Genomic DNA, 57,671 nt, shown 5'->3' on the forward strand with positions numbered 1-57,671 from the left:
GCCCCAAAACCTCCCCCACTCCTCTACGTATCTGGTCAATTCACTCGGATAATTCTGGGAGTAAAGAAAATGTTGCCTTCATCAAGGACATAACTAACGCTGTAAAGGACGTAGATGCCCTTTTAGCGTCTCCTAGCCTGGGTACGGGGGTTGACATTCCTAATTATCATTTTGATGCCGTTTACGGGGCATTTCACGGGACTTCTCAAACTGCTACCGAATGCGCCCAACAACTTTACCGTTATCGTCCCAAAGTTCCCTTTCATGTTTGGGTCGCTCCCAGACCTCCTTTTGGGTACAAAGATACTAATGCTAATAAAATCAAAGAGCGGTTGCTGCAAACCAATGAATTGACCGCGTTTTTGATCCGAATTGACCGGGAAACGGGTAAGCGTGGTGCTGAAAAAGATTGGGCGTTGGATGCGTATTGTCAAATAGAAGCCAAGCGCAACCAATCGATGAACAACCTGCGGACTGATTTACGCGAGTTGTTGACGGAAATGGGCAATCAAATTATCCCAATGGGGGCGGAGGATGATAAAGAAACCGCAGAACGCCTAAAAGATGCCGCAGCTGCGTTAAATGTTGCATATAACACGGGTGTCGTCAAAGCCAGGGACATTTCTGTTAAGGAATACCGCAGCTACAGAAGCAAGGATTACCTCAGCCCCGAAGAAATGTTGGAGTGCGAGAAATTCCGCATCAAAGATGCTTACGGCATGGAAATCACTGAGGAGTTGGTAGCAAAAGATGATAAAGGCACGTTAATCAAGTCAATCATTAATTTGGAGGCAATTTTAGCAGAAACAGATGGTGTAATTACTGATGAAGTAACGGGAAGACAACACCCGGCACCACCTTTAATTGTGACTGACAAAGACCGTGCCGAACGCGATTATTACCCGTTGTGTATGGATTGGGGTAATTATTCTGCAAAATGGCAGGCTCGGTTCTTCCTGGGGCTAGATAAAATTCTCAAACGTTTAATAAATGGAGAAAGAATTACTGCCAAAGACCCAGAATTATTACGGATGACCAAACTTGCCGAACAAATTGGGCAACATATAAATGACATCCTTGGGTTTACCGTTCCAGAAAATTGCGAACCAATATGGTTGTTGGATTTGCTGGTTAGACAGTTGGGATTAAAGCTGGTTAATAAAAAAATTGGTCCAAGGGGTAAACAAGTTAAATATCACTTTTTAGATGCTGGGAAATTGGAGTTTGCGCTCTCGGTAATTGAGCATCGGGAAAACAAACGTAAACAGAAAGAAGAACGAGCGCGTCAAGATGCGGAATCCCAGCGGCGATATCAGGCTGGAATAGAAGCCCAGTACGGGGTTGCGCCTCCTCCTGACCCGGTATCCACCCCCCCCCCTAATGGTATAGGGAATTCCCCATTGGGAGGGGTGGATACTACCGCAAATAATGGGGTGAATTTTGATAAAAGCGATAATTCCTCTCCTATATATGAAGTCGGTGAGGATTTGGAACCCAATGATGGGGACAGCACTCCAATTCAAACCAGCCTGACTATGCTTCGAGAAGCGATTGTCGGGGGTGTGGAAGCGGTAAAAGCCACTATATGCCGTTGGACTTGCGAGCGGCGTTGGTGCGCGGTGCTGCTGTTGGAGGAAGTTGCTGAAAGTGAGTTACGTAAATTGGAGCAAATGATACCAAGCTTTTATGGGTGGTTGAGTGAATTTTCTAGTTAATTTGTAAATTTACGTTGCTCAGTTTATTTAACGTCAACAGCAATTGATTGACGTGCAGGATTCCTTTGTCTAAAAAATCGTAAGTAACTTCTTGAAATCGGAAGTTTATCGCAATCTTATTATTCTTAGCCATAAGGCATTTCCTCCTCAAAATCTTTTTCATCTAAATCTTCCTCATCAAAGTTATCGTTATCGATATCTTTCCTACAAATTTGTACCCATTGGTTTAATTTTGATAAGCAAGTATAAGAAGTTTCTCCCGATACTGCGTACAGGCATTTCAAGAATACATCTAGATATTTTGGATTTTCTTCTCCTGAAGGTAAAACAATATTTAAAGTTTCTGGCAATGTTAGTTTACTTTTGATAATTCTATTTTCTTCTTTCAGTTCCCAAAAGTCATACCTGTTAAGAATAGGGAAAAAAACTTCTGTTTCAAAAGTTAATTGAATAATCATCCAAATTGGTTCGTTTTGGTATCTAGGTAAACCATTGAAAAAATCATTTGCTCCAATCATCCAACCAGAAGTTTCATCAGAACCAAAGAAGTACTCGCCTTCATTTAAGCAAGCCAAACGAACCATTTCTCTATCGGATGCATCCAAAAAACCAAGTTCTATTGCTCGGTCTAAAGCTCTATTAATGCTCCAAGGTTCCAAGTCTGCCGACCCTTCCCAATGCTGATGCTTTCCATAATCTGGCTCGTTCCATCCTTTAGTCCAATATCCAAATTCCCAAGGTGTTGTTGTTGGGTCAAATTTAAAGGAAGCATTTTTCATAGTAAATTATGGGTTTTAGCTAATTTTTGGAATGCAGAAGATTGTCAGTATCATGCCTTTTAGCTTGACGAGTCTTGACCGCAGCACGTAGTGCCTTAAGTTTGTAAGGGTCAGCATCTTTGCGCCAATACAACTTATGTCCTTTGAGTGTCGCGCAATGGTCTGCCAAATATCTAAGCCAGTCAGAAAGATGGCTGATACTGCGCCAATCATCTAATAATCCCCAGTCTTCTTCTTGGCGAGTTAGTTTGGCAAATTTTTCATAAAGTGGATAATCTGGGGTCACTAAAGCATCTTTGTTATGTAGGATTGGGGGGTCATTAATATCAAAATCTTGATAGGTAACGTGTAAATTCCGTAAGTCAATCGCCATAGTTGTGTGTAGCGCGGGATGGGGGTCATTATCAAAGTCGGAGTAAAATAAATAAGATATTTTTGGTTTTTTAGTATGAATTTTAATGACATTCGCTTGTTCCATCCTGCCAATTGTGCGGCTAGCACAACCTTCGTAAAGCCTTAGCAATGGGTCGAGGTTTTGTAACGCCGAGACATGAATTAACAAAGATTTTGGTAGCTTTTTACCCACCGGGCTATTTTGGCAGCGTTCGTATATATTTTCTAAATCGCCCAAACTATGTAACATTTCGTCAGCTTGAATCCAAGCTTGTTTGTAAGTGCCAAATAAAGCTTTTATATCCTCTTGAACTTGGGGTGCTAGTTGAGCAAGTTTAGGACGGCGGCTAAATTGGCAAAGGGCAAAATAAACCATCAAATCTTGACGGCGCTTTTGTGCTATTGCTTCCCATTCTTCCGGGTCTGTGGCTTGTAAAACTAAGTTATAGGCACGTTTTAACGTTCCGAATTCTACGCATATTTTTTCTTCTTGGGGTAATTCATCTTTACTTGGCAATCGTCCCCGTTCGGTAACAAAAGACATTAGGGGTGCAAGTAATTCCTGATAGTCTTCAAACCGCTTAACTTGAACCTTGATTCTGGGGGTAGTGGCGCGAGAACGGAAGCGAGAAGCTCGAAATAATTGCGCTTCGGCTTCATCTCGAAAAATAAAGTAAATACCCAAGCCTACAGGAATGGCATCTACACCAAGAACTTGGTCAATGTAAATTTTTAACTCTTCTTGTTCGTAATATTTCTGAAATGTGTTGCGGGTTGTAACTACACCATCACCGTAGGCGATTGTACCTTTATTGGTATCGGCTAATGTTACTTGAGCAGCAACAAGTAAAACTTTTCGAGTTAGTTCCCAAGCACTTACTAATGCTTCTCGGCGTTCGGCGGGGTTTTCGATAACGTTAATTATATAGCCCAGATTAACAATATCAGCAGGCTCGCGCCGAGTATCCGGTGCATAGAACGGGTCCCATCCACGACTGGTACATCCTTGTTGTGCAATTCGCATGACATCACCGCCATGTCCGCAACCATAGTCAAAAAAAGTTGTACCTGGTGTAAATAAGCCTGCTTCTAAAGCTGCGCGTACAGGACGGGAAAAGTCATTACGAACAATTGCTGCTTTGTGACGGTTTATTTGAGGGGATAAAGATTTGCCGTTAATGGTAGCTATTTGGCGCGGAACTATGTTATGCCCTTGCAATTGCACGGCATGAGCTTGTAAACGTTTTTCCCATCCCCGACGGGTTCCGATACTTCTGGAATTATCTAGTAAACCCAAAGCTTCTTGAGCGCGAGTGAGCGTGGCGAACTGTTGATAAAGTGGATAATCGGGTGTAACAAAAGTTTCTTTGCGGTGGAGGATGGGAGGATTATTCGAGGTGTTATATTCTCGGTAGGAGACTTCTAGGGTTTTTAAGTCAACTTGGATACTTGCTTTTAATGCTGGATGGGGGTCAGTTTCAAAGTCAGGATAGAACAGGTAAGATATCTTTGGTTTGCTGATGTTAAATTTTACGATTGTTACATTATTTATTTTGGAAACGGCACTTCTAGCGTGACTTTCGTATTGTTGTAGCAATTCTTCAAGGCTATGCAGTGCTGAAATATGAATGTAAAAAGCATCAGGTAGCAGCTTGCCTATTGGAGAGCGTTTGCAAGCTTGAGCAATATCAGCCAATTCAAGTTTCGGAGATAGACCTGATTCCGTAGTATTGCGGATGTTATTAACTATGTTAAAGTTGTTATTGCTCGAAGCCATTGCGCTCATTGATAAAGAAGTGCTGTCAGCCTTCATTGCTGTTATATTTTGTGGAAATCACAATTTTCCCGTAATAATTAGGATTTTAATCAATAATTGCTCTACGATTTGTTAACTAATAAAACATAAATTTATGGGGAATCTTATCAGCCCAAGTAAGAATGGTATAAATACGGAAGTTGTAAACGTCAAGCCTGTATTTGCCCGCCATGAAACATTTCATCCCCGTTGGTCTTGGATCAAAAAGGGTTTTGATGCTGTGGAAGAAAATCCAGAAATATTTGTGCGCGAAGATGCACCCGTGCGGCTAGGTGTAGGGAAGAACATGGTGGGTTCGATTCGCTACTGGTGTAATGCATTTAAAGTATTGTTTGAGGATAGTCCTTCTGAATTTGGGTCGAGTTTGTTAGGGAACGATGGTTGGGACCCATTTCTGGAAGACCCTGCAACGCTATGGCTTCTACATTGGAACTTGCTCAAGCCAACTTGTAATGCGACTGCTTGGTATTTTACTTTCAACCTTTTTCGACAAACAGAGTTTTCCCAGCAAGAGTTGTTAAATGCTGTGTATGACTACAGAGATACTATTGCACCTCGTATTGTTGACTCATCTGTAAAAAAAGATGTTAACTGCATTTTGCGAATGTATGTAGAACAAGCCGTACCAAAAGGAGGTGTGAGTGAGGACAGTTTAAACTGTCCCTTTGCTGAATTGGGAATTATGCATACAGCAGGTGATTCCAGACACTATACTTTCCGCATTGGTGCCAAAAATAACTTACCAGCAGAAATTATTGTTGCAGCTTGTTTGGAATATGCTGCTTTGGTTGGGCGGGAACAAAGAACTATTTCAGTTTCGCGTCTTGTTTATGATATTGGCAGTCCTGGAATGGTTTTCAAACTTTCGGAAACTGCTGTATGTGATGCTATCGAACAAGTTGCAAGGAATCGCAATTCAATTTTACTTTCCGATTCTGCTGGCTTGGTTCAATTTTTTTATACTGAGGAGCCATCTGAAGCATCTCTTGATATCTTAAACAAGTACTACAAAGCTCGTGGGTTGATGGGGACTCTTGATGAATAAAGCTTTATCTGAATATTTTGGAATAGTTCGCCGCTACTTTCGTTCCATCAACATTGAACGAGATTTAGACAAAATTGATGCCTTAAAAGGATATATTCTTACTGAAAGGTCAGTAGATGCCGCAAGACGCATTTTATCTGGATTAACTGGTGTTTCTGACCACCGTGCATGGACTTTAACTAGCGTATATGGTACTGGCAAATCCGCGTTCGCTCTTTTTTTAACATCGCTGTGCGCTCCAGAAAACAGCGATATGCGTAAAATGGCTGATAATATTGCTGCACAGACATTTAGTGCTGAAGCGAACGTATATTTAGCTTTTCAAGAAAATATACCGTCATTAGGATTATTTCGAGCCGTCGCCACAGCAGGACGAGAACCGTTAAGTAATACAATTGTACGGGCGCTGTTTCGAGGAGCAGAAGATTTTTGGTCGCCTCGAAAGTTTAATAAATTAGAAATAGCGCAGAAATTAGCAGACTTAGACGCGCAGGTTGCAAGTGGAGAGACAGTAGATAGTAGAGAAATTCCTAAGTTAGTTAAAGAAATTGCTGAAGCTGCTTCGACAAGTATTTTATTAATTATTGATGAATTAGGAAAGAACTTAGAATTTGCTGTCCACAACCAAGGTGCTGAAGATTTATATTTACTACAGCAACTAGCTGAACTGCCCAAAAAGAAAAATTATCAAGTTTATATCGTAGGTATCTTACACGCTAGCTTTGCTGATTATGGTGAAAGATTAGCTTCCGTACAACGTAACGAATGGGCAAAAATTCAAGGCAGATTTGAAGATATTCCGTTTCAAGATTCTCCCGCACAAATGATGCGGTTAATCGGTCAAGTAATTGACCGTGAAGCCGCAGACAAGCTCGAATGCGGTATTCATAACCAAGCGACAGAATGGTTTGAGAGTTTACCGGAAGGGATTAGAAATGATTATACACTGACAGTACTAAAAGATAGTTATCCGTTACATCCCATCACGGCGTTAGTGTTACCAATGTTATGCACTCGTTATGCCCAAAATGACCGTTCGCTATTTACTTTCTTAACTTCTACCGAACCCTATTCTTTTAAAAATTTTCTTGCCGAAGCTACAGTTGGGGTGGATGTTTTACCAACTTTGAAGTTAGATAGAATCTATGATTATTTTATCGAAGCAGTTGGTTATGGTTTGGCTTCTCGACCAAATCTTCAGCGCTGGGTAGAAATTCAACATTTGATTACTGATGCCAAACATTTAGAGCTTGATAGTCTGCGAGTTTTGAAGGTTATTGGAATTTTGAACCTTGTGACTACCACAGGTGCGATGCGGGCAACCCGGACTTTGGTAACGCTTTCTTTATGTAATATTCCGTCGGATAATACCAAAAGTCATTGGGGTATGGTAATCGATGATTTACTACAAAAAGGTATAATTACTTACCGTAGGCAATTAGATGAATTACGAATTTGGCAAGGTTCCGATTTTAACGTTGATATTGAACTAGCAAATTACATAGAGCAAGAGCGATCTGCTTGCAGCAGCGCTTCGCTATCGCCGTTACTAAATCTTGTTTCAAGCATCCGTCCCCTTACCCCAATTGTTGCCCAGCGTCATAGCTACAAAACGGGTACAACACGTTATTTTGAACGGCGCTATCTTGATGGTTTAGAGGATTTAACAAAAATAAATTGTTCTAAGAGCGATTGCGATGGTTTAGTCGGTTATTGGGTAGATGAAGCGCAACCTAAAAATGTACCGCCATATACGGCTGATGGCAAACCATTAATTTTGTTATCTGCTGCTAAGTTAGATATATTACGAATTCGGGCGCGGGAATTTGCTGCTTTAAAGAAAATTCAAACCTTAGCCCCCGAATTACAGAATGATGGTGTAGCAAGGCAGGAAGTACGCTATCGTCTGGTGCAAGCCGAACAATTATTTGATGAAACTCTTGGACAAGCTTTTGATGTCAAGGAAAATCAAAATCCTTGCTGGGTTTGGGGCAAACAAGAAACTATCAGCCACATTACAAATTTTAATGCCAAACTGTCGGATGTCTGCGATGAAGTTTACAACAAAAGTTTAATACTTTGGAATGAGCTAATTAACCGGCGGGAATTAACTAGCCAAGGTGCTAAAGCAAGACGAGAACTTCTCGAAGCGATGCTGGAACATCTTTCTGAAGAAAAACTGGGCTTGCAGGGATATGGTCCCGAAGTCAGTATGTATTATTCGGTACTGAGTGAGTCTGGTATTCACAGATCAGAAAATGAAGAGTGGGGATTTTATCCAGCAATAGAAAGTTCGGGTGTAGCGTCAGTTTGGCAGGCAATCGATGATTTTTGTTTGCAAGCTAAAGAGAAACCACAAAGTTTAGATAAACTGTATCAACTTCTAGAAGCGCCTCCATTTGGTGTTAAAAGTGGAGTAATTCCGGTGCTGTTCGCAGCAGTAATTTTATACCACATTGATGATATAGGCGTTTACAAAGATGGTACTTTTATACCAGTTTTGGGCGGCGAACATTTTGAATTATTATTAAAAGACCCTTCCCGATTTGCAGTTAAATATTTTGAAGTAGTAGGTTTACGTTCTCAAGTCTTTAAAGAACTCGAATCAATTTTACGCAAAAAAAATGCTATTGCTCCATTATTGTTGCGAAACTCTACTCTACTAATGGTAGTGAAGCCGTTATTTCAATTTGTCAAAAAACTACCCAATTACACTTTAAAAACTGATCGTTTGGGTAGTGAAGCTTCTTCTGTGTTGAAAACCTTACAGCAGGAGCAGGAACCCGACGAATTGCTGTTTACTTCTTTACCCAAAGCCTGCGGATTATCTCCTATTGTTGCGAATGCAGAAGCACCTCCATCGGCTTCTCGTACAGTGGAAGAGGACGATAGCACCATAGCAAAAACCCTGCGAAAAAAGCTCGTTTCAGCGTTACACGAGATTCAAACTGCTTATGACCGCTTGCTCGCAGAATGTCAATCTCTTCTTTACAATGCTTTTGCTGTACGCAGCAGTGAAGAAAAACTCCGGGAAGATTTGCGGGTAAGGGCTAGTTATTTGAGCGGTCAAGTTTTAGAACGTCGTCTCAAGAGTTTCGTTATGGCGGCGACGGATAAAACTGCGACAGATTCCGAATGGTTAGAAGCACTGGTGATGATTATTGCTGATAAACCTGCTGAGTCATGGACGGATGAAGATGTAACAAATTTTGAAATAAAACTTTCCGATATTGCTCGACGCTTCAAAAATATTGAAGTTTTGCAAAAAGATGCTCAAACAAGGACTGAAGAAGGATTTGAGGCACGTAAAATCACAGTGACGCGCCCGGATGGTCAAGAAACCCACTCTTTGGTGTGGTTTGAAAATCAAAGTGAAGCTCAAATTGATGGCGTAGTTGAGGAAATTTTGCGCGTATGTCGGAGCGCACGGCAAGCCGTACACGTAGTGTAGCGTAAGCTAACGCGATTTATTAAAGAGGTAATCTTCGAGCCGGATAGGAGTGGTTAACCAAGACCAGACAAGGAACGATTGTATACCAGACAAGGAACGATTGTACGCCAGACAAGGAATGATTGTATACCAGACAAGGAACGATTGTACGCCAGATAAGGAATGATTGTATACCAGACAAGGAATGATTGTACGCCAGACAATACCCAACAGATAAAATTAACTGGCAAAAATATGCAATTTAAACCGCTTGAAAAATTTTTCAGAAATTTTGATTCCACGGATACTATTACCCTCACCAATTTTGAGTAATCGTATATTTGCTTATTAACTGTATTCTCACCATTTATCTTTAGGTATAAATTAGAGAAAACTGTATGCTTAAAAATTAAGTTTGTATTCCATTCCAGGAATTTGAAATTTAGAAGCAATTTTTCTAAAGTTTCTTCTTGAAGCAGCATTGAGAGTAATATAGTACTGATTATTTTTATTTTTAATAATACTACCTTGAAGATTAAAACGATTTTTGAGCAAAGCAGCTAAAAATTTTACTTCATCTTTAGAAAAACCCAAAGTATATAATGTGATTCTTTGAGTAGAACATCCATCATCACAAAACCAAGTTATCAAAGCAAATTCAGTTAAATATACTGATATTAAGTTTTTAGGAATAATCTTTTTACAGTCGTACCACTGCGAATGAAGCTTAGTCAAAATAGGATGAACTGTAGTTTTTAGCGACCAGCCTTGATATCGTTTACCTGTTTTTGGATGAGGTAAAGATAAGTATTCATTAAAAGAACAGGAAAAATATTGGCTCAGAAATTTATGCTTCCATTCTAAGTATTTTTGATTACCAGCACCTTCAGTGTAGCGTGCATTAAGTTTTTTCGAGTTTTTTTCAAGAGAGCCATCTCCAAGTAAAGACCCTGTTAAAAACTCATATAATTCTTTATCTGGCTCTTTTCCTACATAGTTTAAATAATGCGACTGCGTTAATGCTCCTTGCGCTCTTGTCTGCTTCATTCGAGAATTTAGAGTAGGCAAATCAGGATAGAGTTTTTTGTATTCTTTGACAGTCAAGCCGTGAGTTTTTAAATGATTGTAATGAATCATCTCAAATTGCTGATTGCATACAGCACAAGTCACCATGTCAACGCCCTGTAACTGTAGTTGTTTAATTCGATTTCTTTGACGATATCGATCAATTTGGGTATAACACTGTTTGTAATAAATAGCCTGACATTTTGCATCACCGCAAGTACGACTACAGGCTGGATGAGCTAAACCGGGTTCCACCTTTTTACCACAAACTATGCAATGGAATGGTTGCCGCATTATTTTGTTATTTACTTCCTATCAAAAATATTTTTGTTATCATATATGATAACAATGTCATTAAGGAAGGTTAACATATAAATTAATAAAGATGTTAAAATGCTACCTGCTCTGTGATAATTGAAACTATGGGAAAAGCAGGTCAAGCATTGAGACAAGTATTAGAGTTTCACAACATCAGCCAAAGTTTACTGGCTAAGGAATTGGGTGTTGAGCGTCCGATTGTTTTTCGTTGGTTTCACGAACACACAGATCCCACAGCTGAAACAGTGGTGGAGATTGTTCAAACCTTACAGCACATCAATACATCTGCTGCTACAGATTTTGTGCAAGCATATTTAGGTAATTTAACAAATACTTCCCAAGGAACTTTAATTCAAAAGCTACCGCAGTCAGAACGGGTTAATGTTTCGGTATTATCTCAAATTTTTAATAACACTACTAATTCTTATAAATATTTGTTTTTTTTGTCACTGTTAGACATTCTTAAAAGAAGAAAATTTGATACTTTATCGCCTATTAGTTTTGAAGAAATTATTGTAGAGATGCTGGCAAATGCTTGGTATCCTCATAATTACTTTAAACTGTCTTTTGGAACACTAGATAAAATTGCATATAAATTAGATTCTCTTGACTTAGAGATAACTGAGCCAATCTTAAAATTTCGTGATTCCGATAAAAAACTCTTACGAAAAACAATTAAAGCTCAAAATATTAATGATATTGTGACTTTTCTCAGTAAATATGTTCCTTTTCGTCTCATTCGTTCATTTTTCAGCCAAGAAACTAAAGGATTATTAGATGCTAAAGTTAACCAGAGTATTATAAATCTCGCCCATGATAAATTTGAAGCAACAAAGCCTATTTATTGTTTTGATTCTCAGAAATTAAACGATTGTACAGCAATTATTTTACATCAAGATTGGGTAGAATATATTGCGGAAAACTATTCAATTGTTAGAGGATGGGTATCTTGGGAATGGCTTTATTATATGCAAAAATGTAATCCAAGTGTCCCTGCTGTTGCGAATAAACTATTTCCCCCACAAGAAAGAGAATCACTAACCAATCAAACAAAATTCTGGAAGCTTGTTTTAGAACATACTGAGGTTAACTGTATTTACTCTAACTTAGTTTTAACTACAGATAATTTATCTCTTGATCATTATTTGCCTTGGTCTTTTGTTGCTCACGACCAACTTTGGAATTTAATTCCGACAATTCCGTCAGTTAATTCTAGCAAATCGAATAATATTCCATCAGTAGATAAGTATTTTATTAAATTTGTTGAGCTTCAGCATATTGGTTTGACTATTTCTTCTGAGCATCTTTCTGAAAGACAATGGAATAAATATATTGAATCATATTTAACTGATTTAAAAATATCAGATAAAAATAACTTGCTCGATTTTAAAATTCTTAATTCTGCCTACAGAAATACAGTTCTTCCTCTATTATCTTTAGCTGCTACACAGGGGTTTATGACAGGCTGGTTATATCAGACTGCATGATTAACTAATTAATTATTAAGGAGAGATCAGTTTATGGCTAATTTACAATTACATTTTAATGGCAATTTTCCTCTAAAAAAAGAAGAAATTAGAAGAATTCTTCAAGCTGCTACTGAAGAAAAGGGCTTAAAAGATACTGTAGAGAATTTAATAGTAAGAACAAGTTTAGGCAATGCAAAAATAGGACGGATAAAAAGTTGGGCAATCCGTGCAGGTTTAGTACAGAACAATCGTCTAAGTCCAGAAGGGGAAATCATCTGGAGATTAGACACTGATTTGGAGTCTAATATTACAGATTGGCTGATACACTTTTATCTTAGTTTTGGAGATAAAGGGATACAAAAATTACCGGAAAGTCCTGCTGATTGCGGCGTTTGGTCTTACTTTGTTTACGTATTTTTGCCACGGTATAAACAATTTACTGCCGAAGAATTTATACATCACACTGAATTAGTATTTGAAGAAGAAAGTAAAATTATTGCTAGTAGAATCAAATTTATTTTGCGAGCATACACGGAATCTCATGCTCTTGCATCTTGTAAATTTCTCACTGTAGAAGAAGATAAATACATTGCTGGATATCCTAGCTTGCCCAATGCTTACCTGGTGGGATATTTCCTTGCAAAGTTGTGGGAACGCGACTTTAAAGACGAAGGGTCAGTTCTTACCGAATCTATCTTAAACGAAACAATGGGACTTGCTCCCGTGTTGGGAGTGAAAGCAGAAGCGCTACAGGAACAATTAAATGCTTTAGAAGCATACGGGATTATAGAACAGCGGCGGACAGTACCTCCGTTTCAAGTTATCCCCCGTTGGGACAATCCGCTTGCACTGTTGGAGAAAGCATATGACAACGAAGCCTGAGCAAACTTTTCCTGACGCTAATATTCAGCTTCGAGATGCTAGACCTGATGATAAGATTCATCTGCTACTTTGGGACAACCCTGATGAAAATGAACTTGTACGTACTGCTGTATACAATAATGCCAAAAGAACCAATTACCGAGAAAATTTGTTACAACGGATTAATCAGGGCGAATACTTTCTCGCTCTTCACCATGACTTAGATCGGGAACTACAAGCCATTAAGTCAATGTGTTTTGGCGTGAACGAAAAGGTTATTTTACTGGAAAATTTGGACTGTTTAATTACTTACTTACAAGTTCATTCTGGTAGTAAAATCACTTTATTCTGGAACAATCTAGAAAAAGCTCGCAAGCTAGAAAAACTTTTGTGGATAGTGCTTCCACATCAGCTAGCACCAAAAAACTGGTCTGAAGAGCGAATTAAGCGTATTTCGTCAGGATAATTTACATCTCATAAAATTCTGAATTTTAAATCGCTTATTTAATTAAAACATTATGCTCCTCAGCCAACTTGTCGAAATCAATGAAAAGGGAAGTATCGCCAGTTCCGTTAACTTTGGCATGATGGATAATTCCGAGATGAATTTGGCTTTATGTGAAGAATTCATCTTTAATTACGATTCAAGAAAGCCTGAGTTATCAACTGTTGGCATTTTGGATGCATTGCGACGTAGCTACCATAGTTCTTCGGAGCCAAATATCCACTTAATGATACAGGATTATGGTAAAGGTAAGTCTCATTTTGCAGTGGCGATCGCTAATTTTTTCAAAAAGTCTTTCGACAGTACTGAAGTGCAAGGAATTTTGCATCAAGTGGAAGTGGCGAGTGCTAATAAAAATAAAGGAGTCGCAGAGGGATTAAAGCTTTTTAAACAAAGCCAACGCCACAAACATTTGGTAATTTGTTTGAGTGGAGATAGAGGCGGCGATATTAAAAAACAGTTTCTTCAGGTACTTGTTAAAGGTTTGGAAGCAGAAGGTATTACAGATTCTTTAGCACAAAATACGTGCAGTGAACCACTGCGATATTTAGAAGGCTTAGATGAAGAAAATATAGTCAAAGCAGAGGAATATCTTAAAAGCATTAATTACCCAGATGGCGACCTTAATAGTATTATTCGTCTACTTAAAGAAAATAACCCTGGTGCTATCTCCACTGTTAAGAATCTTGCTTATTACATTACGGGATTCACTCCCGATTTTTCCGCTAATGTGGATATTGAAGCTATTCTCCAAGATGTTATAAAAAGATATTGTATGGGAGAAAATGCAATATTTTCAGGGATTTTAATTTTATTTGATGAATTAAACTATTATTTGCAAGATTGGGCATCTGACCAAGTTGGTGCAGGTGGAACTGCACTACAAAATATCACTAATATCTGCGAGAATAACAAAGGTAAAATAGCTCTTTTAAGTTTTACACAATTCCATCCTTCTAGGGCGATTGGAATTTCTGCTAATGCAATGCAAAGCTATGAGAAAATAGCAACTCGTCTTGCACCTAAAGACAAAACTTATGATAATCCAGCTTCTAGTTTAGAGTTGGTATTATATCACTTATTGATTCAAAAAGAAAGTAATTCTAATTGGAAAGAATTTCGCGAACGTTGGCACAATACTTTACTTGGAGAATCTAGAATTGCTTTTGAAAAACGAATTAAAATTTATAGAGAAAAAGGTTGGAGTTTAGAAGAATTTAATCGCCATCTTACCCAAGGTTGTTTTCCCCTTCATCCACTAACAGCCTATCTTCTGTGTAATCTTGATTTTACCCAAGATAGAACTGCAATTCAGTTTATCAAAGGTTATGTTAAAGATTTTATTCAAGATGAACTTGTAGAAAAAGGAGGAAAGCTCAACTTTATTTATCCAATTACATTAGTTGATACATTTATAGAAAATTTTTCTAAAGAATCTGTTTATACTTTTTATAAAAAAGCTTTAACTTTAGTTGCTGGTTCTGAAGATACCGAAGAATTAACTGTTCTCAAAGCCTTATTTTTATTTTACGCTTGTGGCGAAAAGCTAACTAAACCAGATCGAGAAGAACATCAGGAAATTTTAGCGAGTTTAACTGGTTTACCTAAACTTAAATTAAAGTCAGCGTTAGATAGTTTAGTAGGTAGGGGAGACATCATTTACTATCAAGAAGCAACTAAACTTTATCGCTTCTGGGAAGGTGTTAGTCCCAAGGGAATTGAAGAAGACATTGAAGATAAAATTAAGGACAAAGAAACTTCAGTAAATGACGTTGTATTTTATTCTCAGCGGACAATTAAGACTTATTTAGACGAAACAATTATTGCTACACAGTTTGTGAAAGATAATAAATTGGTCGGTGTAGATTGGCAATTTGAGTGCAAAATATACAGCATTAACGCATTAATTAGAGCATTAAACAGCGACCAAACTCTAAGAACAACAAATGAAAAGGGAATCTTTGCATACGTGTTAGCAGAAACTCAGGAAGAGTTACAAGAGTTTCGCCGCACGATAGATGATGATTTATCTAAATCGCCGATTAAAAATCGCATTGCTGTTGCTATTCCTTCAGAAGAAACTGGAAAATTAGACCGCGTACTTCTCAGAATAAAAACTCTGAAAGAACAGGAATCTTCCCAAAAACGGCTATTTGGCGTAGCTTATGAAAAACTTCTCGAAAATTGGGAAGAACAGGTAAGAACACAGCTTGGAAGGATATTCAAATCTTGTACTTATCACTGTTCTGGTATTGATAAAATTCCGTTAAGCGAACAAAAGAAACCTCAACGGGTAATCAGTTTACTTTTGCAAGAATTATATACTTTTGTTCCTCCTGTCGCTGAAATAGACAAGATGCGGTCTAATCACAACACGGGTTCAAAAATTGTTGGTTTTGTTTCTAAGCAACTTTTTGCGGATAGTTTAACTCCTCAAACACTTCCCGATCAAGCTTATACAACAGTCATTGATACTATTTTTGTTAGCAGTTGGGGCTTACTTAAAAAAACTTCTCAGAAATACATAGTCCAAGAACCAACTAATGAAAAAGTTCGCGCCGCTTGGGATGAAATTTCTCAAATGGCTGATTTAGGAACATTATCAGAAAAGACTGTTAACTTAGACAAAATTTGGAAAGTTTTATCTACTCCACCTTACGGGTATAGCGAATATAATTTTACAATTTTGCTAGCAGCTTGGTTAGCTTACCATCGTAACGAAGTTTCTTTAGAGGGCAAAGAGAAGCTTTCTGCTAGAAAGGGAGAATTAGTTTCAAGAAAAGCTCAGTCTCTTCAAAGTTGGGCAAGTCCTGATACTGATATTCTGCAAAAACCAGCAACATTTGTTAGTGATTGGATTGTTAAGAGTAAATCTAAACTGATTCGTCGCCAAAAACTGGAAATGCCTACTCTTGCTGCATCACAAGTAGATTACGACCAAGCACAGCAGTATCTGAAAGCGGTTAGAGTATTTCTAGATTCCAACGAAGCAGATTCGGGTGAAGTTGCTGAAGTAACAAAAAATAAAGAACAGGTAATTACTGCGGTTGAACAAGTTGAAAATTGGTTGCAGCCAGTTGTGGAAGCAGAAGCAATCACAGGGGAAGTAGCTTTAGAAGCTTTGGTACAACTTTACCCCAGATTAATGCAACGTCTCCCAGCCATCAGTCTTATATCTAATGTCATCTCGGTTCAGCCAACACAACAACAACGCGATCGCCAAACTCAAGCTTTACAAAATATCAGTAATAAAATCGCTACATTTGTGGAAGCAGCGGGTAAACGTTCTGAGTTACTGTTAACGCAGGAAGATTGTGATGCTTACAAAGTTGAAATCCAGGGAGTTATCGGTCAGATAAATCCTATTACAAGTTTATCTCCCCATTTAACTGACTTAATTAAGATTTTAGAGAATGCTATTCGAGCCGCAGAACTGAAACTAACAGAAATTAGGGAGCAGAATAAAGTTAACGAATGTTTTTCTCGAATTCAAACTATCAATAAAAGCTTAAATAATTACTCAACTCAGCAGGATTATGTTAGTACTCGTGCTGAAATTGAAACTCTTGCTCGCAACATTGCTGATGGTACTCCTGAAGCGATTGAAATTCAGCAAATTCTACAAAATATAGACCAGTACTACAATGAGTTATCTCAAAAAATAGGAATTTGGGAAGAACGTTCTGCTGGAGTAACTTCTCACGAACAAATTGTTGATTTGTTTGAAGAAATTAACAAGCAGGAGCGTCGCTTTACAGAAGAAGTTAGTAAACAGAAAATAAGTGCATTACAAGAACTACTCAAACAAGAACTACTTAAAATACAAAATAAAGATGATGCGGAGAAATTAGTTCGCTCGGAATTGTCAACCGCTCAACAAAAATTACAGCGAATCCGTGACTTGCCTTTAAACAAGTTAGCTGATGCTTTTCAAGTTTACCAGGAATTAATTAATACTAGCTTACCAACTACAGAACACGCGGTTTCTTTAGAAGGATATCAGAAAAAACTGAATGAATTCAAGGCGCAGGGACGCACAGTTATTAGTGACAAGTTTGCTTTAATACATAACAAAAAACTATCACGATTAGAAGATTGTGAGCCATTGCAAGAGCAATTACAAACAAGTCAAAAAATCCTAGCTGATGTCGAAGATTTTGCTGATATCAAAACTAATATCGAGCGGGCGCTGGAAAATTTAGAAGCGCAGCGTCAAGAGTTGCAACAACAATCAGAGCAACGACAAAAGCAGGCTGAAGACAAGCAAATAATGCAAGATGTCTGCAAATACAAGTCTGTTAATAAGTTCAACACTATTTATCTTTGTGAAGAAGCGATTAGTGAGATTGAAATTTTAAAAAATCGCTTAAATGAACCAGAAAAATATACTGCTGAAATTGAGCAGATAAGTAAGTTGATACAAGAAAAAATAACTGCTTATCAACAGAGTTTATCGGATATTATGAATTGCCTAAAGTCAGTAGATAATCTTGCAGATTTATCTGGTATCAGTACCAAATATGCCAAACTAGAGCTTGTATTCAAAGATTCTGCCGATTACTCGAAATATCAACAATTACAGCCTACAATTCAGTTTTTAGAGAATGATTTAGAACAAATCCAAAATCTGGAAACACGTTATCAACAATGTAATGATATTAGCAGTTGTAACAATGTTTTAGAAACAATTAATAACCAACAATCAACTATACATGAGGTAGAACGTTTTCGAGAGAGAATTTCTAAGTTAGAAGATAATTTACGAGAAAGAATTCAAACATATACTTCAGAACTGCAAGAAATTGAATATAACCTAGAGCATATAACAACGGTTAGAGATGCTCAAAAACTTCAGGAAAAGTTACTGAAAAAGTCATCGCGCTACTTAAATTCGGAAGCGGAAGAACAGTATGAAGCAATTAAGTCAGAACTGATATTATTAATTGAGTTACTGCAAATAGTAGAGACAGGAAAGTTAAATACTTTGCAGTCTTGTCAAGCTCAGTTCAATAAACTACAAAACGTTATTAACGTTGTTGGAGATTTGACACCAAATTTGCAACAACGCATTGAGTCTTGGTATGCAGAAATTGAGCAAGAAAAAGCTAGAATTCTTGAGCAAGAAAAAGCTGAAGCTCAGGAATGGCTAAAAGATTTAGAGAATCAAGCCGCGAGTATATATCAATTGTTTGATGACACCGAAAAACTTGAAGCAGCAAACAATCTTCTGAAGGAAATACAAATAGAAAAATCACAGTATATTAGTTTACTCAATCCCCAAGAAGCTCAATCTTTAGAATATATAAAGCATCGGTGTATGGAAGAACAGCAGAAACACAAAGCTAATCAAATTTTAGTGCTATTTCGGCAGCTTCCGCGTTTGCAACGGCAAGATTTATACGAAAGATTAGCGCAGTATCTCTCAGAAGAAACGGAGGATTGAAATGGCTAAAGATACTCATAAAGGCTTATTTGACCCTTTACCACAAACTAGCAATAGCCAGCTAAATCAAAATCATCATATCGTACTTGATCCCACTGAGTTATACGATATCCCCTCCGGCTATATCCCCATTACCACAGATGTAGAGTGGATTAAATTGTTTGGTGTCAGCACTTCCTCCTGTTGGGTGAAAGGTAAACAGTTATGCGATTGGGCGGAGGCTTGGCTGCGGGCAAGGAACAGAACTTCGGAAATTGCTGAAATTAAGCAAGACCCACGACATTACTTAGAAGCGCTGTTTAGTCCCGAATTTTTACCGAAATATTGGACTGGCGAACAATTATTAATTCTCGCTACTCGACTCAATTCTTATCCCCAAGATAAACCGATAGCATACCTACTTGCAGATATTACTGACAGCGATAAAAATATATGGTTCGGAGAAGCTTCAATTCAAAATTTAGCAGATTGGCTGGCGATTCAAGTACCACAACAATGCAGATTTTTAGAACGAGTTTGGCAGAACCGCTTCCAAAAGCATGATTTAGCAAAATACTACCAAACTGAAGATAAAATATTACTTCTGCGTCGCTGGCTGGGAATAGCTGAACCGAAAATAACTGACCTCGGTATATATCCCCCACCAATTCCCGAATTTCTTACACCAGAGTTTGACCAATTTTGGGAGCAGCAGCTATTCCAAAGTGAAGGCAAAATTCTTGATAATCTTATTCCTACCGAACAATCTGGCTTCGAGCGGATTGCAAACGTTACTTATAATGTCTTAAGCAATCGACCTAAATGGATTACCAAAGCTAGGGAAAGCAAAGTTGCTGGATATCTCAGCCATCAGCAGAAAATAGAGTTAGGCGATCGCCAATCACCTCCCCAACCGCAACCTTTATCAATAGATGCAAGTCCTCAAGAAGCGCTTACCTGGTCAACTGAAAGCTATTTACCCTTCCGTCGTTGGGAAACGGTCATTAACCAACCCCCCTCCTCCGAAAGATTCAGCGACCGTTTAGCAGATAGTTTTGTTGAGTGGATACTCAAGCACTACCCAGTAATGAAGGTGGACTCAGTTGAACATTCCTATCTCAATTACAACGTTGCACAAAAAGTACAAAATCTTTGTCAATCAACTCCTGTCCTGTGGGTTGTAGTCGATGGATTGGGCTGGTTAGACCATCAAGAACTTATTTCCTTACTTACCAAGGATTACAAACTTGCTGTAGAAACTGCGATTGAGCCACGATTTAGTATTCTACCTACCTTAACAGAATACGCCAAATGGAGTCTGTACGCTCAACTTCTGCCCAGCGATTCTTCTTGGGTTGCTGATGCTAGCAAAGGTTTTCCGAAAATGGGGACGGGTAAACGTTATACGGACGGACAAGTTGATCGGCTTTATGATGCATTGAAAAAAAAGACACATCATTTATATTGCTGGGATACTGATATATTTGATAGCCTATATCACAAGCAAAAGGACTGGAAAAGTCTTTACCAACTCGAACGCCCCCACGCCCTTGAAGGCATTGCCAAAAAGATTGATTACTGTTTGCAACAATACCCCGACTCCGAGCAACTGCGAATCGTTATTGCCAGCGACCACGGTCAGATGATGGGTATATTAGATAAAATAACTCACTGTCCTCCGGAATTAGAATTCAAGGGAAGAATGGCTATTGGTAAAACGGATGATTCGCGGTTTGTGGTTTTGGAGGGCGATCGCTACGGTCTTCCCCATGACATCAGCGTGATCAGAAACTCCGCAAGTTTTAGTTCTTTAAGCTACACTACAGATAAAAAAATTATCGGTTCTCACGGTGGATTGTTTCCAGAAGAAGTAGTTGTCGGCGTATCTGTGCTACGAAAATCCGTCCAACGCCGTCCCGTGCTAATCTCCTGTCATGGTGAAGGCGAACCTAAAAAATCAGGAGAACTAAAAATTACTATTGATAATCCCAACTCAGTACCGCTTACAGACCTTTTCTTGTATATTAAGGAATTACCATATTTTGTTTCGGGAAAACCTTTAGAAAAGACAATTGCAGCGCATAAGGAAGAAACATTTAAGCAGATAATTCCTGAAGTTCCAGAATTACTTCCTGGTTCTGAAAACAATCAATTTCTTCTATCCGGTGAATTAACCTTTCTATTCGCTAATGCTGAAAACGGAAGCGCAACTCTCGACTTCAATTCTAAAATTATCATCAATCAAATGTTTGTTAGTGGGTTCAATATAGATGAATTCTTATAAAGCAGTAGCTTACAACAACGATTTAGTCCGCGATGTCTTTGGTAATCTTGTTATTGATAAAACTAGATTGCCATCGAGTGGATTAAGTTCTATTGGTGTACCAAGTTTTGTTGGTGAATGGTTGCTAGATAAAATTGTGCCTGGTTCGGGGGAGTTAAATACGACTGAGTTAGAAAAAGTAAATAGCTTTGTTAAAAAAGCATTTCCCCGCAAAGATGACCGCAACGAAATCATTTTTGACTTGACACAGAGTGAAGTGAGAAAACTGATTGCGCTGATGCAAGTACGAATCACATTAGACCCAAAAGGAAACAAAATTCCCGAACCTTCAGCACAAATACCAGTACTTAGTTTAACTGATTGTAGTATTAGCACTCTTATTGTAGAACGCTACAAAAGGCTTTTGCGTCAGGGAATATGGGGAAAAATTAGCCTTACGATGCTTCCTAAAGGTAAGGTTGAAGTAATGGGTTTTGAACCTTTTCAATGTTCTCAAGTGGACTTACAAGCCTATGCAAAATGTAGAGAAAAGTTTAATACACAAGAATGGCTTAATTTACTATTTTGCTCAATGGGTTTTAACCCGCAACATCCTAGTTATAACCATGAAGCTAAAAAGTGGATACTGGCTAGATTGCTACCATTAGTGGAACCAAATTACCATATTATGGAACTAGCTCCTAAAGGTACTGGTAAAAGTTTTGTATTTGAAAACATTAGTAGTAGAATTTCTTTGGTTAGTGGTGGTAAAGTAACACCTTCTCAGCTTTTTATTAATGGCAGAACTAAAGAAGTGGGTTTACTAGGTCGCCATGATGTTGTTGTGCTGGATGAAGTGCAAAGTTTAACCTTTGATAACCCCGATGAAGTTATTGGTCCATTAAAAAATTATCTTGCTAGTGGTCGCTACAATCGTTCTGGTTTTGCAGATATTTCTAGTGACTGTTCTTTAGTAATGCTCGCAAATATAGAGTTAGATGAGCAATTACGACCCCGCAATGAAGATAATTTAATATCTAATCTACCTAAGTTTTTTGCGGAAACTGCATTATTAGACCGTTTTGCTAGTATTATTCCCGGATGGGAAATTCCTAAGTTTCAAAGAGAAATGACTGCTAATCAAGTTGGTCTAAAAATGGATTTCTTTGGTGAGGTATTGCTTTCTCTACGCCAAGACAATCGCTTTATGTCCTACGCACAGCAGCATATTGAATTTGATAAAAATGCAACAGTCCGTGACCAAAATTCAATTCTCAAATCGGCATCAGGTTTTCTAAAAATTCTCTACCCACATTTACAGTTAACATTAGATGATTTCCAGCGCGATTGTCTGGAACCTGCTCGAAGACTGCGCCAAGCAATCCGCAATTCACTATATTATCTCGATGATGAATTTAGACAACTTGGTAGAGAAATTTACGTCGAGGCAAAGTGATTAAACAAAGCGACATAATCTACTTGGATTACCATGCAACCACTCCGGTAGATACCAGAGTGGCTGAGAAAATGCTTTATTACATGACAACAGCATTCGGTAATGCTAGCAGTATTGATCATGTTTACGGAGAAGAAGCTCAAGCAGCGGTTTCTCAAGCATCTATTCACATCGCTAAATTAATAGGAGCTACACCGAGAGAAGTCATTTTTACATCGGGTGCGACTGAGAGTATTAACTTAGTAATTCAAGGCAGCATACATAAAGATACTAATAAAACTCAGCACCGCATTGCAGTTTTACCCGTCGAACATAAAGCAGTTTTAGACACCTGTTATGCATTGGCAAAAAAAGGATTAGCTGAAATCATAAACTTACGTGTTGATTCAAAAGGTAAATTAGACTTAGAGCATCTTGAAAAAGTTTGTGCATCGGGGCTATCACTAATCTGTGTAATGGCAGCTAATAACGAAATAGGTAATATTTATCCCATCAAAGAAGTTGGAAAAATTGCTCAAAAGTATGAAATTCCTTTTCTGTGTGATGCTTCTCAAGCTGTGGGAAAAATTCCTATAAAATTTGAAGAATGGGGAATTACTTATTTAGCTATATCTGCACATAAACTCTACGGTCCAAAAGGTTCCGGGGCGTTAGTTGTAAGAAAAAAATATCACCTAAATCCTATTTTATTTGGCGGTGGACATCAGAAAGGATTTAGGTCAGGTACTCTAAATGTTCCTGGTATTGTCGGATTGGGGGAAGCTTGTCGCCTAAGACTGTTAGAAATGGAAGAAGATGAAAACCAGTCTGTACTTCTCCGAGACAAACTACAAAGCTTATTGCTAGAGAAAATTCCTGGTTTAGTAGTCAACGGTGATGTCGATAATCGTTTATCGGGAAATCTTCATATCTCTATTCCTGATGTTCCTAACAGTGCAATTATTGCCAGAGTTCGATCTAAGCTAGCCATCTCCACAGGTGCTGCTTGTTCATCGGGAGTAGAAACACCTTCTCATGTCCTCACAGTGATAGCTCTATCACAAGAAAAGATTGAAGGGGCGCTGCGAATTGGAATAGGCAAATTTACAACATATGAAGAAATTGGACAAGCATCTGAAATATTATCATCTGCCGTCAGCCTTACTCGTAAAGTAATGAGTTCTCAGGTTTAATATTTGTTGTGATTATGAGCGAAAATGTAGTATTCGTTTGTTGTATGAGGCGTTAACTACTGCGCTTAGCTTGCGTGGCGAAATGCACTTACAGCCAGAAGGCATAGAATGTTTGATGACAATTCCGCTTAAATTTCCGCTTGAATTAAAAACTCAAATTTCTACCACGAACGAATCACTTCCCCCTACAATGTGCTAACTATAACAATAAATATTATTTAATAAAACAACAGCTTCCTTCATAAATTAACAGCAATAATTGACACATAACCAGTTATCTTTAGAAAGTAACGGGGCAGGTCAACTCAATTACTTATGACCAAAATCATCGCTATTTTTAATCAAGCGGGAGGTGTTGCTAAAACCACCCTAACCCAAAACCTGGGCTATCACCTAGCCCTCCGCAAACACAACGTCCTGCTCATAGACATGGACCCGCAAGGCTCCTTAACAATTTTCATGGGCTTAGTTCCCAGAGAATTGGAGAAATCCATGTATGATGCCATAGTAGAAGAACAACCCTTGCCAATATATGAAGGGATTCACGGCATGGACTTAGCGCCCACTAACACCACCCTTAGTACGGCGGAAATGCAGTTAGTCAATGCCGATTTGCGCGACTTTCGCCTTAAATACGCCATTGAACCAATCCAAGAAGAATACGACTTCATCTTGATAGATTGCCCTCCTAGTTTGGGATTGCTAAGTTACGTTTCTCTTGTCGCAGCGACTCACGTCCTCGTACCTATAGAAACCCACTTCAAAGCCTTTGAAGGCACCAACGAACTCCTTAAAACCGTCGCCAGAGTCCGCACCAGAGTCAACCGTTCTTTAGAAATAGGCGGATTTGTCCCTACTAAATACGATGCTCGTAACTCCCAGGACACCCGCACCTTGGGAGCCATTCAAGAACAACTTGCTGGAGTAGGTCCAATCCTTCCTCCCATTTCTCGTTCTACTACCTTTGTTGATGCATCAGAAGAGCGAATGCCCTTAGCCGTATATCAGCCAAAGCATCCAGCTATTGCCATACTTGAAATTATTGCTAGCAGCATGGAGTCACTATGAACCGCAAACGCAGCCAACCACTTAAAAGTACACTTGAAATACCTTGGGACACCACAAACGTTTCAGCTAATAATGCCGATTCCACCCAGAAAGTACCATTAAAACAAATTCATATAGCGCCAACTCAACCGCGCCGCTACTTTGACCCCAAAGCGCTCTCAGAATTAGCCGAATCCATTAAACAACACGGCATCTTGCAACCCCTATTGGTGCGTCCTAGAGCCAGAACTGGATACGAATTGGTAGCAGGAGAGCGACGCTACCGTGCTGCCAAAGAATGCGGACTAAAGGATGTACCCGTCGTTATCCGCGAATTAAGCAATGAAGCAGCCTTTCAACTAGCATTAATTGAGAACCTGCAACGGGAAGACCTCAATCCCGTAGAAGAAACAGAAGGCATCTTGCATTTACTGGCTATCAGATTAAGTAGAGCGGTTGAAGAAATCCCCCCCTTACTGCGTCGCTTACAACACTCACGTAAAGAAGCTGCTAAATCTGACAATAACGTTATTGTCAACAAAGAAACTGATGAAATAGACGCTGACAATAATGTAATTGAGTCAGAATCCTCTCAAGAAAAAACTTCCAATAACGTTATTGGAAAAGGTGAAACTGAAAAAAACGATGATGAAAATAACGTTATTGGGGAACAGGAAGTAGAGCCAAATGAATCTGACAATAACGTTATTGTCAAAGAAAATGGTAATTTAGACGCTGAGAATAATGTCATTGACAAGGAAGAAACCCAACCAGAAGTTTCTGACAATAACGTTACTGTCAAAGAGGAAACTGATAATAGCAAAGCATCTTCGCAAGAAAAACCAGAGTTACAAATTGTAGAAGAAGTATTTAACGGCTTGGGTCTAATGACCTGGGAATCATTCGCCAACAACCGCCTGCCCTTGTTAAACCTTCCAGAAGACATTTTGGAGGCATTAAGAAAAGGTTCCCTTGAATACACCAAAGCTAGAGCTATTGCTCAAATTAAAGATACCCTAGAGCGCGTTGCGTTCTTAGACCAAGCTATTAAAGAAAATTGGTCTTTAAGCGAAATCAAACAACGTATTGGCGAGAAGAAAACCCCAAGCTCTACCCCAAACGCCGAATCTGACGATTACAAAGAGCGCTTTACTGCTGCGACTACCAAACTAAAAAAGTCGCGTATTTGGTCAGATCAGAAAAAACGTAAGCAGATAGAAAAATTGCTTTCACAATTGGAGGCGCTGACACAATCCGGTTGAGAAAAACTATAACTATATAAAGTTTTACTTGGCTCATGTTAGAACAAAGAAACTTCACCGATGAATGACTATGCTCATTTATCTTCTAGGTACAACTGGGAATAGCTCCTTACTATTATCTGACTTCCCGCGTCGGCAATCGGCAGTGGAATAAAGAGTATTACGACGCTCCGTTAATTGGTGGTGCCTTCTTATTTTTCCTTTATGGACTGCCTTTCGCGTCATAATAAAAAAACGGGAAGTAACTGGCGAAAGGCTTGTTCTCCCTCCCCATTAAAAAATAGGAGTAGTAAGATGAACGCTCACAAAGTAGAAGCCGTTTTAACTGAAGATGGAACCTTGATGCTGCATGGCTTGCCTTTTCATGCAGGGGATACTGTAGAAGTAATTATTCTCGAATCTCAATCTCCACAGCAGACCGCTGCACCATCTAGTCAAGCGGAAACGAATCTTTATTCTCTGCGCGGAAAAGTAATCCGTTATGATGACCCAACAGAACCAGTCGGTTTAGAAGATTGGGAAGTTCTGCAATGATTATACTTGATACGCATATCTGGGTTTGGTGGATTGACGGTAATAAGCGATTAACTGAAAAACATCGGGAATATATAGAGGGACATCAAGAAGAGGGTTTAGGAGTAAGTATTCTTTCTTGTTGGGAAGTTGCTAAATTAGTAGAAAAGAATCGACTTGTTTTTTCTTGCTCAGTTAATGAATGGCTGGAAGCAGCTTTGGCTTATCCCGGAGTACAATTATTAAATTTGACCCTACCAATAGTGGTTGATTCAACTCAATTAAGTGGTTTTCATAGTGACCCATTTGACCAAATTATTGTAGCTACAGCCAGAGCTTATGGGTGTCCTTTTTTAACTGCTGACGCGAAAATTCTTAGCTATTCAGGTGTGGTAACGCTAAAGTAGGCACTCCTAACTTCTCAAAGTATGGGAGAAATAATATTCAAGCGACTCCTAAGAAGAATAAAATTATGTTAGTACTGCGGGATATTGGCAATAATCAAGAAAAAAGATTAACTTAGATTCAACGCCACTTCCGGAGCTAAGTAGGAGTTCCCATGTTAGAGTCAGAAAAACTTATCCAAATAGTACAATCCTGGTTGTCATACATTAGGCTAGAAGAACTGACTACTGCTGAAGTCGAACGTGGCTCGGAAAGCTTTCTCAAAGTTTTCAGCGATAATGTTAGACTTGTCGGCAATAAACTGTTGCTAAGTAGCGAACTCTTCAAGCAATTCCAGGAGCAGCAACAAGCCGCAGTCAACCGAGATAAACCCAACGAATTTCAAATAGCTGCCGCCTTCCCTCAAATATATTTAGTTCAGGGAAGAGGAAAAGAACAGAAGCTGAAATATCTGCCACTCTTCACCATTGAGATTTCTCAAATCTTCCGAGGTAAATATCGCAAAACTGGCTGGGACTTGACTGAATTCGAGTTTCAACCAGTAATTGTAAATTTAATGCGACTCTACGGAATAGAAGAAGAAGTTGCCGAATCTTTGATTGTCACAGAAGGCATCAATAAATTTTTTGAAGATACTTGGCAACGAAAATTTCCCAGTTTGCATGACTTTATCGACCAGGTAGACTTACCTGAAGGTAGATACAAAACTGGACGACAACCCTATTTACTGCGCTGCGATTTTTCCCCGTACAACGTTCAGTTAAAACAAGACTTGCGAGACATATTAAAGCAACTTCAAGATACACTCCTTAATTGTAAGTGGCTGGTTGATAATCATCCCGTTGTTGAATACATATGTAATTCGCCCAAACCACCAGAACATGAAGTCATGTTTTGGGGAGCGTTTACGAATCACGCACCCGATTCATTTCAAGCTTCGGCGCTCAAACACGCCCAACAGAATCCGATAACCGCCGTTCACGGACCACCGGGGACGGGGAAAACAGAATTATTCTTGCATTTAGTAGCGCAGCAAGTTGTAAAAAGAGCGCTCCGAATTGTTCGCGGGGAAGAAGATGCGAGTAATCTAACGTTATTTGCCAGCACCAACAACAGTGCTATTCAAAAATTCCAGCAAAGATTTTTGGAGAAATTCCCCACCGAACACTTCTATTTAGACGGTGGTAGTCAAGGAGTTATCAGGCGTGTAACACTACCAAAACTGCAACAGGCACAAGACTGGCTGCGAGCTACTGAATTCAACCAGGAGACATGGGAACAAGCCAAACTTGATTTATTATCAGCAGAAAACGAAATCCAAGAACTCATAGAGCAAGACCGTTTTAACGAGAGCCAACAAACTGCTTCGGCTGAACAGCTATCACAACTAGATGCCCAAATCCAATCTCTCAATAACGAAATTGCTGCTATTCATGAGGAGTTAGAAGAAGACAGCGAGCAGCTATCAAGTTTGGGAGATTATGCAGATTTCCCAATAGATGCTTACCAACAAATAAAAGAAGGATTATCAAGAGCAGAACGGGAACTACCTCATGTATCGGACTCAATCGCCAAACGCGCCTTTAACTTAATTAATTTTACTACCGATAAACTAGTTTTTAAGCGTCTGGCGAATCACATAAACGCTGCTGTTTTAAATACCTTGGCGACAGCGCATCCTTTCCAGCTACCCCTTGATAGAGAAGGATTAGCTGCATCCCAGACATCCGTAAACCAAAAACTCTTATTCTCGCAGCAATGGCAAAATATTAATCCAAAAGTAGCTGAAATTCAAACGCAACTGACAACATTAAATCAGCAACTGGAGTCAAAACAAAGTCATCAGCAACAACTCCAAACACAACTCGATAGCTACCCAGACGAAGACTTTTACAGCCGCTTTTACCACGACTACCATTCACAACAGGTACAGCTATTTCAACGCGCTTTCTCGTTCCTTCAACAAGAAACACTCCGACGTAAAGATAATGTCATGCAGGCGGTAGAAACCTACGGAAGCGCTTTAACGGGAGACGGAGATGCATTGCTCAAACTAGAAACGGAACCCGATTCTATCTACCGTTTTTTAAGTTTAATTTTCCCCGTTATAAGTTCCAGTTTGCAATCAATACGCAATATGCTACCCACCCTTCACTCCAATAGCATTGCACTAGCTCTTGCAGATGAAGCAGGAACAACTTTAATACATCAACTATTCCCCTTACTGGTTCGCTCCCAGCAAGCAGTCGTAGCAGGCGACCCAAAACAAATTGAGCCAATTATAAACCTGTGCGACGATACCATCAAACAATACCTCAAAACCGCATTTCTGGAACAAGGTATGACCCAGATAGATTATTATTGTTATGCTCCTACTGCTAAATACACCGCTACCGCTTATCATCGCGCTGCTGGTGCTAATGGTACAGAAGGGGATTTAGGTACTGGCATTGTTTTAAGGAATCACTACCGCTGTGTCGCGCCCATTATCCAGTTTTGCAGTCCCAACTATAAAGATGGTTTACAAATCCTTTCAAATTACGATAGTTCTACACAACAGCCGCACCTACTGGCTTACCACGTCCAAGGAAGCCATATAAATAACACCAATCCAGAAGAAATTGATGCTGTAGAAAACGCGATCGGCACGCGCCCTTCAAGGGCGATCGCCTTCCTACTAGAGAATGGCTACTCTACTGAAGAGGGCGACACTAATAAGGCAATTGGGGTAATGTCTCCATTCACAAGGCAAGCCAATGCACTCAGATATCGACTCATGAAGCGTTGGCAAAACTTTTCTTGGGACGATATTGGCACAGTTCATACCTTCCAAGGAGGAGAGAAAGCAGCCATAATATTATCTCTTTACCAATGCCACCAAGAGCATAGTTTTTGGTTCCTCAATCGTAAACCGAATTTACTCAATACAGCCGTTAGTAGAGCAAGGAAATTGTTTGTTTTAGTAGGTAATCTTGAAGAGTTAAAACGAGCGGGTGGGGAAACCAAGCGGTTGGTTGAACATATTGAACAACATGGGGAAATTCGTTCTACCGATTCTTGAATGCCTCGTGACTCCCAATGCGCTCTAAGATTACCGGCTGAAAGTTTCTCCCCTCTCACTCCCTCCCTCAATAAATGAGGGTTACAGGTATCACGCTCTAGGAGTAGTTACCTATTATCTGGCAGTCCTGGTGGATGCTGTAATAACGTCTCATCCCCCGTTGTTTGGTATCACTCAAAAGCTAGCTCAGAGCAATAATAGTACCAAGCTTCTTCAGTATTTGCAGCACCCGACCAAGCTCATGTCTACTCGGAAGTAAGGAGAACGTAGTGGAATAGTCGTATTTCGCGTTTTCTCCAGTTTCCAACTTTATAAATATAAATTCGTCGCCGTTGGTAGCTAATCCATATATTATTCGTTGGTGCGGCTGCGATACCATATAAGCGATAAGTTGAGGTAGTGCGGCTGCTACCGGAATCCCATTGCGTTTACCTTCTACAACCAGAACCCACAGATGGTCTTTTATTACTAATGCATCAATAAAACCGCGAATCGTCTCTTCTGGGTCGTCAATTTCTAATTCCACACCATATGGTGAGCGAATCTTATATGGTGGTTTAAAGAATCCTGCTAATCTTAACAACGGAGAGACAATTAGCAAATTTATCGCCCCTTCCAGTAGAAAGCCATCTAATCTGTGGTAATCATATATTTCTTTTATCGAAGCAATTTCAGTTTTTTCATCGTCTGTTAAATCCGGTAAATCTTCTACCCATTCAGTGAAGAAATTAATATCGTTTGTTTTGTTTAAATTACAGCGGTCTTGTAGGTCTTTGAAAGTCTTGATTTTATCCGTAACTGCTGCGGTAAAAGCCATACTCTAAATAGGGCGTATTTTTCTACAGGTTTTTGCTCCGACGGCAGGAGCTAATGCAATTGTACTGTGTTTTAACTTTCCTCAATAAAGCAACCCACCAGCAACTGGAAAAATCTGGCGGAGAAGTAGGTGCTGCTATGCGTAAATGTGTTATCCCACGAGTAATGTTTGTGGCAGTGACTACCCTCGCCTGATTAGCGTAGCGGTTTCCAGTTGCGTCTACGCTTTTGACTTGTTCTTAGATAGATGGCTAAGAAACCGGGTAATGGGGTTTAAATTTAAGAGATATGGTCTTCATGCATCGGCTGCATAATTCTGTTAGTATTCCAACCCCCGATTCTTTTTCTTGTCAGTTTCTTTTTGCTGCACCCTTTGAAGCTGCAAACGCTCCAATAGTTCTAAATTCCAATCCTCTGCTTTCGGGTGCGCTATGGTTGTCTGCGGTAGTAATTCTTTTATAGCTCGTACAGTAGAGCGTCCCGCCGAGTCGTTATCGTAGGCAGCGGTAATAGCTCTCACTTCTTTAAGAAATTCTAACGGTAGACTTTTGGGACTATCCACCGCTATATACATGGTTCTTTCAGACGGCATACCTCCACGTTCACTTACCCCAATCTTGGCGCACGAGAGCGCTTCAATAGGAGATTTACAAAGGACTACTTTTTGTATTTCATCCCCTGGCTTACCACCCAAATGGAAGTAGAACCATCCCTCTCTCCGTTTTGAATTGGGTGCGTATCCCATAAACGAATTATTTTCTCCCCGCGTCCCCCGTAAAAATGCGCCTTTTAACGTCGTTTCTTCATTTCTATATTGCGTTTCCACTCCCACCGTCAGCTCGCGCATTGTAAAGACGGCATTTTGCTGTTCATCAGCATATAGCCATCCCTTTTGGTTAAGTCCAATGATAAAGTTTTCAGGTAATCCGCGTTTCTTTACCAAATAATCTTGTACGGATAGCCACTTTGATTCATCCGGGGTTGGTGGCTCAAAACTTGGTGCGGGTTCTTCTTGGGCAATTTTAATGGCTTGTTTTTCTACCAAAGCTTTGCTAGCACGCAGCATCCCCTCTTCTCCAAATTGGTCGTGTAACCAAGCAACAGAAGACCGAAAATTAGAATTGTTAACGTGCATAACTAAATCAATAGCCCCACCGCCACCTTTTTCTTCTGTAAAGTCGTACCACTTAGAATCATTAATACTGATAACTCGTCCCAAGCCCTTCCAACGATTTTCTCCAATGTCCGCTTTATTAAGCCCTAGATTCCATGCCACTTCCTCTAGGGGCAAGTCCCTTAATTTGTCAGCTTGTTGTTTCCAATAAAAGTTCTCAGCTTCTAGTTCAGCTACGCGCTTTTCTAACTGTTGCCGTAATTTTTCAGAGGCGATCGCCCTTTGCGATGCCCGTCTTTCTAACTCTACAATTCTTTTGTGGTCAGCTAGCTGGTGATTGATGGATTGGATTGTGGGGTTTGCTTTGATGCGTTCAAATAATTGCTGTGCTGTCTCACCACGTTTGGGTGCCAGTCGGTCTAATTCCAGTGTTAAAGGTTCTTGGTTGACTGCTTGGTAATATTCCTTAACCTTAGTGTGAGTGGCTTTGCTGCCCTTCACACCCCTTTCAATTCCCAAATGTGCCAAACATGAAGCATAGCTATCCTGGAGTTTAGACATTTTAATGCTGGCTTGTCTGCCATCACCCCCAAACATTTCTTTGTGGCTTAGTTGTTTAGTTTTGTCGTTGACTGGAACGATATAAGCGTGGATGTGGGGAGTAGATTCATCCAAATGTAGTTCAGCCCGAACGCATTTTTCTCCAAAATTTTCTTGCAACCATTTTGTTGAAGCGTTAGCAAAATTCCACATCAATTGATCATTCCATTCCCCAGCTTTATCCGGGTTCTCTGGGCGAAAATACTCCGGGGATGCGCTCAAGAAAATTTCGCTGCATAGTACCGCATCTTTACGCGGCTTATGTTTAGTATTATCAGCTATTTTGGCTTTTACTATTTCCTCTAAAGACGGGTCATTATTATTTCCAATTAACCGAATATTTTCTTTATAGGGGTCAGCATTTGGTGTATCTTGTAGACGGGCTGTATGTTTTTCGCTACCGCCCACATTCCCAAAACTTTTTAATTTCCCAACGCGCATGATTGCTAAAGCAGTCATTGAAAAACCCCACCAACAACGAGTGTATGACAAGCCCCGTAGGGCGTTCGCGAAGCGTGTCCGAAGGACTCACGCAACTTCTGTGTCCGAGAGAGCGTACAGCGAGCGAGGATGGGCGCAGCCCACCCCCCCCTGGGGCGCAGAAGTGAAGTGAGTCCACTTCGATTATAACGAAGCTGCTCGAAATTGCTTTTGGGGGTAGGCGGAACGAGTAATATTGGGGGAATATCTTGGGAGTACGAGAGGAGTAGCGCAATCCCGCGTACTATCAGTTAACTTGGTTGGGGCGAGACGTTTATTTTAATTTATTAAAAGCTAAGAAATCCCTAATTTAATTATTTTTAAAAATAGCAGAAGATTGAAATAACGATAAAGCTGTTTCTCGACAAGAAGTTACGCGCTAGCATTCAACATCATTACCATCAAATTATTTTAATTTATATGCAACAGTTGAACCGAGAATAGTCGCATTCAACAATTCTTTTCCATTTTTGTTTATGTAGACTACCTGCTCTTCTCCATCTTCTTTTTCTTCAATGAATGCAGCTACTCCGCTTTTAGAATCAAAACGGATTTTTATTTTTTCCATTTCTCTACTTCACAATATATGATACGTCTGGTGTAAATTAAATTTTAGCAGGCAGTTATAGATTGGAAAGTTTGAACATCAATTCCAAACTACCGATATTTTTTATGAGGAAAGATTTTTGATGATAAGCTTGGTAACTTTCATCTTCTATCTTTTCCTCTCTTTTTCCTAATTCACACCAGACGTATTTTGCAATTGTAGTTTAAACGGGACTCTTAACTCGTTCTTAATAGTGGCAATAAATTTGTAGCCATATAATGATATTTTGTTGGCGAGACAAACCCTAATGAATACTAATCAATTTGAAATAAAGTCGCTATCTGCTAAAGCACCAGCTAATGTTCAAGAAACATCAGAAGGTTTTTTATTGCGGAATAATGAAGACATTAAGCGACAACAGGGGAATATCATCAGTAGGCTGATTGGTGGATTGATTTTAATTTCTTTTATAGCTATTTTTGTATTTTTCTTTTGGTGGTTTTTTTTATTAATTGCTATAGCTTCTATTTTATTTAATAAAAACTTCAGAAATCAAGTTAAAAATTATCTTGTCGCTCAATTTCGTCTTTTCCCAGCAGAAGTCCTATTATCTACTTATCCCTTACGTTTAGGGGAAGAATGTAATTTGACTTTTCGTCGTCGTTTCAAAGGAAATCTGAAAACAAAGCAACCAGAACAATTAACCTTCAAGATAGCTTGTGTGGAGCGAGTCGAGTATAAGAAAGGAACTGATACAGAAATAGAGGTTCATACGATTTGGGAATCTCAACCTCAATTCCATTCTGTACCGACAGATGTTGATATATTTTCATTCAAAACAATTTTTACGGTACCGAATGACCTTCCTCCTTCTTTTGAAGGTAAGAATAATCAAATTCGCTGGATTTTCTTAGTTGAGCAAAATATTTCAGGGGTTTTCGAGCGTATTAATTCTAGTTTTGTCTTTATTGTTGACCCGGTATTAGTAAAATGATTAATTTTTATCTCAATTCGGATTCGCTCGAAGTCGGAAGTGAATTGACTGGAAGCTGTATTTGGACACCCGATACACAAAACAAAGAGAAGCCACTAAAACTGACAATTGGTTATAGAACCGAAGGACGGGGAGACGTAGATAAGCAAACGCTTTTTGAAACGGAACTTAAACTTTCAGAGCGCACTTATTTTAGGTGTAAAATTCCGATGGCAGGACCAATATCATACGACGGTCAATTAATAAGAATTATCTGGGAAATTGCAGTTACTCGCTCAAAATGGTTTGGACGGAATGATATCGTAAAAAACCAAGTATTTCGGGTCATTCCTCGACAGGGTAATCTTTAAATGTCTTATTGTGACCCTTATCATCGACTCGGATTGCGACGTAACCCTTTCATTGCACCCGATGATTTAGAAATTCCTCCCGAACGTTGGTTAGATTTTGGCTTTTCTCAACCACCTCCCATCCAAAAACGATTATTTTGGCAAGTAATCGGTGAAAAAGGAGCAGGTAAAACTTCGCACCTTCTACATTGGAAGCAACAAACGGGGGGTGTATATTATTATTGTCAACCGGGATGGAAACGATGTTCATTACCACCAGTCGCTAAAATCGTTTATTGGGATGAAGCAAACCGTATTCCCTTACCGCTATTGCTGACTAGTTTATTGCGATCGCGTTGTATTAATGCAACCATTGTCGCAGGAACTCACGATAATTTAGCTGAATTCGCCAGTTTATTTGGCTTTGAAATTAAAAATATTACATTATCTACCCTCTGCGTTGAGAATCTGTTGCAGTGGGTAAAAAAGTTGATAGAAGCAGAGCGACTTTCCCCTTCAATACCCATTAGCTTAGAATTAACTACCGATAATGCCAGAGAAATTGTTGCAGAATCTCAAGGTTCTTGGCGAAAAGCAGCAACTTATCTACATATTTGGGTTGCTCGGATAGCAAAAGATTCTTGAAATCGAATCAATCTAACCGCCGCCATTTTTACAAGCCAAAAGAAACCCGGTTTCTCATCGCTTACTGACTGGCATTTTTTAGTCCATTTTAATGGACTTATGCTCTTAGACAGGGGCTAAAAGTCCCTGGCTAAATTAAACTTGATAAAATATATAAAAGTATTACTTAGCTCTTTTAGCTTTAAACGTAGAACTATCGCCTAAGTGCAATTTAATAAATCCTTCTACCTGCCTTACATTTATCAATTGCATCCAGCCACTACCGCTCGCTTCATCCATTTCGTCCTGACCTTCCCACGTAAAAGCAAAACGTTCGGAGACTCCCGATTTTTCTAAATCCCCATCAAGACTCCCACTAACAAGCCCAAACTGGAAATCTCCCTGCTTATCCGTTTCAATGCTTACATAGGCTTGTACTTCCATGTTGAAGTAATCTTCATCCCACATTTCCATCTCATAGATGTGCCATGTGCCTATAAAAGGATTAGGGGCTTTTGAAGACTTGGATTTTGTTACGCTCATGGTTCAATTGTGGAAATGTTAATAAAGTCATATTCTCAGATTGACAGCGATTGCTGCTAGTACTCACTTGTGAATAAATGGGAGAATTGTCAAAATTATGTTGGTTGAAATAATTGAATACTAAAAGTCTATATATTAATTGTCTATAGTTAAAAAGTTAGTACATAAAATATTAGTCGAATAATTTTGCTTCAAACCAAAACTGAGCAAAAAGCGAGGTATAATACTACAAGTGTCCTAAAAGTTTACCCCACAACCTTTTCAGGCTTATTTCTTCTTATACCGCGCACCTATGCTCGGCATCGGTTTCTGAAAACACTGTGGTTAAAGGATATGTGACAAACTGTGACAGTTTAAAATATTACTTTTAACTTAGTTTACTTCGTGCTACATTATTACATTGTCAAAGTGTCATACGCATAGTTGCAATTTTGATAAGTCTGTGTATGCGATGATTGCTACTTAATGCATCAATAAAATTTGTTTGTGAGATAAATAAGGGGAAAATGCCGCTCATATTTTGCAACCGGATTAGGGGGAAAATGAAAAGTTTGGGAGTAAAATTATATAGGATTGCCTTCGTCATTTTAATCGTAAATTTTGAAGAGGTAATTGATATTATCACTTCTAATTTGCTTGCTGCTGTTTTTTAATTGCACGGGCGATAAGGGGAGCTTTCTTTTCTAATCCTTGTAGAGTTAAATCTCCATCCAAATATAATTGATACCATGATTGACGCTGGCGCAGAACTCGTTCATCATCTCGTAACCGCAACCGTTCCAAGGTAAATTGTGCTTTTTGACGTTGTTGCTCCGGAACTTTATCTGTTAACACTAACTGTAAAGAAGGAAGCAGAATCTCAAACCAATCTTCTCCTAAATCAAAGGGGTCAAGAACTTGGTCATCAAGCGTACCTTTACAACTATTAATCCAAGCAGAAGCAAAGCGTAAATTACTCCATTCGTAAGCCAAATTACGATAATTATCGCGGCTAAGATAATGTTCTACCGTACCAACTGGTTCGTACATTACCGAATATGCACAAAGATTGTTAAACCCATCGGCTAAATTACTTTTAAAAGGCGACCAATAATAAGAAAGTTCCTTTTTTGGGGTCGGGATTTTTTGCCAACCAAGCATTTCCTGGTTGTCGTGCTTTTTTATCAAAATCTAGTGGTTCTGGTGGAGGTTCAAACGGTATCATTTATATGTTAAACCCCCGATAACCCAGCAGAGTTTCTTTTTTCTGATGTGACTATCCAACGCGCCCAAAATGGGTCATGTCCGGGTAAAAGTCTTTGCAATTCCTGATGAATTTGTGAGTGGGTTCTCAAGTTTTCTGGAAAAGCATTCAAATCGTCATGACGCATCCAGGCTTCTGCGGCTTCAATTGCATTTTCTGCTTCAAAGGAACGAGCTTGTTTGAGTCCAAAAATTTCTGAGGTTAACCATCCAACTGTATCCCCTTGTTTTGACCAAGGTATTTCATCTAGGGTAACTTCTCTATCTTCTAATTTGAATAAAAATAATCTATCTTCTTCCTCATCAAAATCTGGTTCTAAGGAAGCAAGAACTAGTGGAGAATGAGTAGTTACTAAAGCCTGTATATTTATACTATTTTGCAATTCACGCGCCACATCTAAAATAGCTGGTAAAATTACTCTTTGCCATTGGGGATGTAAGTGAGATTCAACTTCATCTATTAATAAAACTATTTGATTTGTTGGACTTTCTTGGCGCAATTCAGAAGCTTTTTTATGTTCGTACCAAGTCCACACTAGTAGATAAGCTAATCCCAAAATCCGCTTCATTCCAGCAGAAGCTAAAGTTACAGGAACGTTACCATAAGGTAGATTAACTGTAGGAATATCGCGCACGTCTTCCACAGACACTCGCGTTGGTTCTCCAATCTCTATCCATTCTTTATGATGAGGTGCAAGTTTTTTAATAACGTTAGAAAATAGTTTAAATGGATATTTATTGGGTTGATTTTGCCATGTAACCCAATCTTGAATTAAACCATTACAAAGAACTTTACCATTTGATTTTAAACCGTTCCAAAGCGTATCTGGATTAAAATTATAAGCATTATCCCGATTACGTGCGGGGTCAAAAACAGAAAAACCACCATCAACGCGCACGTAAATAATTACCTCTTTTAATAAGGGAGGCATTTGTAAATTACGCCATTGTTGTTCGGAAAAATCAAATTCACTTTGATATTCTTTTATATTTTTTTCGGTGCTAACTAGGCTGTTAATTTTTGGGTTTCCTTCTTTATTTCGTTGTGGATAAGCAGGTTGTTCTACCCAGTTTCCACTAAGAACCCACCAAGCAACATCGAGTAAAAAACTTTTACCCAAACCGTTATCACCTGTAAATATATTGAGTCTATCGGCAAATTCAACATCAAAATGGTCAGCTGGACCAACTTGCTTGAGGTGGATTTCTTTTAACATTTAACTATCCAAATCTAATATAAACGTGAATCAATTCTACGACAGGGAGGCGAGAGGCAACATTTCTGTTTCAGCTAAAAATCAACAAGTAATTCTACGATATCTTTAACCGCAATATTTCCAACTCTTTTTCCAGATAAATTTAATACGCCAACAGTTGTTTTACCACTAATCCAACTGGCGACTATTGTTTTTCGGTTATCACTCACTGCTACAACTTCCCAGCAAGAACTATCAGCAATGGTAAATTGTAAATTCCACAACAGAGCAATGTGGTAACAATTCAAAACTGTTATCGCTCTTTAATGCTTGACTTTTTAATTGTTGGTGGATTTGTTTATCAGACATTACTTCTCCTACTTATCAACAGCATTTACCGCAACTTTTATAAAGGAGAAGCCAAGAATATTCTTTAACAAATAGTATTTAAAATAACTAAAAATAACACAAGTACACTGGAGAACATATTAAAAAATACTATGGTCAGAAAAAAATCAATAAAATATTAAGTATCTTGACATAGCATTTCAAGTTGTGTTAACCCTGATTAGCTAAAAACCGGAGAATATTCATGTTATCTTGCAAAAATACTCAAACCGGAACAACTGTAGTTCTTCTCCAAAGAACAATTCCCGAAATTATAAGAACTTGGAAAAAGAATCCAGACATATTCGTATGTAATGATTGTGGGGAAACCGTAACAATTAAAAGTTCTCCTACAGAACGGTTCGCTCACAAAAATATAATAGAAATTGTAAATTTCTAAAAAAAAGAAGATACTCTTACCGTTAATAAAGAAGCTATTTCTTCTTAAGGCAACAGCATTGAAACTCATTCCGTAATTATTGTGTATAGACAATCCACCAGGGAGGTACCGCCCCTCCTGTATCTGTGTTATCAGCACAGCGCTTCACTTTTTGGCTTCTGGTGGTAAAGGAAGATGGAGGAGTCGAACCCCTACGACATCGCTGCGGTACTCTGGTGTTCAAAGCCAGTTGCTCTCCCATGAGCAGCATCTTCCGCAATTCTGAGAGTTTGGTCATCAATCTTTTCTAATTTGATTAAGCCGCGAGTAACTTCAGCATGGTGATTAGGACATATAGCAAACATATTTCCAACAACGTAATCTCCATCGTTTTTGCCTTCAATTAAACGGTGAATGTCGTATGTACGATTGTAGTTACATCCCTCAACCATGCAAGAATCAAAATGAAAAGTATTGACCAGAACTGCAAGATTCCTACGTGATTTATTACCCCAGGAATCATTACTGTATGAAATACCCCTTCGCCCTCTATTTGAGCAAGTACGACTACAATAATTGCTTGTTTTCTTTTGAGGTATAAATAGTTCACCACAACTTTTACAATTCCTTTGCCGTAGATTACCTCGATGTGTATTCATACAACTGATAGAGCAATAGTGAAAGCGGTACTTAATTAATTGCCCTGGTCTTCTATATATAGAAGTCTGACATGCCGAGCAAACTGTATTTGGTTTTCTTCCCATACCGTGAAATGAAAAACATTAACGTACAGTACTAGAATACTGGAAACTACTTAGGTTTTGAAATCAAAAACTAATTAGTTTCTTCGTCCATGCCGGACAGCTTCCATGAAGGGGTGTCAGACGGGACTTGAACCCGCTAATTACTTGTTCCACAAACAAGCGCCACGACCGCTTTGGCTTCTGACACCGTAATGGAGACAAGGGGATTTGAACCCCTAACCTTCCGCGTGCAAGGCGGACGCTCTAGCCAATTGAGCTATGACCCCATATACCAGGAGTGGTAGGACTTGAACCTACATAAAACCGTTTAGAAGACGGTTGCCTCATCCGTTAGGCTACACTCCTATAAATTGGTAGTCCCCGATTGTTTTGTTAGCGTTCACGCGGCTAGCGGAGCGTACCGTAGGTATTGCGTGCGGCGAGCGCGTGTCCGCCAGGACATACTTGTGACATCCTGCTTGTAAGGAAGGCGCTCTACCAACTGAGCTACGGGACTATGAAAGCGATTGACGAGACTCGAACTCGTACCTAAAGTTTGGAAGACTCAAATGCTACCATTACACCACAATCGCGTCGAAGCTGGTGATAGGAATTGAACCTACAACCTACTGATTACAAGTCAGTTGCTCTGCCGTTGAGCTACACCAGCGTTTGGTTGCGGTGACTGTTAGTCACCGTAATACCCCTGACAGGACTCGAACCTGTAGAGAACCCGTTTTAAGCGGGTCATGTCTTCCAATTGCATCACAGGGGCTTGATTTGATGGGCGCTACAGGGGATAGTAACTGTTATCTAATTTCTACCCATAAATAGACATATTTACCCATATTGTCAAGATATCGTGTTAAGCGTGTAATACGTATTTACAGTAAAGCGATGGTTGAAGGTTGTTTATTTTACTAATGGTTGGCTTTTATGCCAATTGAATTTTAAGAATTAATAAATTTAACATTTATACTATTAATGATAGTAATAAAAATGATATGTTTATATCTAATAATCTAAAATATAGATGGCTTATATTTATAAAACTTGAAAACGTAAATTTTATACAATGTTACTCGGATTTAAAACAGAATTAAAATTAAATAACAATCAAAGAACTGTTTTACTCAAACATTGTGGAGTTTCTAGACATGCTTGGAATTGGGGATTAGCATTAACCCGCGCAATATTAGAAAACAATAAAATTAATCCCGATTCTAAAATAAAATTTCCAAGTGCGATTGATTTACATAAATACTTAGTGGCTTTAGTTAAACCCGAAAACCCTTGGTACTATGAGTGTTCTAAGTCCGCACCGCAATACTCTTTAAGAGATTTATCTACTGCTTGGAAACGATGTTTCAAAAAAGTTAGTGGTCAACCAAGATTTAAAAAGAAAGGAAAAAATGATTCATTTACTGTCTTAGGGAACTTGTAAGACTATAGATAATTTTACTATTCAAGTACCAAGAATAGGTAAATTAAAAACATATGAGAAATTACCCCAACTAGATAAAATAAAATCTGTAACCCTATCCCGGCAAGCTGATAGGTGGTTTATCAGTTTTAAAATTGATACCCAAATCCAAGAGAATCATAATACAACTGTTGTAGGAGTTGATTTAGGTGTAAAATCTCTGGCGACTTTATCGACAGGTGAAGTTATAGAAGGAGCGAAAGCATATCGTAAAAATAAAACTAAATTATCACGATTGCAGTGGATAAATCGCAATAAAATAATTGGTTCTAAAAATTGGAGAAAAGCTCAACTAAAAATAGCTCGACTTCATAGGAGAATTTGCAATATCAGAAAAGATACTATTCATAAATTGACATCATTATTAGCCAAGAACCACGGAACGATAGTGATAGAAGATTTAAACGTATCGGGGATGATGAAAAATCATAAACTAGCCGGTGCTATAGCTGATATGGGATTTTATGAAATTAGAAGACAACTTGAATACAAATGTAAGTTGTACGGTTCTAAATTAGTTGTAGTAGATAGATGGTTCCCATCCTCTAAAACTTGTTCTAATTGGCGAGACTGTGCCAAAACGGGAAAATTGTACGCTAAGGAATTAACACAACTTCCGAAAGCCTCTTGATATAAAGCTTACAGCCATTCAAAAAATTATATTTTTGGTTCTTAACGGACGCAAGTTATCAAAACTGCTCGCCGATTTAAAATGGAGCGGGTAATTTATATAAGTGAGAGCAATTTAAAAAGGAATTAAATTTTCAACCTCTGGAAACTTTGAAATTATCTTTAAAAGAGCTTCTCTTGTCGCCTGTCTAACTTCTTTATTTTCATCTTGCAATGCTTCAATTAAAGGTTCTGCTGCGCCCAGTGCTTTAATTTCTCCTAATGCCCAAGCTGCTTCGCTACGAATGAAAGCATCATCATAGCTTAAAGCTTGAGTAAGTGTATTTACTGATTTAAGCATAAATAGTATAAAAATAGTTGCTATTTTTATACTTTGTTCGCGTCTCTTTTGGTCAATTTGTTTGATACTTTGTCCGTTATTAACTTCCTCTTCTATTGATAAATGAAATCTCTGAAAAGATGATATTAATGGTTCTTTAATTTTCCAATATTCTTTCAACAGATTGGAACAATAAAATTCTTTTGGTATCTTTTTAACTCCCTCCCCAAGTATTATTGTGATTTTTTCTTTAATATTTTTATCTTCGGTATTCAGTTTTATTTGTTGAATAATTTGGATTAAAGGTTCTTGAGTAGTAGGGTCTATAAAATTAATATTATTTGTAAATAATTGATTAATAAAATTCAAATCAGGAGTTTGAATAATTTTATTCAAGGTAGATTCAGATAACTTTGATGAATTATATTGATACCAAATATTTTTCCTTGTTTCTTCATTTACTTTCCAATCATCCCTATTAACTTGATAATATGCTTTTTCATAGGAGTTTGCTATAGTCAAAACCATATTGGTTAAATTAGTGTAATAATAAGTGTAATAATATTCTATTCTTACTGAAAAACCATCAACAAAGGAAACCATTTCGACCCATTTGGTTTCTCCTTTTTTATCAAAAACTATATAACCTCCAGAATCAGATTCATAACAAGGAAATATATTTAGAGCATAAAAAGGAGTATCAAGTTCATATTCATAAGGCGATGGCTGCTTTTCTATAAATAGATTTTGTAGAGGCTCAAATCCCCATATATCAAATAAACTAGCAAATTCATAAATCGAGCAATGACCGTCTACAAACCCATTTCTCCACTGATACAGTTCATAGATTTCAGTTGGTAGTGGAATCTGCCAATCTTTAGTTATCTTTTCTATTTCATTTATTGTAAGACCTGGGTTTAAATTAGCTGCTACAGAAGGATAAATTTTCTTCCGTATTTCTAAAATGCGTTCTAAAGCTTGTGTTAATTGCGACATATAAATATTTAATTTAGAGCATTAATTAATTCCGAATTCATTAACTTATAGTTTTTTGTATAAATAGGGGAGTATGAATATCGAGGGTAGTATTCCTCAGTTCACAGGTAAAGAGTAATATTAATACTTTTGACCTATTTTAAGTAAAATATACTTTTAAATGTAATTTTGATTTACTTTTCTATATAAAGCGGTTATTTACTGATTGTAGTTAGGAATCATCTGAAACGCTTGTTGTGCAACATATAGCTGCGCGTTTAGAAGTTACTTTTGAGTAGCGTAAAGTCATTTGAATACTAGAATGACCCATCAGCGCACGTAGCTCATCAATACCCATCAAACCAACTCGCTCTGTAGCGAAAGTATGTCTCAAATGGTGAAAACGAATTCCTTGTAACTCTTTTATACCCTTGATTGCTTCCACTAAAGATTTATATGCTGTGGGATAAGACAAACAAGAAACATCAAGCGTAAAAGGCTGTTGGGCAGTAAACAAGGCACTGATATTTGAATGCCTATAATATTTTAAGTAATTATTTAAACAACTATCTGCTGCTTGACTGTAAAAACACCATCTCTGCTTATTCCTTTTACCAATCACTTGAAACTTCCGTTTTTCAGTATCTAAATCCTTCAAATTTAACGCCAGTATCTCTGCAATTCTGGCTCCAGTACTATGTAGTAAATGCACCAAAGCATTCAACCGTGCATCTGATTTCACCGCTTGATATAGAAGACTTAACTCTTGGGTTGTTAAATAACGTATTTCTTCATCTGAATCATATTCTCCTTTTCCAAAATCCGGTTTGCGTCGTTTCAATTTAGAAATCGGATTTGATTTAAGATGACCCCTTTCAACCGCAAAGTTAAACAATGCGGTGATTACAGCCTGATGCTTATGGTGGGTTGTAAACTTGATTCGCTCTAAACCATTCAAATATTCAACCAATATATCTCTGTCAATAATCTCAACTGACCAACGCCCATAATTTTTAAGTAATGGTATCAAAACAGACTCATAGCTACGAACAGTAGACTTTGTTAGCTCCGAACGGTCTAAAAACTGCGTTACTAACGCCGCTAAAGTAATAGTCACAATTAAGACAAAAAGTTGAGATTAGCTGAAATTTTATACACATATTAATTTAATATTAAATACTACAAAGAGAATAATACTTTTATGGATGTATCCCTTAAGGATGTAGCTCCAAGCCCTTCCGAGTCGTTAGGGCGGTATATTATGCGCGTCCGAAATTCTAATAGTTTAACGCAGTCAGAATTAAGTATCAAAGCTGGTATGCACATTCAGACCATACGTAAAATCGAATCTGGAGTAACGTCCCGATTGAGTCAGAAAGGCAAATCGGGATTGGCGGCTGCGTTAGGGATACCCCAGGAATATTTGGATGCTGTGGTCAAACAAACGCCTATTGAAGCGATAACTGCGCTTAAGTTTTGTCCCAAATGTTGGACACCAGGAACAACGCTTGACGAGGCGGTGGACTTCGCTACGGTCAAAGTATTGCTTTGCTTGTGGTACGAATCTGCGCGACCGATGTGTAAGTTGTAACGAACCCATCATGTCGTTGAAATTCAGATTCTGCCCGTATTGCGGACAATCCTACAAACAAACGTAGAGTACCTTTTTCTGACAAAAAGCATTCTTCACGGAAGCTGCACGTCACCGCAAGAACGAATTTTTGCAGCCGTCTTCTACTCTCATCAAAAAATACACAGGTTCATCTCTTGGCTACCCGCGAATTATTATCTCCCGAACAAAGAATACAATTTACAGAAATACCTCCAGATATTAGTACTAGAGATATCGCTCGTTATTACACTTTCAATTCTGAGGATTTAAAAGCTATTAATGGCTGCCGTCGCGCACATAATCGCTTAGGATTTGCAGTGCAATTATGTTATTTAAGATTTCCAGGTCGGGTATGGGAATTAGGAGAAAAAGTTCCAAAACCTGTTTTATCTTATATTGCTTTGCAATTAGATGTAAAATCAAAACTAATTATGAAGTATGCGCTACGGGATACAACTCGAAGAGAACATTTAGCTAAAATATCATACGTCTTTGAATACTCTACTTTGAATATATTTTATTATAAAAGACTTTCCAGATGGTTAATGCAAGTAGCTTTTGGCACGGATAAGGGAATTGCTTTAGTTGAAGCACTGATTGAAGAAATGCGTCGTTGTAAGATAATAATTCCTGCCATGTCTACTGTAGAAAGACTGGCTTGGGAAACCCGAAGACGCGCTCAAAAGCAATGTTATTTATCGCTTACTAAACATTTAACTACATTTCAGAAGAAAGAAATTGATGGCTTATTAGTTTTAAATCAAGATAAAAATCGTACACCTTTAGTCTGGTTAAGACAACCACCAGGGGTACCAAATCCCAAGAACTTCTTAAAAGTATTAGAGAAGTTAGAATTTATCCGCAATTTGAATTTAGATTCTTCTTGTTTACAAAAAGTGCATCACAACCGCTTGGTACAATTAACAAGGTTGGGACAGAAAAATACACCAGCACATATAGCGAGATTAGATGGAAGTAGGAGGTATGCAATAATCGTCGCTTTTCTATTAGAAATGGCTGCATCATTGGTTGATACTGCAATTTCTATGCATGATAAGATGATGGGTAAATTATTCCGTCGCAGTGAAAATCAACGGAATCAAAAATTTCAACAAGATGGAAAAGCAATAAATGAAAAAGTACGCTTATACGCAAATATAGGAAATGCTTTGATTGATGCTAGAGAGAGTGAAGGAGATGCTTATGCTGCAATTGAATTAATCCACCAGTTGGTCTGAGTTTATAGAAAGTGTAGAAGAAGCAGAAGAACTGACACGTCCTGCGGGTTTTGATTATTTTGATTTGCTTGATAGACGTTATTCCCAGTTGCGTCGTTATGCACCTAAATTGCTATCAACTTTTGAGTTTAAAGCAAGTTTTCCATCTGCTTCTATTGTAGAAGCTTTGAATGTTATCAAAACTCTAAATGAAACTAATCGTCGTAATGTACCCGACGATGCACCTGTCGATTTTGTCAAACCTAAATGGTCAAAGTATGTGTTTTGTAATGATAAAATTGACCGTCATTACTACGAAATGTGTGCTTTAAGTTCGTTAAGGGATGGTTTACGTTCTGGGGATATTTCTGTAACTGGCTCTCGTCAGTATAAAGATTTTGAGGATTATCTTTTACCTCAAGAACAATGGCAAGAATTGCGCGACAATTATAAAATACCTGTTGCAATTCCGACTGATTTTACCACTTATATTGAACAGCGCCAAAAACTATTGTTTGAGCAATTTGATAAAGTTTCTAATCTAATCGCTAAAAAGCAATTATCAGGTGTTGTGATAGAAAATGGTAAATTAACTATTAGTCCCATTACTAGTAATATCTTTGAAGGTGCAAAACAGTTTCGTAACCGGGTTTATGATTTATTACCGCGAATCAAGTTAACTGATTTACTTGTTGAAGTTGATAATTGGACTGGTTTTACTAAACATTTTACCCACTTACAAACGGGCGAATTAATATCAAATAAAACTACTTTGTTTAGTAGCATTCTTGCCGATGCCATAAACTTGGGTTTGATAAAGATGGCGGAAGCATCTCCCGGTTTAACTTTCGAGCGTTTGGCATGGGTGTCTGACTGGTATATTCGTGACGAAAATTACTCAAAAGCGTTAGCTCTTTTAGTTAACTTTCATCATGATATTCCTTTCGCTTCTTATTGGGGTGATGGTAAAACTTCTTCTAGCGACGGTCAAAGGTTCAAGGCTGGTGGCTTTAACTCGATTAATGAAGAGGTTAATGCCAAGTATGGTACGGGTAAAAGCGTTGTTTTTTACACTCATATCTCCGACCAGTATGCACCATTTCATACCAAAGTAATTAATGCAACCGTCAGGGATGCTACGCACGTATTGGATGGCTTACTGTATCACGAAACCGATTTAAAGATAGAAGAGCATTTCACCGATACCAATGGTTTTACCGAACAGGTATTTGCAATTTGTCATTTACTGGGATTCCGTTTTTCTCCCAGGATGCGGGATTTGAGTTCCAAAAAGTTGCACGTATTTGAAGGTGTGGATACTTATACGACCTTATCACCACTATTGGGTGAGAAAATTAACGTCAAGTTGATTCAAGATTGTTGGGACGATATTCTGCGCTTGGCTACTTCCATCTCTAAGGGAACGGTAACAGCATCTTTAATGATGAGAAAGTTAGCGTCTTATCCCCGTCAGAACAAGCTGGCGACTGCATTACGGGAGTTGGGAAGAATTGAAAGAACTTTGTTTACTTTGGACTGGCTGCAAAGCCCTAAACTACGACGTAAAGCTACAAACGAACTTAACAAAGGAGAATTGAAACATTCCCTTGCCAGAGCAATTTTCTTTCACCGTCTGGGAGAGATACGCGACCGTTCCTTTGAAGACCAATCTTTACGAGCGAGTGGTCTGAATCTAGTAATTGCTGCAATCGTGCTGTGGAATACGGTTTATTTGGAGAATGCAGTCAATTGGTTGAAATCGGAAGGTATGAATATTCCCGATGAATACTTGCAACATTTATCACCTATGGGCTGGGAACATATCAATTTGACTGGGGATTATATTTGGAATTTGAAGTCGGCGAGCAGTTTCGATAATTTGCGTCCGTTGAGAACCAAAAAGATAAAACTTTGAATGGCTGTAAGCTTTATATCAAGAGGCTTTCGGAAGTTGTGTTAATTCCTTAGCGTACAATTTTCCCGTTTTGGCACAGTCCCGCCTAATTGTGGCCACAAGAAGGAAATACTCTCTTTAAGTGAAAGAGTATTTTGTTGTGAAAGCTGTAAAAAGACAATAGACCGGGATTTGAACGCCGCAATTAATTTATGTAAGGCTGTCAGTTAGGCAGTTTCAGCCTGTGGATGGGAAGTAGCCGACTACCCCAGTTTGAAGCAGGAAGTAAACGCCAAAATGATATATGTCTAGATTTGTCTAGTTATAGGTAGTTTTGGGTAAGTTTTATGTAACGGTCGAACCTGTGTCAACCTGATTAAGAGTCAGGAGCATAACCGTTCTGCCAAACGCCCGTAATTGGTGGGTCGCCCAGGGGTTGAACCTGGATAAATCCGCTTAAAAGGCGGTCGCATATCCGCTCTGCCAACGACCCAAATACCCGTTCCGTCACAGGGGCATGAATCCGAGTGGCAGGATTTGTTCGCGTTAGCGTCTCCCGAAGGGAGAACCTGCGACCCTCTGTTCCCAAAACAGATGCGCTACCAAACTGCGCTACACTCGGATAGTACTGCTGGTGGGAGTTGAACCCACAACGTCTGGTTTCTAAGACCAGCGCCTCTTCCAGTTGGGCTACAGCAGCATATTGGTACTCCCGGTGGGATTTGAACCCACACATAGATTGTTTTTGAGACAGCCGCCTCTTCCAATTGGGCTACAGGAGCAAGATTTAACTGCCTCGTCAGGATTTGAACCTGAAATACCTCTTCCAAAGAGAGGTGTGTTGCCAATTACACTACAAGGCAATGAAAACTGCCCCAGTAGGAATCGAACCTACAACCTCGCGGTTAACAGCCGCTTGCTCTGCCAATTGAGCTATAGGGCAATGAAAGCCCCCCAGGTCAGAATCGAACTGACGACCTCCTGCTCTTCAGACAGGCGCTACTACCAAAACTGAGCTACCAGGGGATAAAAGAGGAAAGATGGATATTATCAAACGAACTGGTTCAATTCAGCATCTTAAGCCAGTCATTCCACCATCTTTCCCATGTAACGAGAACGGTAGGGATTGAACCTACAGTCTTCAGTTAGCGCTATCGCGCCGCTAACGCTAACGTAGACTGACGTGTTATCCGATTACACCACGTTCTCAGACGGAGAGAGAGGGAGTTGAACCCACAGTGAACTTACATCCACGACTGTTTAGCAAACAGCTTGCTCTGCCAATAGCAACCTCTCCATAATGGGCTGGGTAGGATTTGAACCTACGGGGCACAGAGGCATCCGTTTTACAGACGGCTTCCTTCAACCAGACTTGGATACCAACCCATAAGGCAGTGCCGACGGGGCTTGAACCCGCAATCTCCTGCTTGAAAGACAGGCGGCTTAACCAATTTGCCGGAGCGCCCACAACGCAGAGACTAGGATTTGAACCCAGAACAACAGTTTTGGAGACTGTGGTGTTGCCATTACACCATCTCTGCATTAGTGGCAGTGGCGGGATTTGAACCCGCATATCCTCGGTTATGAGCCGAGTACCTTAACCCCGCCGGTGACACTGCGATGATTGGAGTCCAGGGTGAGATTTGAACTCACACAGTCGGTTTTGCAGACCGACACCCTACCATTAGGCGACCTGGACGCAGTTAGAAGCCTTGATGGAATTTGCACCCTCTTCTCCTTTGAGAACCAGAGCGACTTTACTAGTCATTCACAAGGCTACACGGGAATGACGAGACTTGAACTCGCGACTTCCTGTTCGACAGACAGGCACTCTAAACCAACTGAGTTACATCCCCTTAAGGTGGCAATTTAATTGTCATGGTTCGGATGAGTTAATATCAGCTTTTTGTAGTAGCTGTATTACTCTGTATTTGTATACTACACGCTATATTACATAGTGTCAACACCGTACTACAAGTTTTTTGAAATAAATATCGGGCAACCGTTACTGTGTTGCCCTTGAAGGCTTTGTATTAGAACTGTTTGAGCGTCTAAAAATAAAAAAGAATGCATTAAATCTATGTCTCTACCAGGTAGAATAGTTGTAATATTTCTTCTGTTGAGCGCTGAAACTGTATATCTTTGAGAAAATTGCTGTTATGGCTAACCTATTCCAGCAACGTAGAAGTCGGATATTGCCGCATTCCGAGTTAAAACCCGAAGATATCAGTCGTCGTAAGCATCAACGTTCGGAGATTGGCAACCGTTGCCGAGCAATTTGTCAACTACCTACACCTCTCTTTGAGTAGGTGCAGGCTTGCAAAACACCCGGTCTAACTGGGTTCACGGTATGCAACGAAGAGTTGGTTAGGGCGCTGAGATTTGGTAAGGCTAAACGTACAGATTTTTCCCTAGTTTGTACCTCTTTACGGTCTAGTCGTGAATAGAAGTTACGCTTACTAAATTGCCCGAAGGGACAGGTTTTATCCCTGAATACAAATTATTTTAGTTTGGGTTATCCCCATGAATCAAGCAACTAGAGTACCCGTAGTATCAAAGAACGGAAAACCACTTATGCCGACCACCCCGGCGCGTGCAAGAAAGTGGACAAGCCACGGTAAAGCGGTTGGTAAGCGTAATAAAATCGGTGTATTTTACGTGCAATTATTGCGCGAACCGTCAGGATACAATACTCAAGAGATTGTCGCAGGTACGGATAGAGGAAAAGCATTTACAGGTATAGCTTTTCAATCCAAATTAGCAACAATTGCACTGTTTCACGCTTGCTTACCTGGCTTTTACAAGTCTAAAAAGACAAGTAAAGACAGGCAATCTGTAACAGGTAAGATGGCGAAACGTACCGAATTACGACGTACTCGTAGAGGACAGCGCATCAATCGTAAAAAGCCTTTTAAACTAAGAAATCATCGCCAAAAAAGGTTTTCTAACCGTCGTCAAAACAAGTTACCACCTAGCGTAAAAGCTAACAGGCAGATGGAGTTACGTATATTGTTAGAGATGGCTGCAATCGTGCCTCTCTCTGAGATTAGAGACGAAACCTGTGGAGGGAACAGTAAAAAGAACGGGTTCGGTATATCTCCCGTAACTGTTGGGCAAGAATGGTTTAGGGCAGAGGCATCTAAAATTGCTCCTGTCATCGAAGTAGATTCTTTAGATACTGGCAAGTATCGAAACCATCTAGGACTTGTTAAGGACAAAAAAGATAAATCCAAACAATGCCCAGAAACTCACGCGAACGATGCGATTGCTTTGGCTTCTACGCACTTTATTAAGTACCAAGAATTTCACACATCTACAGCACATGGACATCATTGGGTCGGGCAATGCGTTATTAGCAACGCACCATTTATTGTTGTTACTCGACCAAAATTGTTTAGACGTAAATTGCACCAAGAAAACTATACAAAGGGTGGGATTCTAAAACGTCAAGGTGGAACAATAACGCCTTTTGGTTTTAGGTCTGGCGATTATGTCCAATCATCTAAAAAAGGTGAGATTATTCGCGGTTGGGTTGGCGGATTTTCTGATACTTATAAAACAAAAAACATATCTATTTACGACCATAACTGGTCACGCATCGGTCAATTTAATCCCAAAAAAGTCAAGCTAATAAAACGCAGTACAAAACTATGTGTTGTCTGACTTTACTCGGACTGGCATTCCTCCCAACTAATCGAAAATCATTACAATTGGTTTATTGCTGTTGATGCTGACAGCGAAAACTACCTTCTTGACCAGGAATTAGAAGGTTTGCTCCGAAAAGTTTGCAACCAAAATCCCCGAATAGACGCTTCCATAACTATTTTCCGCCTCAACCAAATCTGGAGCTTGCGGCAAGATATGAGTCATAGTAGTTTTTAAAGATAAATGAAAGTAGCTGACTTACCTAGATTGGTCATTGAAGAACTTTGTCAAAATGAATACTGGCGAATAGACATTGACCCCGGATTAGATGCTAAACACGAATTTTTCATGCGTTGGGAGTATCTGCTACCTAATTCGCGTACTGCGAATTATGAAGAGGAGGAAGTGGCAGAATTTATCAACTTTGGCGGATATGAATTACTTTTACCTCTTGGAAGAGCGCACCACCCCCATATGTATTTATTGCGTTTAAATCCAAGCGCCGATAAAAATTCGCTAACTTTATTTCTGTTCGATACCTATCTCAGTAATTGGTTTACAGATGTGCGGGATGCCCGTTATGGGTTTTTAGCCGTTGCCGAACGCTACCAAAACCACGGATGTAACTTTTATATCGCATCTTATTACCATTTCTCCTACTTGGTTGGACGAGAGTATGAAATGGCACGAGAAATTATGCAACAACGGTTAAATAGTTAAATATCAAATCATTAAGCTAAATCAAAAATCTGCTGCGCGGACAAGTTGAATGCCGGGAAAGTCGGAGAAACAACGGTCATATCTCCCGTAAATGGAGTCATCTGATATTCTCCGTCAACCAAGTTACAAACAAAAATTGTGGGTTGCTTGGGGTTGCCAATGAACTTTCTCGCCCCCAACGCTGCGTAATCGAGAATCCAATATTCCTCAATACCCATTTCTTCATAATCTCGAAGCTTATTGTAGTAATCGTCACGCCAATTAGTTGAAACAACCTCGACGATTAATTTTACCGAATCAGGATTTTGAATAATAGATTCGCTTTCCCATCGGGGTTCTGCACCAAGAACTTTTTTGTTCAAAACGATAATATCTGGCTCATAACCCGATTTTTCGTATTTGGGTTTTACTATAGATTCTCTGGGAATAGTCCAGATGCCACCAAAACCCATCTGCCTAATAATTATCAATAGTTGCTCGATAAGGGAACCAGTTAGATTTGAATGCTTTCCCTTTGGCTTGGGCATTTCGATAATCACTCCATCATGCAGTTCGTATCGGACTTCCGAATTTTCGGGATACCAGCTTATAAATTCATCAAAGCTGTATAGTTTGGGTTCGGCTTGGGCTTGACTCATAAGTCCTAATTGGATTTTTTTGAGCGTTTTATATAAATTATCAAATCAAATCATCAAGCATCCTGGTTAATTCACCTTGCAAATCGACGCGGTTATCATCGTAAATAATTACAGTTCTGGGGTCAGAATGTCGGCTTAACTTTTGCGTAGCCCGAATATTACCATTATTTTGATTCAGTGCTTCGGTGATAGCGCTATGCCTAACCCGGTGAGGACTCATCTGCTTTTCAATCCCCGCCAACTTGCAATATTTACCAACAATTAAACGTATCCCTTCCCCACTTAACCTATTACCAAATTTTACCGGGTCAAGGGAAATAAAAATTGGTTCGTTGGGCTTATCAGTTCCATTAGATGCTTGCAACCATTCAGTTATTGAAACAGCAGTTTTTTGAGAAATTGTACACAATTCGCGTTCGCCATTGCGACCTTTACCGCTAACCTCCAACTGGCAACTACTGTACTTAAAATGCTTTACATCCAAACTACTAATTTCACCGCGCCGTAGAGCATTACTCCATAACAACCGCATAATACAGTAATCGCGCTTTCCGGCAAGGGTATCAGTATCGATTTTCTCAAATAACTTGATAACCTCTGCAACCTCTATCCCCTTAGTATCCCGATACGGTCTAATTTTCTCATTTTTAATCGCGGATAGGTCGTAATCGCAGATGCTAAAAATCTGCCCCATTTCCACCAAGGATTTTATTGCGCTAATTCTGCGGTTAACCGTCGCTGGCGCTAAACCTTGCTCAAAAAGGTGGTTACGGTAGGCAACCACCACCGATATCGCCTGAGTCTTAGATAGCGATAAAAACTCACGGGCAAGGTCGGATGTTAATTCACGACCTGGAGCAACGAGATTAAAGAAATTTCGCAAGTCATGAGAGTAAGCCCTGCGAGTGTGTTCGGAGCGCTTTTGCGTCAGTAACACTTCGAGAATTTGCTTACTATCTCCACTCGTAATTGTACTTAAAGAGGTGATAGAGCGGAGCGTGATGATACCTGACATAGAAGAAAATCGTCGAATATACGAGCTTGTGCGCGTTAAGTGATTGTTTAAACGAGCATTCTCACCACCAGTTTACATTATTATTGACACACTATTTCCTAGAATTTTGGTCTTTTAGTCGATATTAATCCGTAGTCGTTATGATGTTGGTTTTATTTAAATCGAATCGCATCTTTAATATTTTTATTACAAAATTTCCCGCAGGTTTTGTTTCTTCCGCGTATACTTCCACTCTGGAGGAGCAAATAGATAACAAAAGCGTTCCTTAAAAGAATTAGTAGAAGTTAAATCTTTGTATATTTCTATCCATTCATTAAAAACGACTTTGAAAGGATTATTCGATTTAATTGGATGAGTTAAACCGTAAACAGGAGGATTTGATGCTTCCTCGGCAGCAAAAGTACCAAATAAACGGTCAAAGATAATTAAAACTCCACCATAATTGCGATCTATATATGTTCCGTTAGAAGCATGATGTACCCTGTGGTGTGATGGAGTATTCAAAAACCATTCTAAAATACCCAGCTTCGGAATTAGTTCAGTATGAATCCAAAATTGGTAAACCAAGTTTAAAGCTAGAGCGGTGATAACTGAAGAAGGTTGAAAACCAAGCCAAACAAGCGGTGCAAAAAATATACCCGCACCAGAGATAGCACCCGTCCACCCTAAGCGATAAGCTGCTGAAAAATTAAAATATTCTGGTGAGTGGTGAACAACGTGAGTAGCCCAAAACCAACGAATGCGATGAGATGCTCGATGGTACCAATAGTATACAAATTCTAATGTTATAAATAGTAGTAGTAAATTCCACCAATTATCGAGAGAAATAGTTGATATCCGATGCTTCCATGCAAATTCAATTAGAGCCGCAGTTGGAATAATGGGAATTAGTTTAGATATGCGATTTCCAATCAAAATAGCCAGTGAAATCAAACTTTCTCGTTGTGAATACTTTTCTTTCTTCCAAAGCGCTATCAACAAGACTTCAATCACAATGGAAATTAAGAAAAAAGGAATAAATTTTAGAGTTATATCCGTGTAATTCATTTTTTTGCCAGATGTAATTCTGATTATTTAGATTCAATGATTTGGATGACAAAGTTCTCTATAGATGTACTAACCTGCAATACTAATTACTCAAACCCTTGATTACAGATTTGGGTGTTTATCATTGCAGGTTTATACATAAGTATTGGAGTTAGAATTTAATTTCCGAAAGTGCGATTAGTGGTTTGGGTTCTACCATTAGCACCAGTACGAGTTGTGGTTTGCACTCCGTTTCCTGCTGTGCGATTAGTGGTTTGAGTTCTACTATTAGGACCAGTGCGAGTTGTAGTTTGCGCTCCGTTCCCGTAAGTGCGATTAGTGGTTTGAGTTCTACCGTTATGGCCAGTACGAGTTGTGGTTTGCGCTCCGTTCCCGTAAGTGCGACTGGTGGTTTGAGTTCTACCGTTATGACCGGTGCGAGTTGTAGTTTGTCCAGCTAAAACTGATGGTGAAAATGCAGTTAAGGTTAATCCAATTAAAGAGATACTTAGCAGAGATTTCATGATTTTTCCTTATGTTAGTAGTGGGGATGATTTGAGGTTTTTTGAAGCAATCAAAATGTTTTTTGCTTTCTTCTCTCAACCTCGATGTATACAACATAAGCCGGATAGCACCTTTAAAACATGAGTCAAGAGTCCTCAATTGAATAAGGACTAAAGTCCCTAATTTAATCATGACTAATGTTGCTAGTATTTAAAGCGGGTAGATAAGCTATATTTAGTAATTGTTTCAGAAGGCAGTCAAAATGAAGAATTTAGAATTGGTTTAATAAGCAAAAATCTATGTCCTCCGGACACTTATTTCTGTCTTAGCCTTTTTTAAATGTGAGTTCTTCTTCCTTCTTCCTTCTTCCTTCGTGAATAAGTACGGATGAACCATAAAAAACAATATGAATTCCATGATTTATTTTATTCAGGCTCGGAAATATCCACTAAGATTTTTACTTTATTTAGAATGGATTTTATTGGCAATTATCATTGCTTGTGAAGTTTTTGTTTTTTTATTTAATATTGCTTCAATATTTCCAAGAAATATCTTTTTCAATATATTTTTTTTATTTATATTTGGAATTATTGGTTTAAAATTACCGTCACATAATCAACTCTACAAAATCATTTATACAGGCTTAGAATTTGGATTAATCATCATTGCTTCATTCGCTGGAGGGATTCTTTTAGTTCCGCTACTATATATTATTTTGATAGCTCGTAATTGTGTAATTTTCCGGGGCATCAACCGTTATATAGTTAGTGGATTGGCTATATTTTTATCTTTAGTCACACAACTTCAACGTATAAAAACAGTCCAAGACATTCAACTTTTAGAAACTAAACAACAATATGCAATTGCCATATTAGCTTCTGTATTAACATTAGGGATTGGGGCAATTTTCATGCAAATGGCGATTAATGCATTACTCAATGAATTTCAAAGTAGGCAAAAATTAAATATTGCGAACGAACAACTAGCAATTGCTAATGCTCAATTAAGTCAATATGCTTTAAAAGTCGAAGAATTAGCAACTCTAGAGGAGCGTAACCGTATTGCTCGGGATATTCATGATTCTGTTGGTCATGCTTTAACAGTTTTAAATTTACATTTAGAAGCAGCAGTAAAAATATGGCAAACTGACCCAGAAGAAGCTACAGAATTTTTAACCGAAGCGAAACAATTAGGTTCAAATGCTCTTAAGGAAGTTCGTCAATCAATTTCAACTTTACGTGCAGACCCATTAGCTGGATTATCTTTAGAAGATGCTATCGTTTCTTTAGCTGAAGATTTTCAACCTTCCAGTAATATTTCGCCAAGCTTAGAGATAGATTTAAAATTACCTATTAAACCTGAAGTTAAAATTGCGATTTATCGCATTATTCAAGAAGCATTCACTAATATTTTTAAGCACGCAGAAGCAACAGAAGTTAAGATTATGCTTAAAACTCAAAATCAAAATCAAATATCTCAGGACTTAACCACACACAGCACAACTAAAGTCATTGCTACCCAAAGAAGCAATCTCAAACCATTACAAATAGCTCACGAGTCCGTAATACAGCTAATTATTCATGATAATGGTAAAGGATTTAAACCCAACCAAAATACAACCGGTTTCGGCTTGCAAAGTATGCGCGATCGCACTCTTGCTATTGGTGGTACTTTCAATATGGCAACAGCCCCAAATTCAGGATGTAAGATTACTGCAACCTTCCCAATATAAAATATAAATCCAAAATTAAGATGATTCGTTTATTATTAGTTGATGATGAAAATTTAATCCGTCGCGGACTCAAAGCCTTACTAAAATTAGAAAAAGATTTAGAAATAGTCGGAGAAGCAGATAACGGACAAACTGCAATTGATTCCATTCCCACTTTAAAGCCCGATGTGATTTTAATGGATATTCGGATGCCGATAATGGATGGTGTTGCAGCAACAAAAGAAATTACCAAAGCCTTCCCACAAATTAAAATTTTAGTACTTACTACTT

At 38.8% G+C, this 57,671-nt stretch carries 46 protein-coding genes, 21 tRNA genes and 2 pseudogenes (1 of these 69 running past the window's edge); 29 read left to right on the top strand and 40 right to left on the bottom strand.

Annotation, left to right across the window (positions count from 1 at the left end; all coding sequences use genetic code 11):
* Positions 1–1,715: hypothetical protein (locus tag IQ247_RS07885; RefSeq protein ID WP_228059558.1), on the top strand; the 1,715-nt coding region annotated here is incomplete at its 5' end.
* Here IQ247_RS07885 and IQ247_RS07890 read toward each other — a convergent pair.
* The 3 genes from IQ247_RS07890 to IQ247_RS07900 are packed head-to-tail and all read right to left on the bottom strand — an operon-like array spanning position 1,708 to position 4,700.
* Entirely contained in the window at positions 1,708–1,848 is a 141-nt protein-coding gene (locus tag IQ247_RS07890; protein ID WP_193918764.1) for a hypothetical protein, read from the bottom strand. The two genes, IQ247_RS07885 and IQ247_RS07890, sit on opposite strands and share 8 nt — an antisense overlap.
* A complete protein-coding gene (locus IQ247_RS07895; protein WP_193918766.1) occupies positions 1,841–2,494 on the bottom strand; it encodes a hypothetical protein in 654 nt (217 codons plus the stop codon). The genes IQ247_RS07890 and IQ247_RS07895 overlap by 8 nt, the downstream gene beginning before the upstream one ends.
* A 19-nt stretch (positions 2,495–2,513) precedes the next feature.
* Positions 2,514–4,700 (bottom strand): DNA phosphorothioation-associated putative methyltransferase, encoded by a 2,187-nt coding sequence (locus IQ247_RS07900; protein WP_228059559.1) that lies wholly within the window; start codon positions 4,698–4,700, stop codon positions 2,514–2,516.
* Positions 4,701–4,797: 97 nt separating this feature from the next.
* Between IQ247_RS07900 and IQ247_RS07905 the strand changes: the two genes are divergently transcribed.
* Positions 4,798–5,748, top strand: coding sequence for a DUF4007 family protein (locus IQ247_RS07905; RefSeq protein WP_193918767.1), 951 nt, complete (start codon positions 4,798–4,800; stop codon positions 5,746–5,748).
* Positions 5,741–9,199 carry a hypothetical protein gene (locus IQ247_RS07910; RefSeq protein WP_228059560.1) on the top strand — a complete coding sequence of 1,153 codons (3,459 nt, stop codon included), beginning with the start codon at positions 5,741–5,743 and terminating at the stop codon, positions 9,197–9,199. Before IQ247_RS07905 ends, IQ247_RS07910 begins: the two co-directional genes overlap by 8 nt.
* Positions 9,200–9,580: 381 nt before the next feature.
* Here the strand turns inward: IQ247_RS07910 and IQ247_RS07915 are convergent, their stop codons facing one another.
* A complete protein-coding gene (locus IQ247_RS07915) occupies positions 9,581–10,537 on the bottom strand; it encodes a DNA endonuclease (protein ID WP_193918768.1) in 957 nt (318 codons plus the stop codon).
* Positions 10,538–10,665: 128 nt separating this feature from the next.
* On the opposite strand from IQ247_RS07915, the gene IQ247_RS33340 reads away from it, so the two are divergent.
* The 12 genes from IQ247_RS33340 (at position 10,666) to IQ247_RS07975 (ending at position 29,997) form a co-directional block, all read left to right on the top strand.
* Entirely contained in the window at positions 10,666–12,048 is a 1,383-nt protein-coding gene (locus IQ247_RS33340) for an HNH endonuclease domain-containing protein (RefSeq protein WP_193918871.1), read from the top strand.
* 33 nt (positions 12,049–12,081) lie between these two features.
* Positions 12,082–12,912, top strand: coding sequence for a hypothetical protein (locus IQ247_RS07925; protein ID WP_193918769.1), 831 nt, complete (start codon positions 12,082–12,084; stop codon positions 12,910–12,912).
* A complete protein-coding gene (locus IQ247_RS07930) occupies positions 12,896–13,357 on the top strand; it encodes a hypothetical protein (protein WP_193918770.1) in 462 nt (153 codons plus the stop codon). The genes IQ247_RS07925 and IQ247_RS07930 overlap by 17 nt, the downstream gene beginning before the upstream one ends.
* A gap of 52 nt (positions 13,358–13,409) precedes the next feature.
* Positions 13,410–18,839, top strand: coding sequence for a sbcc family protein (locus IQ247_RS07935; protein WP_193918771.1), 5,430 nt, complete (start codon positions 13,410–13,412; stop codon positions 18,837–18,839).
* Between the two features lies 1 nt (position 18,840).
* Entirely contained in the window at positions 18,841–21,102 is a 2,262-nt protein-coding gene (locus IQ247_RS07940; protein ID WP_228059561.1) for a PglZ domain-containing protein, read from the top strand.
* Entirely contained in the window at positions 21,089–22,537 is a 1,449-nt protein-coding gene (gene brxL / locus IQ247_RS07945) for a BREX system Lon protease-like protein BrxL (protein ID WP_193918772.1), read from the top strand. The genes IQ247_RS07940 and brxL overlap by 14 nt, the downstream gene beginning before the upstream one ends.
* Positions 22,534–23,709 (top strand): cysteine desulfurase family protein, encoded by a 1,176-nt coding sequence (locus tag IQ247_RS07950; RefSeq protein WP_322745457.1) that lies wholly within the window; start codon positions 22,534–22,536, stop codon positions 23,707–23,709. Before brxL ends, IQ247_RS07950 begins: the two co-directional genes overlap by 4 nt.
* Before the next feature lie 315 nt (positions 23,710–24,024).
* Positions 24,025–24,777 carry a ParA family protein gene (locus IQ247_RS07955; protein ID WP_193918773.1) on the top strand — a complete coding sequence of 251 codons (753 nt, stop codon included), beginning with the start codon at positions 24,025–24,027 and terminating at the stop codon, positions 24,775–24,777.
* Positions 24,774–26,018, top strand: a complete 1,245-nt coding sequence (locus IQ247_RS07960) for a ParB/RepB/Spo0J family partition protein (protein WP_193918774.1) — start codon at positions 24,774–24,776, stop codon at positions 26,016–26,018. The genes IQ247_RS07955 and IQ247_RS07960 overlap by 4 nt, the downstream gene beginning before the upstream one ends.
* Before the next feature lie 294 nt (positions 26,019–26,312).
* Positions 26,313–26,552 (top strand): hypothetical protein, encoded by a 240-nt coding sequence (locus IQ247_RS07965; protein WP_193918776.1) that lies wholly within the window; start codon positions 26,313–26,315, stop codon positions 26,550–26,552.
* The gene (locus IQ247_RS07970) at positions 26,549–26,938 is read left to right on the top strand and encodes a type II toxin-antitoxin system VapC family toxin (RefSeq protein ID WP_193918778.1); all 390 of its coding nucleotides are present in this window, start codon (positions 26,549–26,551) and stop codon (positions 26,936–26,938) included. The genes IQ247_RS07965 and IQ247_RS07970 overlap by 4 nt, the downstream gene beginning before the upstream one ends.
* A 152-nt stretch (positions 26,939–27,090) precedes the next feature.
* Complete coding sequence (locus IQ247_RS07975) at positions 27,091–29,997, top strand: DEAD/DEAH box helicase (protein ID WP_193918780.1); 2,907 nt, start codon at positions 27,091–27,093, stop codon at positions 29,995–29,997.
* A 181-nt stretch (positions 29,998–30,178) separates the two neighbouring features.
* On the opposite strand, the gene IQ247_RS07980 is transcribed toward IQ247_RS07975, so the two are convergent.
* The 3 genes from IQ247_RS07980 to IQ247_RS07990 all read right to left on the bottom strand — a co-directional run bounded on the left by IQ247_RS07980 (position 30,179) and on the right by IQ247_RS07990 (position 33,575).
* Entirely contained in the window at positions 30,179–30,814 is a 636-nt protein-coding gene (locus IQ247_RS07980) for a type I restriction endonuclease subunit R (protein ID WP_193918782.1), read from the bottom strand.
* A 318-nt stretch (positions 30,815–31,132) separates the two neighbouring features.
* Positions 31,133–32,986, bottom strand: a complete 1,854-nt coding sequence (gene mobV, locus IQ247_RS07985) for a MobV family relaxase (RefSeq protein ID WP_193918784.1) — start codon at positions 32,984–32,986, stop codon at positions 31,133–31,135.
* Between the two features lie 427 nt (positions 32,987–33,413).
* Entirely contained in the window at positions 33,414–33,575 is a 162-nt protein-coding gene (locus tag IQ247_RS07990; RefSeq protein WP_193918786.1) for a hypothetical protein, read from the bottom strand.
* A 286-nt stretch (positions 33,576–33,861) separates the two neighbouring features.
* Here IQ247_RS07990 and IQ247_RS07995 point away from each other — a divergent pair, with 286 nt between their 5' ends.
* Genes IQ247_RS07995 through IQ247_RS08005 form a run of 3 tightly spaced genes read left to right on the top strand, consistent with a single transcriptional unit; the run spans position 33,862 to position 35,522 of the window.
* Positions 33,862–34,548, top strand: a complete 687-nt coding sequence (locus IQ247_RS07995; RefSeq protein WP_193918788.1) for a hypothetical protein — start codon at positions 33,862–33,864, stop codon at positions 34,546–34,548.
* Complete coding sequence (locus IQ247_RS08000) at positions 34,545–34,898, top strand: hypothetical protein (RefSeq protein ID WP_193918791.1); 354 nt, start codon at positions 34,545–34,547, stop codon at positions 34,896–34,898. Before IQ247_RS07995 ends, IQ247_RS08000 begins: the two co-directional genes overlap by 4 nt.
* A complete protein-coding gene (locus IQ247_RS08005; protein WP_228059562.1) occupies positions 34,899–35,522 on the top strand; it encodes a hypothetical protein in 624 nt (207 codons plus the stop codon).
* Between the two features lie 162 nt (positions 35,523–35,684).
* On the opposite strand, the gene IQ247_RS08010 is transcribed toward IQ247_RS08005, so the two are convergent.
* The 12 genes from IQ247_RS08010 to IQ247_RS08060 all read right to left on the bottom strand — a co-directional run bounded on the left by IQ247_RS08010 (position 35,685) and on the right by IQ247_RS08060 (position 40,766).
* A complete protein-coding gene (locus tag IQ247_RS08010; protein WP_193918793.1) occupies positions 35,685–36,044 on the bottom strand; it encodes a hypothetical protein in 360 nt (119 codons plus the stop codon).
* A 627-nt stretch (positions 36,045–36,671) separates the two neighbouring features.
* Complete coding sequence (locus IQ247_RS08015; RefSeq protein ID WP_228059563.1) at positions 36,672–37,073, bottom strand: HNH endonuclease family protein; 402 nt, start codon at positions 37,071–37,073, stop codon at positions 36,672–36,674.
* A gap of 46 nt (positions 37,074–37,119) precedes the next feature.
* Positions 37,120–37,248 carry a hypothetical protein gene (locus IQ247_RS33075; protein WP_265579671.1) on the bottom strand — a complete coding sequence of 43 codons (129 nt, stop codon included), beginning with the start codon at positions 37,246–37,248 and terminating at the stop codon, positions 37,120–37,122.
* A 7-nt stretch (positions 37,249–37,255) separates the two neighbouring features.
* Complete coding sequence (locus tag IQ247_RS08020; protein WP_193918794.1) at positions 37,256–38,503, bottom strand: AAA family ATPase; 1,248 nt, start codon at positions 38,501–38,503, stop codon at positions 37,256–37,258.
* A gap of 74 nt (positions 38,504–38,577) precedes the next feature.
* Positions 38,578–38,790, bottom strand: a complete 213-nt coding sequence (locus IQ247_RS08025) for a hypothetical protein (protein WP_193918796.1) — start codon at positions 38,788–38,790, stop codon at positions 38,578–38,580.
* A 670-nt stretch (positions 38,791–39,460) separates the two neighbouring features.
* Entirely contained in the window at positions 39,461–39,907 is a 447-nt protein-coding gene (locus IQ247_RS08030) for a hypothetical protein (protein WP_193918798.1), read from the bottom strand.
* A 217-nt stretch (positions 39,908–40,124) separates the two neighbouring features.
* A tRNA-His gene (locus IQ247_RS08035) sits at positions 40,125–40,199 on the bottom strand.
* 5 nt (positions 40,200–40,204) lie between these two features.
* Positions 40,205–40,278, bottom strand: a tRNA-Ala gene (locus IQ247_RS08040).
* Between the two features lie 6 nt (positions 40,279–40,284).
* Positions 40,285–40,357: transfer RNA gene (locus IQ247_RS08045), tRNA-Arg, on the bottom strand.
* 156 nt (positions 40,358–40,513) lie between these two features.
* A tRNA-Gly gene (locus tag IQ247_RS08050) sits at positions 40,514–40,584 on the bottom strand.
* 5 nt (positions 40,585–40,589) lie between these two features.
* Positions 40,590–40,661 (bottom strand) — tRNA-Thr (locus IQ247_RS08055).
* Positions 40,662–40,692: 31 nt separating this feature from the next.
* A tRNA-Leu gene (locus IQ247_RS08060) sits at positions 40,693–40,766 on the bottom strand.
* A 300-nt stretch (positions 40,767–41,066) separates the two neighbouring features.
* Here IQ247_RS08060 and IQ247_RS08065 point away from each other — a divergent pair.
* A complete protein-coding gene (locus tag IQ247_RS08065; RefSeq protein ID WP_193918800.1) occupies positions 41,067–41,435 on the top strand; it encodes a helix-turn-helix domain-containing protein in 369 nt (122 codons plus the stop codon).
* A 34-nt stretch (positions 41,436–41,469) separates the two neighbouring features.
* The gene (locus IQ247_RS08070; RefSeq protein ID WP_322745462.1) at positions 41,470–42,105 is read left to right on the top strand and encodes an RNA-guided endonuclease InsQ/TnpB family protein; all 636 of its coding nucleotides are present in this window, start codon (positions 41,470–41,472) and stop codon (positions 42,103–42,105) included.
* 114 nt (positions 42,106–42,219) lie between these two features.
* On the opposite strand, the gene IQ247_RS08075 is transcribed toward IQ247_RS08070, so the two are convergent.
* Together IQ247_RS08075 and IQ247_RS33345 are read right to left on the bottom strand one after the other, a co-directional pair.
* Positions 42,220–43,419 (bottom strand): HEAT repeat domain-containing protein, encoded by a 1,200-nt coding sequence (locus IQ247_RS08075; protein WP_193918802.1) that lies wholly within the window; start codon positions 43,417–43,419, stop codon positions 42,220–42,222.
* Between the two features lie 211 nt (positions 43,420–43,630).
* Positions 43,631–44,515: a tyrosine-type recombinase/integrase gene (locus IQ247_RS33345; protein WP_193918804.1), complete on the bottom strand. Its 885-nt coding sequence runs from the start codon at positions 44,513–44,515 to the stop codon at positions 43,631–43,633.
* A gap of 144 nt (positions 44,516–44,659) precedes the next feature.
* Here IQ247_RS33345 and IQ247_RS08085 point away from each other — a divergent pair, with 144 nt between their 5' ends.
* The 4 genes and pseudogenes from IQ247_RS08085 to IQ247_RS08095 form a co-directional block, all read left to right on the top strand.
* Entirely contained in the window at positions 44,660–44,989 is a 330-nt protein-coding gene (locus IQ247_RS08085) for a helix-turn-helix domain-containing protein (RefSeq protein WP_228059564.1), read from the top strand.
* Positions 44,964–45,056 carry a hypothetical protein gene (locus IQ247_RS32400; protein WP_228059576.1) on the top strand — a complete coding sequence of 31 codons (93 nt, stop codon included), beginning with the start codon at positions 44,964–44,966 and terminating at the stop codon, positions 45,054–45,056. Before IQ247_RS08085 ends, IQ247_RS32400 begins: the two co-directional genes overlap by 26 nt.
* 109 nt (positions 45,057–45,165) lie before the next feature.
* Positions 45,166–48,142 (top strand): annotated as a pseudogene (locus IQ247_RS33565) (Tn3 family transposase).
* Between the two features lie 96 nt (positions 48,143–48,238).
* Positions 48,239–48,352: pseudogene (locus IQ247_RS08095) on the top strand (zinc ribbon domain-containing protein); the annotation flags it as partial.
* Between the two features lie 187 nt (positions 48,353–48,539).
* Here IQ247_RS08095 and IQ247_RS08100 read toward each other — a convergent pair.
* From IQ247_RS08100 to IQ247_RS08170, 15 genes are all read right to left on the bottom strand, one after another.
* Positions 48,540–48,614 (bottom strand) — tRNA-Lys (locus IQ247_RS08100).
* A 29-nt stretch (positions 48,615–48,643) separates the two neighbouring features.
* Positions 48,644–48,743: transfer RNA gene (locus IQ247_RS08105), tRNA-Pro, on the bottom strand.
* Between the two features lie 4 nt (positions 48,744–48,747).
* Positions 48,748–48,821 (bottom strand) — tRNA-Leu (locus IQ247_RS08110).
* 4 nt (positions 48,822–48,825) lie between these two features.
* A tRNA-Leu gene (locus IQ247_RS08115) sits at positions 48,826–48,903 on the bottom strand.
* Between the two features lie 9 nt (positions 48,904–48,912).
* A tRNA-Gln gene (locus tag IQ247_RS08120) sits at positions 48,913–48,984 on the bottom strand.
* 7 nt (positions 48,985–48,991) lie between these two features.
* Positions 48,992–49,064 (bottom strand) — tRNA-Asn (locus tag IQ247_RS08125).
* 7 nt (positions 49,065–49,071) lie between these two features.
* Positions 49,072–49,147 (bottom strand) — tRNA-Phe (locus IQ247_RS08130).
* 85 nt (positions 49,148–49,232) lie between these two features.
* Positions 49,233–49,330 (bottom strand) — tRNA-OTHER (locus tag IQ247_RS08135).
* Positions 49,331–49,333: 3 nt separating this feature from the next.
* A tRNA-Ser gene (locus IQ247_RS08140) sits at positions 49,334–49,418 on the bottom strand.
* Positions 49,419–49,422: 4 nt separating this feature from the next.
* Positions 49,423–49,507 (bottom strand) — tRNA-Tyr (locus tag IQ247_RS08145).
* Between the two features lie 9 nt (positions 49,508–49,516).
* Positions 49,517–49,579, bottom strand: a tRNA-Glu gene (locus IQ247_RS08150).
* Between the two features lie 12 nt (positions 49,580–49,591).
* Positions 49,592–49,662, bottom strand: a tRNA-Trp gene (locus IQ247_RS08155).
* Positions 49,663–49,667: 5 nt separating this feature from the next.
* A tRNA-Met gene (locus IQ247_RS08160) sits at positions 49,668–49,741 on the bottom strand.
* A gap of 5 nt (positions 49,742–49,746) precedes the next feature.
* A tRNA-Cys gene (locus IQ247_RS08165) sits at positions 49,747–49,820 on the bottom strand.
* A gap of 82 nt (positions 49,821–49,902) precedes the next feature.
* Positions 49,903–49,977: transfer RNA gene (locus IQ247_RS08170), tRNA-Asp, on the bottom strand.
* A gap of 303 nt (positions 49,978–50,280) precedes the next feature.
* Between IQ247_RS08170 and IQ247_RS08175 the strand changes: the two genes are divergently transcribed.
* From IQ247_RS08175 to IQ247_RS08185, 3 genes are all read left to right on the top strand, one after another.
* Positions 50,281–50,430, top strand: a complete 150-nt coding sequence (locus IQ247_RS08175; RefSeq protein ID WP_193918806.1) for a hypothetical protein — start codon at positions 50,281–50,283, stop codon at positions 50,428–50,430.
* Between the two features lie 214 nt (positions 50,431–50,644).
* Positions 50,645–51,784 (top strand): RRXRR domain-containing protein, encoded by a 1,140-nt coding sequence (locus IQ247_RS08180; protein ID WP_193918808.1) that lies wholly within the window; start codon positions 50,645–50,647, stop codon positions 51,782–51,784.
* A gap of 225 nt (positions 51,785–52,009) precedes the next feature.
* Positions 52,010–52,486, top strand: coding sequence for a hypothetical protein (locus tag IQ247_RS08185; RefSeq protein WP_193918810.1), 477 nt, complete (start codon positions 52,010–52,012; stop codon positions 52,484–52,486).
* A gap of 11 nt (positions 52,487–52,497) precedes the next feature.
* Here IQ247_RS08185 and IQ247_RS08190 read toward each other — a convergent pair whose 3' ends face one another.
* The 4 genes from IQ247_RS08190 to IQ247_RS08205 all read right to left on the bottom strand — a co-directional run bounded on the left by IQ247_RS08190 (position 52,498) and on the right by IQ247_RS08205 (position 55,689).
* Positions 52,498–53,124 carry a Uma2 family endonuclease gene (locus IQ247_RS08190; protein WP_193918812.1) on the bottom strand — a complete coding sequence of 209 codons (627 nt, stop codon included), beginning with the start codon at positions 53,122–53,124 and terminating at the stop codon, positions 52,498–52,500.
* A 40-nt stretch (positions 53,125–53,164) separates the two neighbouring features.
* Entirely contained in the window at positions 53,165–54,139 is a 975-nt protein-coding gene (locus IQ247_RS08195) for a tyrosine-type recombinase/integrase (RefSeq protein ID WP_193918814.1), read from the bottom strand.
* A gap of 186 nt (positions 54,140–54,325) precedes the next feature.
* A complete protein-coding gene (locus tag IQ247_RS08200; protein ID WP_193918816.1) occupies positions 54,326–55,186 on the bottom strand; it encodes a sterol desaturase family protein in 861 nt (286 codons plus the stop codon).
* Positions 55,187–55,344: 158 nt separating this feature from the next.
* Positions 55,345–55,689, bottom strand: a complete 345-nt coding sequence (locus tag IQ247_RS08205) for a hypothetical protein (protein WP_193918818.1) — start codon at positions 55,687–55,689, stop codon at positions 55,345–55,347.
* 386 nt (positions 55,690–56,075) lie between these two features.
* On the opposite strand from IQ247_RS08205, the gene IQ247_RS08210 reads away from it, so the two are divergent.
* On the top strand, positions 56,076–57,401 hold the full coding sequence (locus IQ247_RS08210) for a sensor histidine kinase (RefSeq protein WP_228059566.1): 1,326 nt from the start codon (positions 56,076–56,078) through the stop codon (positions 57,399–57,401).
* A gap of 20 nt (positions 57,402–57,421) precedes the next feature.
* A protein-coding gene (locus IQ247_RS08215) for a response regulator transcription factor (protein WP_193918820.1) crosses the window boundary here: on the top strand, positions 57,422–57,671 show its 5' portion. The gene runs 383 nt beyond the window's last position; 250 of the gene's 633 nt are visible here — the first part of the coding sequence; it begins with the start codon at positions 57,422–57,424; its stop codon lies off the right edge, out of view.

Origin of the sequence: Plectonema cf. radiosum LEGE 06105 (assembly GCF_015207665.1) — a bacterium.
Classification (GTDB): Bacteria; Cyanobacteriota; Cyanobacteriia; order Cyanobacteriales; family Nostocaceae; genus Rivularia; species Rivularia radiosa_A.

What these genes read in the sequence shown, in the direction of transcription:
- IQ247_RS07890 (WP_193918764.1), bottom strand. Translation starts at nt 1,848, where the DNA reads ATGGCTAAGAATAATAAGATTGCGATAAACTTCCGATTTCAAGAAGTT.
- IQ247_RS07895 (WP_193918766.1), bottom strand. Translation starts at nt 2,494, where the DNA reads ATGAAAAATGCTTCCTTTAAATTTGACCCAACAACAACACCTTGGGAA.
- IQ247_RS07900 (WP_228059559.1), bottom strand. Translation starts at nt 4,700, where the DNA reads ATGAAGGCTGACAGCACTTCTTTATCAATGAGCGCAATGGCTTCGAGC.
- IQ247_RS07905 (WP_193918767.1), top strand. Translation starts at nt 4,798, where the DNA reads ATGGGGAATCTTATCAGCCCAAGTAAGAATGGTATAAATACGGAAGTT.
- IQ247_RS07910 (WP_228059560.1), top strand. Translation starts at nt 5,741, where the DNA reads ATGAATAAAGCTTTATCTGAATATTTTGGAATAGTTCGCCGCTACTTT.
- IQ247_RS07915 (WP_193918768.1), bottom strand. Translation starts at nt 10,537, where the DNA reads ATGCGGCAACCATTCCATTGCATAGTTTGTGGTAAAAAGGTGGAACCC.
- IQ247_RS33340 (WP_193918871.1), top strand. Translation starts at nt 10,666, where the DNA reads ATGGGAAAAGCAGGTCAAGCATTGAGACAAGTATTAGAGTTTCACAAC.
- IQ247_RS07925 (WP_193918769.1), top strand. Translation starts at nt 12,082, where the DNA reads ATGGCTAATTTACAATTACATTTTAATGGCAATTTTCCTCTAAAAAAA.
- IQ247_RS07930 (WP_193918770.1), top strand. Translation starts at nt 12,896, where the DNA reads ATGACAACGAAGCCTGAGCAAACTTTTCCTGACGCTAATATTCAGCTT.
- IQ247_RS07935 (WP_193918771.1), top strand. Translation starts at nt 13,410, where the DNA reads ATGCTCCTCAGCCAACTTGTCGAAATCAATGAAAAGGGAAGTATCGCC.
- IQ247_RS07940 (WP_228059561.1), top strand. Translation starts at nt 18,841, where the DNA reads ATGGCTAAAGATACTCATAAAGGCTTATTTGACCCTTTACCACAAACT.
- brxL (WP_193918772.1), top strand. Translation starts at nt 21,089, where the DNA reads ATGAATTCTTATAAAGCAGTAGCTTACAACAACGATTTAGTCCGCGAT.
- IQ247_RS07955 (WP_193918773.1), top strand. Translation starts at nt 24,025, where the DNA reads ATGACCAAAATCATCGCTATTTTTAATCAAGCGGGAGGTGTTGCTAAA.
- IQ247_RS07960 (WP_193918774.1), top strand. Translation starts at nt 24,774, where the DNA reads ATGAACCGCAAACGCAGCCAACCACTTAAAAGTACACTTGAAATACCT.
- IQ247_RS07965 (WP_193918776.1), top strand. Translation starts at nt 26,313, where the DNA reads ATGAACGCTCACAAAGTAGAAGCCGTTTTAACTGAAGATGGAACCTTG.
- IQ247_RS07970 (WP_193918778.1), top strand. Translation starts at nt 26,549, where the DNA reads ATGATTATACTTGATACGCATATCTGGGTTTGGTGGATTGACGGTAAT.
- IQ247_RS07975 (WP_193918780.1), top strand. Translation starts at nt 27,091, where the DNA reads ATGTTAGAGTCAGAAAAACTTATCCAAATAGTACAATCCTGGTTGTCA.
- IQ247_RS07980 (WP_193918782.1), bottom strand. Translation starts at nt 30,814, where the DNA reads ATGGCTTTTACCGCAGCAGTTACGGATAAAATCAAGACTTTCAAAGAC.
- mobV (WP_193918784.1), bottom strand. Translation starts at nt 32,986, where the DNA reads ATGACTGCTTTAGCAATCATGCGCGTTGGGAAATTAAAAAGTTTTGGG.
- IQ247_RS07990 (WP_193918786.1), bottom strand. Translation starts at nt 33,575, where the DNA reads ATGGAAAAAATAAAAATCCGTTTTGATTCTAAAAGCGGAGTAGCTGCA.
- IQ247_RS07995 (WP_193918788.1), top strand. Translation starts at nt 33,862, where the DNA reads ATGAATACTAATCAATTTGAAATAAAGTCGCTATCTGCTAAAGCACCA.
- IQ247_RS08000 (WP_193918791.1), top strand. Translation starts at nt 34,545, where the DNA reads ATGATTAATTTTTATCTCAATTCGGATTCGCTCGAAGTCGGAAGTGAA.
- IQ247_RS08005 (WP_228059562.1), top strand. Translation starts at nt 34,899, where the DNA reads ATGTCTTATTGTGACCCTTATCATCGACTCGGATTGCGACGTAACCCT.
- IQ247_RS08010 (WP_193918793.1), bottom strand. Translation starts at nt 36,044, where the DNA reads ATGAGCGTAACAAAATCCAAGTCTTCAAAAGCCCCTAATCCTTTTATA.
- IQ247_RS08015 (WP_228059563.1), bottom strand. Translation starts at nt 37,073, where the DNA reads ATGTACGAACCAGTTGGTACGGTAGAACATTATCTTAGCCGCGATAAT.
- IQ247_RS33075 (WP_265579671.1), bottom strand. Translation starts at nt 37,248, where the DNA reads ATGATACCGTTTGAACCTCCACCAGAACCACTAGATTTTGATAAAAAA.
- IQ247_RS08020 (WP_193918794.1), bottom strand. Translation starts at nt 38,503, where the DNA reads ATGTTAAAAGAAATCCACCTCAAGCAAGTTGGTCCAGCTGACCATTTT.
- IQ247_RS08030 (WP_193918798.1), bottom strand. Translation starts at nt 39,907, where the DNA reads ATGAATACACATCGAGGTAATCTACGGCAAAGGAATTGTAAAAGTTGT.
- IQ247_RS08065 (WP_193918800.1), top strand. Translation starts at nt 41,067, where the DNA reads ATGTTACTCGGATTTAAAACAGAATTAAAATTAAATAACAATCAAAGA.
- IQ247_RS08075 (WP_193918802.1), bottom strand. Translation starts at nt 43,419, where the DNA reads ATGTCGCAATTAACACAAGCTTTAGAACGCATTTTAGAAATACGGAAG.
- IQ247_RS08085 (WP_228059564.1), top strand. Translation starts at nt 44,660, where the DNA reads ATGCGCGTCCGAAATTCTAATAGTTTAACGCAGTCAGAATTAAGTATC.
- IQ247_RS08175 (WP_193918806.1), top strand. Translation starts at nt 50,281, where the DNA reads ATGGCTAACCTATTCCAGCAACGTAGAAGTCGGATATTGCCGCATTCC.
- IQ247_RS08180 (WP_193918808.1), top strand. Translation starts at nt 50,645, where the DNA reads ATGAATCAAGCAACTAGAGTACCCGTAGTATCAAAGAACGGAAAACCA.
- IQ247_RS08185 (WP_193918810.1), top strand. Translation starts at nt 52,010, where the DNA reads ATGAAAGTAGCTGACTTACCTAGATTGGTCATTGAAGAACTTTGTCAA.
- IQ247_RS08190 (WP_193918812.1), bottom strand. Translation starts at nt 53,124, where the DNA reads ATGAGTCAAGCCCAAGCCGAACCCAAACTATACAGCTTTGATGAATTT.
- IQ247_RS08195 (WP_193918814.1), bottom strand. Translation starts at nt 54,139, where the DNA reads ATGTCAGGTATCATCACGCTCCGCTCTATCACCTCTTTAAGTACAATT.
- IQ247_RS08200 (WP_193918816.1), bottom strand. Translation starts at nt 55,186, where the DNA reads ATGAATTACACGGATATAACTCTAAAATTTATTCCTTTTTTCTTAATT.
- IQ247_RS08205 (WP_193918818.1), bottom strand. Translation starts at nt 55,689, where the DNA reads ATGAAATCTCTGCTAAGTATCTCTTTAATTGGATTAACCTTAACTGCA.
- IQ247_RS08210 (WP_228059566.1), top strand. Translation starts at nt 56,076, where the DNA reads ATGAATTCCATGATTTATTTTATTCAGGCTCGGAAATATCCACTAAGA.